The organism is Rhodothermales bacterium, from assembly GCA_013002345.1.
Lineage (GTDB): Bacteria > Bacteroidota > Rhodothermia > Rhodothermales > JABDKH01 > JABDKH01.
Genome location: JABDKH010000058.1, coordinates 1 through 46,819 on the forward strand (window position 1 = coordinate 1; position 46,819 = coordinate 46,819).

Annotated in this window: 38 protein-coding genes and 1 tRNA gene; 18 read left to right on the forward strand and 21 right to left on the reverse strand. The window is 58.6% G+C overall.

The annotated features are described in order from the left end of the window. The coding region (locus tag HKN37_02590; protein ID NNE45530.1) for an RNA polymerase subunit sigma-70 at positions 1-452 on the forward strand (452 nt) is incomplete at its 5' end. A 77-nt stretch (positions 453-529) separates the two neighbouring features. On the opposite strand, the gene HKN37_02595 is transcribed toward HKN37_02590, so the two are convergent. The 3 genes from HKN37_02595 to HKN37_02605 all read right to left on the reverse strand — a co-directional run bounded on the left by HKN37_02595 (position 530) and on the right by HKN37_02605 (position 4,954). Continuing rightward, a complete protein-coding gene (locus HKN37_02595) occupies positions 530-1,153 on the reverse strand; it encodes a hypothetical protein (GenBank protein NNE45531.1) in 624 nt (207 codons plus the stop codon). Between the two features lie 4 nt (positions 1,154-1,157). Then, positions 1,158-1,961 (reverse strand): hypothetical protein, encoded by an 804-nt coding sequence (locus HKN37_02600; GenBank protein ID NNE45532.1) that lies wholly within the window; start codon positions 1,959-1,961, stop codon positions 1,158-1,160. Between the two features lie 89 nt (positions 1,962-2,050). Then, entirely contained in the window at positions 2,051-4,954 is a 2,904-nt protein-coding gene (locus HKN37_02605) for a SusC/RagA family TonB-linked outer membrane protein (GenBank protein ID NNE45533.1), read from the reverse strand. 303 nt (positions 4,955-5,257) lie between these two features. Here HKN37_02605 and HKN37_02610 point away from each other — a divergent pair, with 303 nt between their 5' ends. Beyond that, positions 5,258-7,768, forward strand: coding sequence for a protein kinase (locus HKN37_02610; protein NNE45534.1), 2,511 nt, complete (start codon positions 5,258-5,260; stop codon positions 7,766-7,768). A gap of 248 nt (positions 7,769-8,016) precedes the next feature. On the opposite strand, the gene HKN37_02615 is transcribed toward HKN37_02610, so the two are convergent. After that, positions 8,017-8,289: a hypothetical protein gene (locus tag HKN37_02615; GenBank protein NNE45535.1), complete on the reverse strand. Its 273-nt coding sequence runs from the start codon at positions 8,287-8,289 to the stop codon at positions 8,017-8,019. On the opposite strand from HKN37_02615, the gene HKN37_02620 reads away from it, so the two are divergent. After that, on the forward strand, positions 8,261-8,494 hold the full coding sequence (locus tag HKN37_02620; GenBank protein NNE45536.1) for a tyrosine-type recombinase/integrase: 234 nt from the start codon (positions 8,261-8,263) through the stop codon (positions 8,492-8,494). The two genes, HKN37_02615 and HKN37_02620, sit on opposite strands and share 29 nt — an antisense overlap. A gap of 99 nt (positions 8,495-8,593) precedes the next feature. Here HKN37_02620 and HKN37_02625 read toward each other — a convergent pair. Further along, positions 8,594-8,666, reverse strand: a tRNA-Lys gene (locus HKN37_02625). Positions 8,667-8,865: 199 nt separating this feature from the next. Then, positions 8,866-9,303, reverse strand: coding sequence for a hypothetical protein (locus tag HKN37_02630; GenBank protein ID NNE45537.1), 438 nt, complete (start codon positions 9,301-9,303; stop codon positions 8,866-8,868). 233 nt (positions 9,304-9,536) lie between these two features. On the opposite strand from HKN37_02630, the gene HKN37_02635 reads away from it, so the two are divergent. Beyond that, positions 9,537-9,935 (forward strand): hypothetical protein, encoded by a 399-nt coding sequence (locus HKN37_02635; GenBank protein ID NNE45538.1) that lies wholly within the window; start codon positions 9,537-9,539, stop codon positions 9,933-9,935. 141 nt (positions 9,936-10,076) lie between these two features. Continuing rightward, on the forward strand, positions 10,077-10,493 hold the full coding sequence (locus tag HKN37_02640) for a hypothetical protein (protein ID NNE45539.1): 417 nt from the start codon (positions 10,077-10,079) through the stop codon (positions 10,491-10,493). 21 nt (positions 10,494-10,514) lie between these two features. Here the strand turns inward: HKN37_02640 and HKN37_02645 are convergent, their stop codons facing one another. Then, on the reverse strand, positions 10,515-10,874 hold the full coding sequence (locus tag HKN37_02645) for a hypothetical protein (protein NNE45540.1): 360 nt from the start codon (positions 10,872-10,874) through the stop codon (positions 10,515-10,517). A 351-nt stretch (positions 10,875-11,225) separates the two neighbouring features. Between HKN37_02645 and HKN37_02650 the strand changes: the two genes are divergently transcribed. Together HKN37_02650 and HKN37_02655 are read left to right on the forward strand one after the other, a co-directional pair. After that, complete coding sequence (locus tag HKN37_02650) at positions 11,226-12,395, forward strand: hypothetical protein (protein ID NNE45541.1); 1,170 nt, start codon at positions 11,226-11,228, stop codon at positions 12,393-12,395. 111 nt (positions 12,396-12,506) lie between these two features. Then, positions 12,507-14,867 carry a response regulator gene (locus HKN37_02655; protein ID NNE45542.1) on the forward strand — a complete coding sequence of 787 codons (2,361 nt, stop codon included), beginning with the start codon at positions 12,507-12,509 and terminating at the stop codon, positions 14,865-14,867. Positions 14,868-14,870: 3 nt separating this feature from the next. On the opposite strand, the gene HKN37_02660 is transcribed toward HKN37_02655, so the two are convergent. Then, entirely contained in the window at positions 14,871-16,160 is a 1,290-nt protein-coding gene (locus tag HKN37_02660) for an MgtC/SapB family protein (protein NNE45543.1), read from the reverse strand. A gap of 124 nt (positions 16,161-16,284) precedes the next feature. Next, complete coding sequence (locus HKN37_02665; GenBank protein ID NNE45544.1) at positions 16,285-17,388, reverse strand: T9SS type A sorting domain-containing protein; 1,104 nt, start codon at positions 17,386-17,388, stop codon at positions 16,285-16,287. A gap of 312 nt (positions 17,389-17,700) precedes the next feature. Between HKN37_02665 and HKN37_02670 the strand changes: the two genes are divergently transcribed. Continuing rightward, on the forward strand, positions 17,701-19,137 hold the full coding sequence (locus HKN37_02670) for a multicopper oxidase domain-containing protein (protein ID NNE45545.1): 1,437 nt from the start codon (positions 17,701-17,703) through the stop codon (positions 19,135-19,137). 14 nt (positions 19,138-19,151) lie between these two features. On the opposite strand, the gene HKN37_02675 is transcribed toward HKN37_02670, so the two are convergent. Together HKN37_02675 and aspS are read right to left on the reverse strand one after the other, a co-directional pair. Next, positions 19,152-19,550: a hypothetical protein gene (locus tag HKN37_02675; GenBank protein ID NNE45546.1), complete on the reverse strand. Its 399-nt coding sequence runs from the start codon at positions 19,548-19,550 to the stop codon at positions 19,152-19,154. Then, positions 19,550-21,400 carry an aspartate--tRNA ligase gene (gene aspS, locus HKN37_02680; GenBank protein ID NNE45547.1) on the reverse strand — a complete coding sequence of 617 codons (1,851 nt, stop codon included), beginning with the start codon at positions 21,398-21,400 and terminating at the stop codon, positions 19,550-19,552. The genes HKN37_02675 and aspS overlap by 1 nt, the downstream gene beginning before the upstream one ends. Positions 21,401-21,594: 194 nt before the next feature. On the opposite strand from aspS, the gene HKN37_02685 reads away from it, so the two are divergent. Genes HKN37_02685 through ggt form a run of 3 tightly spaced genes read left to right on the forward strand, consistent with a single transcriptional unit; the run spans position 21,595 to position 25,300 of the window. Continuing rightward, positions 21,595-23,106: a peptide MFS transporter gene (locus HKN37_02685; protein ID NNE45548.1), complete on the forward strand. Its 1,512-nt coding sequence runs from the start codon at positions 21,595-21,597 to the stop codon at positions 23,104-23,106. A gap of 21 nt (positions 23,107-23,127) precedes the next feature. Next, a complete protein-coding gene (gene dut / locus HKN37_02690; protein NNE45549.1) occupies positions 23,128-23,580 on the forward strand; it encodes a dUTP diphosphatase in 453 nt (150 codons plus the stop codon). A 13-nt stretch (positions 23,581-23,593) separates the two neighbouring features. Then, the gene (ggt, locus tag HKN37_02695; GenBank protein ID NNE45550.1) at positions 23,594-25,300 is read left to right on the forward strand and encodes a gamma-glutamyltransferase; all 1,707 of its coding nucleotides are present in this window, start codon (positions 23,594-23,596) and stop codon (positions 25,298-25,300) included. 3 nt (positions 25,301-25,303) lie between these two features. Here ggt and HKN37_02700 read toward each other — a convergent pair whose 3' ends face one another. From HKN37_02700 to HKN37_02730, 7 genes are all read right to left on the reverse strand, one after another. Then, the gene (locus HKN37_02700) at positions 25,304-26,635 is read right to left on the reverse strand and encodes a BamA/TamA family outer membrane protein (GenBank protein ID NNE45551.1); all 1,332 of its coding nucleotides are present in this window, start codon (positions 26,633-26,635) and stop codon (positions 25,304-25,306) included. Between the two features lie 98 nt (positions 26,636-26,733). Next, positions 26,734-27,771, reverse strand: coding sequence for a class I SAM-dependent methyltransferase (locus tag HKN37_02705; GenBank protein ID NNE45552.1), 1,038 nt, complete (start codon positions 27,769-27,771; stop codon positions 26,734-26,736). Continuing rightward, the gene (locus HKN37_02710) at positions 27,764-28,693 is read right to left on the reverse strand and encodes a glycosyltransferase family 2 protein (GenBank protein NNE45553.1); all 930 of its coding nucleotides are present in this window, start codon (positions 28,691-28,693) and stop codon (positions 27,764-27,766) included. The genes HKN37_02705 and HKN37_02710 overlap by 8 nt, the downstream gene beginning before the upstream one ends. A gap of 6 nt (positions 28,694-28,699) precedes the next feature. Further along, entirely contained in the window at positions 28,700-29,950 is a 1,251-nt protein-coding gene (locus HKN37_02715; GenBank protein NNE45554.1) for a flippase, read from the reverse strand. Further along, positions 29,943-31,394 (reverse strand): O-antigen ligase family protein, encoded by a 1,452-nt coding sequence (locus tag HKN37_02720; protein NNE45555.1) that lies wholly within the window; start codon positions 31,392-31,394, stop codon positions 29,943-29,945. The genes HKN37_02715 and HKN37_02720 overlap by 8 nt, the downstream gene beginning before the upstream one ends. Then, positions 31,381-32,595, reverse strand: coding sequence for a lipopolysaccharide biosynthesis protein (locus HKN37_02725; GenBank protein ID NNE45556.1), 1,215 nt, complete (start codon positions 32,593-32,595; stop codon positions 31,381-31,383). The genes HKN37_02720 and HKN37_02725 overlap by 14 nt, the downstream gene beginning before the upstream one ends. Before the next feature lie 10 nt (positions 32,596-32,605). Beyond that, a complete protein-coding gene (locus HKN37_02730) occupies positions 32,606-34,324 on the reverse strand; it encodes a hypothetical protein (GenBank protein ID NNE45557.1) in 1,719 nt (572 codons plus the stop codon). A 4-nt stretch (positions 34,325-34,328) separates the two neighbouring features. Here HKN37_02730 and HKN37_02735 point away from each other — a divergent pair, with 4 nt between their 5' ends. Then, positions 34,329-34,469 (forward strand): hypothetical protein, encoded by a 141-nt coding sequence (locus HKN37_02735; protein NNE45558.1) that lies wholly within the window; start codon positions 34,329-34,331, stop codon positions 34,467-34,469. 114 nt (positions 34,470-34,583) lie between these two features. Then, positions 34,584-35,438, forward strand: a complete 855-nt coding sequence (gene ispE / locus HKN37_02740; protein NNE45559.1) for a 4-(cytidine 5'-diphospho)-2-C-methyl-D-erythritol kinase — start codon at positions 34,584-34,586, stop codon at positions 35,436-35,438. 24 nt (positions 35,439-35,462) lie between these two features. Here ispE and HKN37_02745 read toward each other — a convergent pair whose 3' ends face one another. Both HKN37_02745 and HKN37_02750 read right to left on the reverse strand, forming a co-directional pair. Next, complete coding sequence (locus tag HKN37_02745) at positions 35,463-37,838, reverse strand: penicillin-binding protein (GenBank protein ID NNE45560.1); 2,376 nt, start codon at positions 37,836-37,838, stop codon at positions 35,463-35,465. A gap of 67 nt (positions 37,839-37,905) precedes the next feature. Next, on the reverse strand, positions 37,906-38,673 hold the full coding sequence (locus HKN37_02750) for a UDP-2,3-diacylglucosamine diphosphatase (protein NNE45561.1): 768 nt from the start codon (positions 38,671-38,673) through the stop codon (positions 37,906-37,908). Between the two features lie 132 nt (positions 38,674-38,805). On the opposite strand from HKN37_02750, the gene HKN37_02755 reads away from it, so the two are divergent. From HKN37_02755 to ispG, 4 genes are all read left to right on the forward strand, one after another. Beyond that, positions 38,806-39,504: a rhomboid family intramembrane serine protease gene (locus tag HKN37_02755; GenBank protein NNE45562.1), complete on the forward strand. Its 699-nt coding sequence runs from the start codon at positions 38,806-38,808 to the stop codon at positions 39,502-39,504. Between the two features lie 101 nt (positions 39,505-39,605). After that, positions 39,606-40,532, forward strand: coding sequence for a rhomboid family intramembrane serine protease (locus tag HKN37_02760; GenBank protein NNE45563.1), 927 nt, complete (start codon positions 39,606-39,608; stop codon positions 40,530-40,532). 11 nt (positions 40,533-40,543) lie between these two features. Then, positions 40,544-41,632 (forward strand): hypothetical protein, encoded by a 1,089-nt coding sequence (locus HKN37_02765; GenBank protein NNE45564.1) that lies wholly within the window; start codon positions 40,544-40,546, stop codon positions 41,630-41,632. 156 nt (positions 41,633-41,788) lie between these two features. Further along, positions 41,789-42,877: a flavodoxin-dependent (E)-4-hydroxy-3-methylbut-2-enyl-diphosphate synthase gene (gene ispG / locus HKN37_02770; protein ID NNE45565.1), complete on the forward strand. Its 1,089-nt coding sequence runs from the start codon at positions 41,789-41,791 to the stop codon at positions 42,875-42,877. Positions 42,878-43,034: 157 nt separating this feature from the next. Here ispG and HKN37_02775 read toward each other — a convergent pair whose 3' ends face one another. Further along, the gene (locus tag HKN37_02775; GenBank protein NNE45566.1) at positions 43,035-45,011 is read right to left on the reverse strand and encodes a tetratricopeptide repeat protein; all 1,977 of its coding nucleotides are present in this window, start codon (positions 45,009-45,011) and stop codon (positions 43,035-43,037) included. 37 nt (positions 45,012-45,048) lie between these two features. Between HKN37_02775 and HKN37_02780 the strand changes: the two genes are divergently transcribed. Continuing rightward, positions 45,049-46,819 (forward strand): glycoside hydrolase family 13 protein (locus tag HKN37_02780; protein ID NNE45567.1); only part of this gene is annotated, 1,771 nt, incomplete at its 3' end.

The following is a 46,819-nucleotide window of genomic DNA, read 5'->3' on the forward strand; positions in this document are numbered from 1 at the left end:
GCCAGCGGTTCGAGGGTGCTCACGAAACGATGAATACGACGGCCCTGATACATGAGGTGTACCTCAAATTCGACCGGGCCGGCAATCTCGTTGCCAACGATCGAAGCCATTTCCTGCTCATAGCCAGCCGTGCGATGCGCCAGCTACTGATCGGCTATGCAAGAAGACGGAAGCGGCAGAAACGAGGGGGCGGTGAACCCATCGTGACCTTCGGACCGGACGCGGAACGGGATGCTCTCGTAGAGCAGCAGGGAGCTCGGCTGGTAGATATCAACCGGGCGCTTTCGAGGCTCGAGTCGATGGACGAAAGGCTCGGCAAGGTAGCCGAATTACTCCTGTTCGGAGGACTCACGTATGAGGAAGCCGCTGAGGTACTCGATGTCGGGCGAGCAACCGTCAGCCGCGACTGGAGAGTCGCCAGGGCACTGCTGACGAAGGAGCTAGAGGCGTAGTGACAGTACCTCTACTGCGAGCCGTTTGGGAACCCGCGAGGTTCGCTTTGTGACCATCGGAATCGCTGCATCGGCCTTCACGGCAGCATTGGGTCCTGCATGACGAGGCCCCGCTCCACCGCAAGTATCCTGTTCATATCGTGCAGAATCGTGACCTGCGTCGTGAGCAAACTATCACCCTCATACAACTGCACTGGGCTGTAGAGGTCCAGTTCGTTGGCCGGCGGGATATAGTCTGGCACAAAGACGCGTGTGCCGGTATCGCCGTCGGTGATGTTCGGGTTCGTGTCCACCTCCCTCTGCATCATCGGAAGCCTGATTCCCAGGTCATGCATTCTCCTCCCTTCAAGAAACAGAATCTCCTGTCTGAGAAGAAAGAGCAGGCGGGTCAGTGATCCGACGTCAGACGCAGCCTCCACGTCTTCAGCCGTCAAAGATGATCCTGACACAACCGGAGTGTCGATCGTTCCCGGGCGGTCCAGAAGCACACCCTCCCGGAACGGACCGGTTGCATCGTCTCGGACTTTGATGCCGCTGTTCCGGGGTCGGATCTGCCCAAGTATCGCATCATCTCTCGTGTCCTTGTCATCAAAGCCCACTCTGGGTCGGTCCGAGGCGCGCTCAATCGATTCGATCATCCGGTTCTTCGCGTCGTCAAGATTCCCGATACTCAGAGCGTACTCTGCAAGGATCAGGAGCATCTCTTCAGCCTTCGATACAGGAATACCTTGCTCCTCTTCGAAATACTTCGGGTCCAGGAAGTCCAGTCGGGGGTAGAGGCTGCATCGTCTGAAGTTGAATGGCTAGATGCCAGGCAACCTCGTTCCGAATCGAAGTCCTGTCAAACTCCTGGAAGAACAAGAAGTCAGTCCCCCCGGCGACGAGTGCTTCGTTCGCAAACTGAGCAGCAGCATCGGCGTTGCCACTGGCTCGAGACGCACGCGCGAGGGCTGCAGTCGAAGGGACAACAAAGCCGAGTCTTCGCCCCTCGACCAGGTCGGCTACGGCTCGTTCAAGTAACTGGCGAGATTTGACAGGTATCTCGTCGACTCCGGTCGGTACGGCAACAAAGTTCTCGCCGAGGATGAGGTACGCCATGCCACGATAGTAGTGCGCCTCCGCCAGGTCAAGGTCTTCGGCTCCGGCATACGCCGGAGCAACCTCATCGAGAACGAAATCGCAGAGTCCACGTAATTCCTGCAGGTTCCAGTAGATGTCGGTTCCCTCGCCATCGCCGCCGATAAGAAACGAGGTGCTACGGATGTCGCGGGGGTAATCCGGATGGACCACGTCGGTGGATGCCACGTTGTCGCTGACGTACTCCGTCGTCAACACGGTAGCGGATAGCGCGCTCGCAAACAGCCGCCGAAGCCCGGGAAGCAATGCCTTCGTCGGGTCGTCTGAAGCGGCCAGCTCCTCAATCGTCGTTCGGGGATTATCGGTCTTTCCGGGATTAAGAAAATCACAGCGAATACCTAGAATGCATAGCAGGGCGAGAACCCACGGCATGCGCCGATATCGGAGGCGATGACCTCGTGTGGACCGGACTTCTGCGACATCCACACTGCCCGCCCATCGCATATTTTCGTTTGAACCGGTCAAAACACAATCTCGAAACCGAATCTGATCTGTCGAGGTGGAGAGAGCGTATGGAGCTGCTCACCGCCCAGCTCCAGCGTACTCTCACCCCCATTGTATAAAGCTGCCGCCCAACTCAGGCCGGCCAATTCCGGATCGACGAGGTCCTGTCGGACGAAGGTGACCAGATTCCGAACCGACGAGAAGACGACGGCCGAATGAAGTCCAAGCAATTTCGTGACACGACTCGGAAGTGAGTAACGAGCCGATACCTCGCGGATCTTGAGAAAATCTCCATTCTGCAGGATGAACACACCTGCTCCTTCGGTATTGTAATTCCCGACGGAATTGCCATCCGTGTCGAAGCGTTCTGGAAGGACTGCCCGCTCAAGCCCGAATATCTCCGAAACCCAGACTGTGTGATCCGCTGTTCGCGCTCCGAGACTCCAATCCGCTGTCGCGAACAGCGACAGATTCCGATACACCGACAGGTTAGCCGAGAGCGACCCGAACTGGGTCGGATAGGGCGTGGATCCGGCGAACTGATACTCGAACGCGTCCTGCAATCCGTCGCCGTTGCTGTCAATCGGAGTGCTGGCATACCATTCTCCGACCGGGTGTCCAACTGCGACTCGGGAAATTGCAGAAATTCCATCGCCGGCAACAGAGAATTCGGGGCCGTCGCCGATATCGGTGACTTCGTTCCGCAACCAGGAATAGGTAAGACCAAGCGACAACGATACTGCTTTTGACCAGTGCACGTCGGCGTCAAGCCCAAGTTCGATTCCCTTGTTTTCAATCTGGCCCAGGTTGCGGAGTTGCAGACCTCTGCCGGTAGAAGGCTGCTCCGGAACAAGGAACAATGCGTCAGAAGTCGTAGCGCTAAATGCAGTCAACCTGATGCCGATGTTGTCCGACAAGAGCGCTGCGTCAAACCCACCCTCGACCGTTCTCGTTCGCTCGGGCTTCAAATCCAGATTACCAGGATTCTCAAAGAATGGAGCACTCTCTCCACGGAAAGAATCCCCACCGAAGGTCACGTCCCTGTCAAAGGGTTTCGGAAACCTTCCTGTTTCGCCGTACGAAATCCGCAGTTTCATATGGCTCCAGGTGTTTCCAAACCAGCGTTGGAAGACAGCGTTATCCGAAAGTGTATATGCAAGACCAAAACTCGGATAGCCCTGCAACCCAACATCTCCACCGAAAGACGTACTGCCGTCCAGCCGCAACCCTGCGTCGGCATAGAGGCGATCCCGGAATCCAACCTGTTCGCGAACGAAGATCCCGCCGTTGAACACCTCGCTGCGAGTCTCCGAAACATCAACCTCACCCGCCTGGCTGATATCCTCGGTACCTGGAAGAGCGAACGTCTGTGCAACCACCTGTATGTAATCCGAATCCTCACGGAAGCCCTGAACGCCAAACGTCAAATCAGATTTGATTCGACCTTCTCTCGGATAGCTGATCGTGCCGACATACTCCACGGTCATGGCGAGAAAGTCCCGATCGAACCTTCGAATCTCACCCCGCTCTCTGTCCGAAACTGCGTCGTATTCGATTGGAAGGAAAACGCGTTGATGGCTTGTGCGCGAGTCGAGTCCCACGGTCAGACCGGACTTGAAAAGCCGGCTTGGTTCGTACCTCGCTTTGGCCGAGATCGTGAATCGGTCAACTTGTTCAGTGACTTCGGGAAGGAGTTGAAGTCGAAGCGCTTCGTCGAAGGTATCGGCGCCCGTAAGCACCAGCGCCGCGCCTACCCCGAAAGTGGAGTATGGGTCGAAGATCGCATTGCCGGCGTGAAGCCGTTCGAAACCAGATCTTACATAACTGCCGCTGAAGCCGACGTTCAGTGCTCTCCCCAATCGTGATTGTACGTTGCTCCTCAACGCATAGATAGTCGACTCGTTGGAAGGCTGGATCCCTGTTGAATTCTGAACGCGGCCACTCACGTTGTACGTCGCGGCATCGCCGCCGCCAGAAACTCCGACGTAGTAGTTCTGGAAATGGCCAGTCCTCAAGAACACATCCCTGAGGAAACTGCCCTGACCAAAAACTGCGCTGCTCGGGTCCGTCACCATCTCTGCATAGGCGAAATCCGTATCCTGAACAAACTTCGTATCAGGGACGTCGATGCCCTGTTCGCTACGAATAACAACCCTGTTTTGACCGGGAGTACCCTGCTTCGTAAAAATCTGAATGACACCGTTGGCGGCCTCAGATCCGTACAAAGTGCTCGCCGCCCCTCCCATGGCGATCTCGATCCTCTCGATGTCGCTGGTTAGCAACTCCGAAAGAGCGGATGTGCGTTGCCCCCCCAAGCTCAGACTCGTGTTTGAGTTGTTGTCGACACGGACACCGTCGATGTAAATCGCGGGTGTTTGATCGGCGGAGACGCTCTTGACACCTCGAAAACTGATCACACTTCCCAGACCCGGCTGAGCCGACTGCATTCTCACCGACGCACCAGGCACCCGCCCCTGCAAGAGCTGCCCGACAGTCATGACGGGAGCCGTCTCGATTTCCCGAAGATGCAGCACCTCGACGTTCGCCGACAGCTTCCGCCGTTCCACGCTGGTGCCGAGACCGGTGACGACAAGTTCGTCCAGCAGGAGGCGGTCTTCTTCCATCTCGAAGTTCAGCACTGCCGTCGCGCCGGCACTGACGGTCGTAGTAATCGTCTCTGTCTTGAAACCGACAAAGCGAGCGACGATCGGGTATGCGCCCTCAGCCAGATCGGAAATCGAAAACGCGCCGTCGATGTCCGTTGCGGTACCGCGGTTGAGTCCGGCAATGACGATGTTGACCCCGACGAGCGGCTCCAGTGTCCGTTTCGCCACCACTCGTCCCTCCACTCCGCCTGAACCCTGCCCAGACGCCGGCGCAACCAACACAACGATGGCAGTAATGACGAAGGTAAGTCGCATACCGTCACGCCTACTAGTTCAGTTTCGACGCTGGTTTAGTACTGATTCCTGACGTCGTTTGCAAGCGGACGCAAATCAGCATGCCCCGAATGACCCGAATTATGACCGAGACAAAGGACTATTCTCTCGGACCCTCCTGCACAAACAACTATGGGTTGCGTCGCGAGAAGTTGGAGATGGTTGCGAAGGGTACGGACTTGAACGGTGGACATCGACGAACAACTGCAATGATCCACTAATCTTGTTTATTCGGGCGATACCGTCTATTTATGAGTTCTTTGACGCTTCCTTTGTACGGATCTAGTGGTCGGCCAGACAATATCTCATTACCGGATAACCGAGAAGCTCGGTGAGGGCGGGATGGGAGTTGTCTACCTGGCTGACGACGTGAGCCTGGGTCGGAAGGTCGCGCTCAAGTTTTTGCCGCCGCATCTCACAACAGACGAAGAAGCCAGTAAGCGGTTCGTCCTGGAGGCTCAGGCTGCCTCGGCACTAAACCATCCGAACGTCTGTGTGGTGCACGAGATCGGACGCACGGAGGAGGGTCAACAGTACATCGCAATGGCCCATTACGAGGGTCAAACGCTCAAGGATCGGATACGCAGCGGCGCGATTTCCAGAGACGAGGCCCTGGATATCGGTCGGCAGGTTGCAGAAGGCCTGGCTGCGGCCCACGATAAGGAGATCATACATCGGGACATCAAGCCCGCCAACATCTTCGTCACCAATCGGGGTCGTGCCGTCATCCTGGACTTCGGACTGGCGAAACTTGTAGGCGGGCTGGACTTGACGAAAACCGGCTCAACGATGGGCACGACATTCTATATGTCGCCAGAGCAAATCCGAGGTGAGCTGACCAACCACCAGAGCGACCTGTGGTCTCTGGGTGTAGTGTTGTACGAGATGCTCGCCGGTCGAAAGCCATTCGAAGGCGAATACGAGCAGGCAATCAGCTACTCGATCCTCAACACGGACGCGCCTCCGTTCGATGCTGAGAGTGACGCGGAAAGTGCGCTCCTTGCGGCGGCTCTTACGAAGAATGCGGGGGACCGTATCCCAAACGCCGCCCAGATGGCCGAACATCTTGCGGCCCTGTTGGGGACGGGATCGGCGCCGAGCATCAAGGTGGTTCGGAAACGAGCCATGCGTCGTCCCTTGATTGCTGCGGCATGCATAGTCGGATTGGTCGCGGTGGTATCGGTCGTAAAATATTGGCCTCAACCCGATGCACCCCGACTGGTTGTGCTCCCTTTCAAGACCCTTGGTGCGGAAGGCTTCGAGCATCTGGAAACTGGCATAGCGGATGACATCTCTACTCGGTTGATGGCGGTTAAGGGACTTAAGATCATTGCTGTTTCCAGCGGAGCGCGGTTGGTGAACGAAGGCCTCTCGCTCACGGACATCGGGCAGCGGCTCAATGTCAACCACGTATTGGAGGGCAACCTGTACGTCACTGATTTGGAGGGCGAGGTGCAGATTCGGATTTCACCGAAGCTGATCCGATTGTCCGACGAATCACAGGTCTGGGCCGAGGCGTTCGAGGGTGACGGACTCGACTTCCAGCCGGATGTGGCGAGAAAGGTGGTACAGGCGCTGAACGTGGTTCTCGGCGAGTCGGAGCGTGCCGCGCTTGAACTACAGCTGACCGACAACGACGAGGCCTATCAGGCGTACCTGCGTGGAGAACTACAAGCAACACTGGATCACACACAGGCCGCTCACTATGAGCGAGCCTGCGAGTTGGATCCCGATTTCGTGAAATGCCATAGTGCCCTCGCACGGGTTTACTCTGCAATGATCTTTTTTGGCCGCGCGGATTCTGTTCGTGCTATGCGCAAGCGTGCCTCGGTGGCGGCCAAGCGGGTTGGGGTGCTGGCGCCAGGCTCGGTCGACGATTATCTTGCATCTGGATACATCAGCTACTACGCGGACCGCGATCTCGAGGCTGCTCTCGAATCGTTCAAGGCTGCGGATAGACTCGGACTCGCCGACACGGACCTGCTGCGTGCGATAGGTTACACCAGCCGTGGGCTAGGCAAGATTGACGAGTCCATGAAGGCACTTCAGCGCGCGCTTGAGCTTGATCCAACCGATCCTCTGGTGATGTACAATTTCGCCGAGTCGTATCAAGCGCTCGGCCAGTATGACGAGGCGCTCGAATGGGCGGATCGGTCGATCGCGGCTGCTCCACTCCATAACGGTCCCTATACCAGCAAGGCGTATTTCCTCACAGAGACAGGGGAGTTAGGAGAGGCTCGAAAGCTGCTAGAGTCAGCCCCGGCCTTCGACAGTCCGGTTGATGAGGCTTTGGACTGGATCAAGATTGTGCACTGGGGCGAGCGCGACTTTGAGTCAGCGTACGAGAAACTCGAAAATCTCGACATGGCCTCTCTCGAAGGTCGAGACAAGCTAGAGGTGCAGACGATGTATGCCCGCTTGCATGATATTACCCGTCGGGGCTCGATCCAGACGGCTGATGCGTGGCAGCGGGCACTGGATCTAACTGCTCCGGATGACGCGAGAGGCAAAATGGAGGCTTATGCGGGCCTTGGACAACCTGACAGCGTCATAGCTCTCGCAACGAGACTCAGGACATCGCTCGGAAACGAACAGTTCCATAGCTCTGCGACGCTGTGGAGAATCGCGGCGGCATTTGCCCGCGTGGGTGAAGTCGAGAGAGCAATTGACATGCTCGAGGAGATAATATCGCTCAGATTCTCCTGGCACCGAGCTCCCTATGTCTTCGAGTCTCCAGAACTGGACTGGATCCGCGAGCATCCACGGTTCAAGGCACTTGTCGAACGAACTCGGTAAGAACGCTCTTGAGCTCAGCACCCGCCGCAGACGCCAAGTCGAACGCCACATTCACTCATGCCAAACAGTCGCGGCCCAGGGATCACAAGAGGGTAGCCGTGTTCCTGACGCCGTCTCAGCTCCAGCTTCTATTCAGGGCCATCGATGCAGACCATGAAATGAAGCGGCAGTCGGGACGTGTGAAGGAAGGGAAAATTCTGTGGATCAAGGATCTCATCTTGGCAGCTGTCTCAACCGGACTGCGCAGGTCAGAACTGTGGGATATACGCTGGTCGCACGTCGACTTCGATTCCGGCTTCATTAACGTGTGCAACGACCGAGACTTCATCACCAAGTCGGGCAACGAGCGTTCGATTCCGATGGTCGGTGACGCGCTCTCCGTCCTGACCCGAATGCGGCACGCCGGGGCGGGAGAAACGGACGGTTACGTGTTCAGAGGCGTCAAGGGCGGCAAGCTGGACGGCACCTTCGCGTCCAAAACCTTCAAGCGGTATGTGCCTCGCGATGCTGCCGGAGAACATCCGCTTCCACAGCCTCTGTCACACCTGCGCGAGCTGGCTCGTCCAACGGGGAGTCGCGCTCCCCGTCGTGCAGGCGATATTGGGCCACTCCAGCATCCAGGTGACCCAGCGATACGCTCACCTTGCACGAGACGTGTTGCAGAGTGCGACGCAGTCGGCCTTCGGATCCGGCGTTGCCATTGCCGCAATATTGCCGACTCAATGACATCAGGCTGCATGGCTTTGCAATTTCGACGCCCCTGGCTGGAAACAGCAAACGCCCCGGAATCCATCCAAATAATTGATTCTGAGGCGTTCTTAAGGGTGATCCCGCCTGGGTTCGAACCAGGGACCCTCTGATTAAAAGTCAGATGCTCTGCCAACTGAGCTACGGGATCAGGTTCCCCTAAAATAGGGGGTCGGCCGTACGCGTTCCAACCACCCGCGGTTTCCCGGCAGACTCCTTTGCAGCTTCACACGGTCGCAGACGCAAGATGTGCTCAACATGCGCCTGCGCCCATTACAAAAAGAAAGGGCCCGCACACATGCCGATGCAGGCCCTTCCCTGGACAGTACCCTGATGAAAACGCTCGCCCATCAGGCGTCCGATAATACCGCCAGCATAGTTCGCTTCACGCAGTCCGATTTCTCAAACTCAACATGCAGACGCAGGTAGTTGGCGGCGAGTCGGCTTCCGCTCGACCCGAGTGTCACAACGGCCAATCGCCGAACGTTGACGTCCTTGTGATTACGGTAGATGCGCATCAGATCGTTCAGCGCCGGGCTGATATCTACCTGGTCCGGATACTGTAAGGCAAGGCGCATCGCTCCGTTCTGCAGTCCGTCGTGATGAGAGGCGAGAGCCTCAACGAGTCGGTCACCAAAGGCATCCCATTGCTCGAGTGTCATCGTGGCGGCCGGTGCCGGCATTTCCAGAAGTTTCTCGGTCCCATCCGCACGAGCCGACGTTGAGATCGTGGCGGCAAAGAGGGACGCAACGAGGAACCCTTTGAAAACATGAGTGGACTTGAACATCTTGTTTCCCCCTGTAGGAATTTCGAGGAGCACTTATCGACCAGTACGGTGATCGCGATTTACGTTGCGGTACCTGTTCGACATAGCGCTCGAATGGTCCCTCATCGATGCCGAACCGCGTACCCCGCTCGCCGAACGGTGGAATAGGCCGGCCGGATGCCGATTTGCCGGAACGTCGCCGCCGCCAGCTGAGTTTAATTTCTTTATGTATCATCTTGCGCCAACGGTCCCTGATGGCGAAAAAGCTCCTCCAAGTCCTCCCGCTCCTTCTGTTGGCCGGCTTCGCCAACGCCCAGACAGCCACCGTTTTCGGCACGGTAAACGAAATCGTCGGCGATCAGTACTTCCCCATACCCTTCGCCCGGGTGACGCTCACCGGCGACCAGCATAAGCCGCTGCGGCCCGTGGTACCGGACATAGAAGGCAAGTTTACCCTGCACCTCGTGGCAGCAGGTGCCTATGACCTTACCGTGTCAGCCGTCGGCTTCGACCCGCTGAGTACGGAGATCGAGGTAGCGGATGGCGACAGCCTTCACGTTAGAATTCGCATGGGCGACAAGGAGATAGCTGGAATAATGATCGAGAGCGAGCATGGCGATTCGCCCGGTCAACACCTTGGAGGTCACGACTGAGGGCCGGCGCGACCGTCTACAAAACCGGAATCCCGTCACCGAACCAGAGATTCCCCGTCAGCCGGAAGCGTGCGCGGGTCGTAGCATATCCGGCCAGCCAGCCCGGCTGATAGCGGTTGTCACACAGCTGAGGATATGACCATGTTCATCTCGCTCTTGATCGTGACTTTCCTCGTCGCGATCGTCGTGTCGTTCCTCGTCGCCAGGCTCTTCAGCAATCCGATCCATAGTATTCTCGCGCGGATCGTGATTGAAGACATCAGCTCCGCGTGGCAGCGGTACATCATGTTTGCCATCTACGTCGTGGGGATCGCCGGTGGTGTTCGTGTGCACCAGCTGGAGCGCTACATCGTGTCGAACGCTCCTGATCAGGAGCCCCTTCTTCTAACGGGGGAACGGTGGACCCTCGAGATCTACCGGACCATCATCGAGACCCTGTCGAGCATCGCGTGGATGCTGCTTGTCTTCTTCGTGTTCGCGCTTATCGCCTTCGTCGTCGTTCGCGGATTCGAATTGAAGCACGGCAAGAAAGAGGTATCGGGCACGGACAGCAGCTGACCGAACGGCGTCCCCGTGACACTACAGATCGATGATGTTCGAAACGATCGCACCGGGTACACGCTCGCCGTCGCGGATCTCCGCCTTCCACCACCAGAAGACCGCCTGCGTCTCATTTTCCTCCATCATGATATCGCCGTGGTCTATGGTTCTGGACCGGCCCGCAGCCACGCTCTGGCTGTCATCGAGGTGGGGAATCCAATCGATGAGCGTCGCCAGCTCACTCCCGACGAGGAAGTAATAGATACGGTCCCCGGTTTCGTTCTTGACGGTCACCCTCAGGCCGTCCGAGCGGGCGGTGACCGTATTGCTTTCGCTCTCGAACAGGGCACATCCCGCAAGGAATATCACGGTCAGAAGTGACAGAATGACGAGGTTCACACGGCGGGCGCTTTTCGCAGTGCCGGGTCGTGGGCAATGGTTGGGTCGGTTCTTATCGAGAGGCATCTGATCACCTTGCTTCCTGTCGACGTTCTTCCGGACAACCGCAGTCTACGGCAACCAAATCCACGTGTCCATCGGTACGGATCGGTCCGCTCTACATGCCATCTCACCGGGCGATTCAGGCGTGTGGACCGGCAAGCAGCGATCCCGATCTGACAGATCGGACATTGATGCAGGACAGATGGGACAATCCGTTATCCGATAGCTGAATGACGCGCTTTTCGACGCAGTCGGATGATATCCTGAGCCACGGACGATCAATGAACCATCATCTTCGTGGAGGTTGTCATGTTGCACAGATCTTTTTTGAAGCTAGTCCCCATCGTGCCGGTTGTTCTTGTGCTGATGGTTGGCGCGGCCTGTGAGGACGCCGGTGTGATCACGGGCGATTCCGCGTCGTCGTCCATCGGCGCTGATTTACAGGCCAAGAACTCGGCCGTTGCGCGGCAGGGGCCGGGCGCCCTGACCGTGATGACTCGAAACGTCTACATAGGTGCCGGCGTCGACAACATTATTGCCGAACCGGATCCGAACAAGGTGCCGTTTCTCGTCGCTGAAGCGTTCCAGACGTTTATCGCGACGAACTTCGATGAGCGCGCAGAGGCGTTTGTGCGAGAGATCGCCGCGTACCAGCCACATCTTGTCGGACTTCAAGAGATAACACGTATAAGATTGCAGTCACCGGGTGACCGTGTCGTCGGTGGTACGACGCCGGCCGAGGACGTATTCCTGGACCACATGGATGTGCTGATGAGCAAGCTGGCCGCTCATGGGCTCGACTACGTGGTGGCCGGCATCGTTCAGAATCTCGATGTAGAATTGCCGATGATCGTGAGCCTGGATCCGCTGGCTTTCGATGACGTGCGCGTCACCGATTTCGACGTGCTGCTGGCACGCGGCGACGTCGGACTGTCCAACGTTCAGGAGGTGAACTTCGCAGTGGGTATGCCCGTTCCGGGACTCGGAACGCTTGGACGTGGATACGTCGCGGCAGACGCGACGGTCAATGGCCGAACCTATCGCGTCGCCACGTCACATTTCGAGTCTGAAGTGCAGGAGATCCGAATGGCGCAGGCGCAGGAGCTCATGAGCGATCTTCAGTCGTCTCCGTATCCGGTGGTTGTGATGGGCGACCTGAACACGGAGGCGCCAGAAGGAGCGACGTACGGAATGTTTATGGAAGACGATTTCATAGACACCTGGGATCGAAACCAGCTTCCACACGCCGGACCCGGGTTCACGTGCTGCCATCACGGAAGCCTGATCGGTACGAGCCGCATACCCGACAAGAGGATCGACCTTGTTCTCTTCCGATCGACGAAGACGAAGCACGGAAATGGCGGCCTTGGTTCCGTCTTTGTGGAAGTGGTCGGTGAGTCGCCGGCAGATAGAACGCAATCGGGCATGTGGGCGTCCGACCACGACGGCGTAGTGGCGTCGCTGCGCGTTCCGAACTAACGTCTGACAAGCCGCTGACGGGCCCACGAAAGCCGTCACGGGGCCCGTCAATGACACAAATTGGGTCCGTCACTGTATCTTTGAGTGACGGACCCTCACGGGGTGTCTCTGATGGACGTCTCTACTGCACTTCTTTCGCTTCGCTCGCGTCTTGTCGGGCCTGCCTCCTGGGAAGCCGACGAGGGCTTCAAGGACGTTCTGCGCATCATCAACCGGCGCGGAATGCTGGCGGCCGGCACGTTGACGGTTATTGCCGTCGCTCTGTATCTCGCCGTCAACGCGCTCGTGCTCGGCAAACAACCGGTGTGGGTCTATCCCAGCGATCCGGTCATTGCCGCGACAAGCATGATGTTGTGGGACAAACTGATGGTGTTGGCTTCCGGTCTTCTTTTTCTCTTTCTGTATCGAGCGGACGCGGATCTGCGATGGGGACGTTTCGGAGCCGCAGCGGTTGTAATTGTGCTGTCAGTCGCAAGTGTTTTTGACGACGTCAGCGGCACGGGGAATACTGTGACGTCCGCGGTCTATCCCACACTATTCCTGCTCGTGGCATCCGGCACGATTCCGTTTCGCCCTTTGCAAATGCTGTTTGTAGCGGTCGGCACGTTCGGAGTTGTCACGGTCTCGGAGATCGTTTTCCCGGTGATGCTTGGTGTGTCCGTCACCGGAATGCCGGTGGAACAGGTTCCATTCATGGTCATCGCGGCCGCCATGCTGACGGGAATCACGATGCTCCTGTACGGCACGCGTTACGACCAGTATCGAGCGCGTGCAGCCGCGCAGCGTCTGACCTCGGAGCTCGAGCGCCATTCTCACGAACTCGAGGAAGCAAAAGCCCGTACCGAGGAACAGGCGGCCAGGCTGGTCGAAGTGGAGCACATGAAAGACCGTTTTTTCGCCAACATCAGTCATGAATTTCGAACGCCGCTTACGTTGATCATGGGCCCCGTCGACGATGCGCTCGAAGGGGCTTACGGCGACGTTCACCCTCCTCTGGCGAGCATGCTAACAAGCGTCCGGAATAGCTCCCGGCGTTTACTCGGACTCGTCAACGACCTGCTCGACCTGTCAAAGGTCGACGCGGGTGCGATACGGCTTCGTATCGAAGAGCACGACCTGGTGTCTTTCCTGAAACCAGTCGTGCACAACTTCACAGATGTGGCGGGACGCCGGAAGATCATCTTGACCTGTGAGAGCACTGAAGATGAACTGCCGGCGAGCTTCGACCCGGGCGCGTTGGAGAAAGTCATCTACAATCTCGTTTCGAACGCGATAAAATTCGCCCCCGATGGAGGAGCCGTCAAGGTCAGTCTGGACGCGCTACAGACGCGCAGGGGAAGGCAGGCGCGGGTGACCGTCAAGGACAACGGACCGGGGATTACTCGAGAGCAGGTCAGCCTGATCTGGGATCGCTTCCATCGGATTGAGAGGGATGGATCGTCAGAGGGAACGGGAATCGGGCTCGCGCTCGTCAAAGAGCTCGTCGAACTGCATGGTGGCGAAGTGGCCGTCAAGAGCGATGTCGGATTCGGAAGCGAGTTCACCGTCGATCTGCCACTGGCTTCGTACCCGGACGTCCGCAGAGCCGCCGACTCTACCTATGACGTGGCGCCCGCGTCGGATCCGGATGAGATTGGATCATTTTCATATTCGGACGACTCTCCCGAAGCCTCTGCTACGGCGCCGATCGTTCTCGTTGTAGACAACGACGACGAAATCCGGGCGTATGTGAGGAGACATCTGAAAGGTTTGTACCGGGTGCGAGAAGCGGAAGATGGTCTTCAGGCGCTGGAGTCTATTCACGAAGAACGTCCGGCACTGATCATCAGTGACGTGATGATGCCACGCATGGACGGTTTCGAGCTGTGTCGCAAGGTGAAGGGTGACGCGGAGTTCGCCGAGATTCCTGTCGTCTTGCTTACGGCGCGAGCGGACGAGGCCGGTCAGATGGAAGGTTTGCATGCGGGCGCTGACGACTATATCCCGAAGCCGTTTTCCTCGGCGGCACTTGTCGCGAGAGTCGAGAATCTTATCGAGATGCGGCGCATACTGCGTGTCCGTTACATGGAGGGCGTTGTCGAGCCGAGTCCGATCGACGTGCCGTCGGTTGATCAGTCGTTCATGGAGCGGGTCAAGAACACCGTCGAGGAGCACATAGGCGATACGCATTTTGGCGTTGACTGGCTCGCGGATGAGGTCGGATTGAGTGCGCGCCAGTTGCAGCGGCGAATTCGGGGTATCACGCGTCTGACGGCTGCGGGGTACATCCGGCTGATGCGTTTGAAGCGTGCGGCGCAGCTGTTCAGTCGGCAGGCCGGTAACGTGTCGGAGGTTGCATACGCCGTTGGCTACGGAGATGCCGCGTATTTCTCCCGTCTGTTCAAACAGACGTTCGGTGTACTCCCCTCGGAGTTTATCGAGCAAGAAGCGTTACGAGACCGCGAGCAGCCTGATACGACTCCCGTCGCCTGAGGTCTAGAGGAGAAAAACGACTCCGATCGCCGTGACGAGAGATGCAATGATGCCGGGAAGGATGACCTTTTTTAACCCTGGCGACCCGGCGCTCAGCACAATCGCGCCCTTCACGAGCGTATTGGAGGCGACGGCAAGGACGATGGCCCGGGCAGCCGTTTGTTCGTCGAGAACGCTCGCGTCGCGGCTGAGCTCGGCCATGGAGAGGGTGATCGCGTCAACGTCGGCAAACCCCGCGACAACGCTCGACAGGTAAATCCCGGTGTCTCCCAGGTACATGGTCGCCGCCTTGGATATCAACAGAACCACTGCAAAGAGCAATCCGAATCCGAGCGCCGGACCCAGTTCGAACGGGTTGGTGAAGCGGTCCTCTTCCTCCTGCTTTGCGACCGACTTGCTCCGGTACAAATAGATGCAGTACACCGTGGTCACGGCCAGTGCCGCGGCCATCGGTATCCAGACGATTCTCAGAAGCGAACGGTTCAACGCCGCCACCTCGACAAGCACGCGCACGAACATCACGCTCCACGAGAGCAGGATGGCGAGCGCGAACGGCTGATTGAGACCGTTGACCGACCGACTTCTCTGCGAGAAGCTGAGCGTAACCGCCGTGCTGGATGCCAGGCCACCAAGGATACCCGTCAGGCCCACGCCACGATGGGTACCGACCAGTTTGATCAGGATATATCCCAGAAAGCTGATACCGGAAATGAACACCACCATCAGCCAGATCTTGTAGGGAACCAGCACGCTCAACGGCTCCGGTCCGTATCCCGTGCGAGGCAGGAGCGGGAGTATGATGATCGTGATTACGGCGAACTGCAGCGTCGCGTAGACATCTTCCGGCTCCAGTTGCCGAATCAGTGCCCGGGTCTGAAGCTTGAGCGCGAGGAGTACGGTCACGGCGACACCGAGCGCTGCGGCCAGCCTCAGGTCCCCGAAATAGCAGAGGGCGCCGATCATGACCGTCGTCAGAGCGGCGACCTCGGTCGTGATGCCTCCGCTACCCGACCGGGCCTCGAAGTAGTAGGCGACCGTCACGACAAGGCCCGCGGCCAGGATCGCCGCAACAAGGAGGAGCGGACTGCCCATCACGTCCGCCAGCAGTGCGGCTGTGCAACCGAACAGCGCCAGAAGGGGAAAGGTGCGGGCTCCGGCGAAGAGGCTTTCGCCCTCGTTCTTCTGGTGTTCCGACCAGTGCGCGTACTCGCGCTGAAGCCCTACAAGCAGCCCGACAGAGATTGCAACCCCGAATCGGTAGAAGAGCTCGATCTGGCTTGTGTCTTCAAACATCGTGGTTTCGCGAGGCTGGGCAACTCGCGAAAGGTACCGATGCGCGACAACAGATTCACGGACCGACAGCGACTGCCGCGTCGGCCTTGATTCGTCGGCGTCCGACTACGGTGATGTTTCGTTGCTACCTGAGCAGCGTGACGGACCGAGAGGTCGAGAAAGTTTCTCCCTGTGCCCGAATCACATACAGTCCCGTCGGTAGTTCGCGCGCGTCAAACTCCACAACCAGCGGCTGATTGGACGTCGACTCACCGTCGTAGAGTGTCGCCACCTGCCGACCGGCCGCATCGACGGCGACGACCGTAACGTGCTGCGAGCGCTCTACCGTGAGTTCAAGGAGTGTGGTCGGGTTGAAGGGGTTCGGATATGCCGGCGACAGGTGATACTGCCCCGGAACGGCGATCGTAGTCTCGATTTGCGGGCTCGTGGTCGTGGTCCCGTCGAAGTCTATCTGCCGCAGTCGGAAGAAGTACTTGCCGGGCAATAGTCCGTCGACTTGATGCGAATAGTCGCTCCGCGATGACGTGGTACCGGTACCATTCACGAACGCAATCGTTTTGAAGCGTGCATCGATACCGGGTTTCATCTGCTGGACCTCGAAACCTGCATTTTGAGATTCGGACGCTGTCCACCAGGTCAGCTCGACGTTGCTTCCATCAACGACGCCGGAGAACTCGGCCAACTCCACCGGCAGGGGAGCCAGGGACATCCCTTTGGTGGCCGTGTACACGTAGTCTTGCTTGTTTCCGTTGCCTCCGCTTCCCTCGACTCCAGCGGCGTATATCGTGACGCTGGCGGGAGGACCCGAAGCACTTGGTGTCCACTGGACGTTCCACGAGGTCTGCCCCGTATTTGCATGTGTCACGTAGTTCGCGTTGCCGTCCGCGTACTCCGTGTTTGCGTCGATCACTGTCGGGTTATCCAGTGCATGGAATCCGGACCCGTCATGCACTGAAACCTCGAAGCCAAAGCTTGACGAGGCCTGTCCCGGGAAAGACACAGTAATTGATACGGGGACGCCTGCGGAGTAGGTGCCGGGGGAGGTGATTGAGAACGTCAGGCCACCTTCGTTGAGAGTGAACGTATTGTGGCAACCATCGAGGCATGTCTGATTGCCGGGAGCATTGGTTCGCTCAGCCGGCGCTCCGCCCCCGTTAAGAATGGCCGCTGTCAGAGTGACGAACACCACGGTCGCGAGTACAAATCGAGCAAGGGTAGCCATCATCATTCTTTCTCCGGGTCATCGAGTGGAAAGGGGCAACGGGTAATTCCGAACATCTGTAAGGAGCGCTTCACGTGTAATATCATCTGTGGGGAATATCCTATTAGTTGTGTAAGGTATTGCCCGGCAACACGCGATAAATGACCTTTTTTGCTCTGATTCAAGGGTTGCCGGATGATCTGCTCGGCGGTCCGACTGTCAGGTGAGATGCGGAAGGAGTGTCGGCGTTGTGAGCCCGCGCGTTTTTTCCGTTCATAAAATGGGGATGAGTTGTCATCCACGGCTCACCGGCACATTTTCATCAAGAATCCAGCACCTATGTCCAAGAATCGTGACCTCCGCCGCCTGAATCGCCGAGACTTTGTTCGTGTAACCACCGTAGCGGCAGGGGCTGTCGCATCTGGAAGCCTGCTGTCAGCATGTGCAGACGACAGCCTACTGGTCGATCCAGAAGCCGGCGTCGGGGACGTACTGGCCAAGCGGCGGGCAGTCACGAGAAACCCGCTGAAGATCCCCGAACTCATGCAGGGGACGGACCTGACGGTGGCGCCGGCAGTGGTCGATATTGGAGGTGAGGAGATGGTGGAAGCCTGGGCATACAACGGGCAATTTCCGGGTCCGACGTTTGAGCGCAGGCGGGGCGAGAGCGTGGGTGTGGAAATGGTGAACGGCCTCCAGGACGAGACGATCGTTCACTGGCACGGCATGATAGTGGATCGCGAGAACGACGGCCACCCCCAGGACGTGGTGGAATCGGGTGAGCACTATGGATATAACTTCGTCGTCAATCAGCGCGCCGCACTGAACTGGTATCACCCGCATCCGGATATGCTGACCGGTGAGCAGGTCAATAAGGGTCTCGCCGGAGCATTCATCATCCGAGACGACGAGGAGGATTTACTCGGACTTCCGTCGGGTAAATACGAGGTCCCACTGATCATTCGTGATGCGACGATCCGCAGGGGCCGCATGACGTACCGCGCCCGGAAGAGCGGCTTCTTTGGAAAGACGCCTCTTGTGAACGGGACGCGTAACCCGAAGCTCGACGTCGACCCGGCAGTCTATCGTTTCAGAGTCCTCAACGGTGCCAACGCACGCCACTTCAATCTATCCCTGAGCAATGGGCAGAACTTCATTCTGATCGGGAACGACGGGGGTCTGTTACCGATGCGCCACGATCTCGGTCAGATTCTCATGTCACCTGGTGAGCGCATAGACATCCTGGTAGACTTCCGGAACCTCCAGGGGACCTCATTGATGTTGCACGATCTCGAGGATGGCTGGGACCTTCTGGAGTTCAACGTCAACAGTGAGTCGAACATCGACTACGCGTTCCCCGAGATCACGACCTCAACGATTACTGAGCTGTCCGAGGCGGATGTCGTCCAAACCCGTGTCTTCAGCTTTGACGGCATGAGCAAGATCAACGGGCGAGTCTATGGCATGGAAAGAATCGACGAGTACGTCCCGAAGGGTCAGACCGAAAAATGGATCTTTACCACCGGTGGAAGTGCGCCGCACCCGGTTCATGTGCACGCCGCACCGTTCAAGGTATTGTCGAGAACGGGCGGACGAGGAGAGGTCTTCCCGTGGGAAACGGGCCTGAAGGATACGGTTCTCCTTGAAGATGGCGAGACCGTCGAGGTTCTGATCCGCTTTGATGAGTTCGCCGGACTATTCCTTCTTCACTGCCACAAGCTGGAGCATGAAGACGCGGGCATGATGATGAACTTCGAGGTTGTCGACCCGACGTAAAGCCGGAATTTCGATCACATCCACAACTCGCGCATCGGCCGGCGCAGCACAAGCTCGCCCTCCATGAGTCGGCGATCGAAATTGATGAACCCGTTCACGAGGTAAATCTCGACGGGATCGCAATTGTACAGCAGCTTGAACTCGCGATCGAACTTTCGATAGTCCGCGGTGATGATCAGCCCGACCAGCCCGTTGTCGGCTGTCCCAACGAACACGTCTACGGCATGCCCGTCCGATGCTGTGGTGCCGGGGATGAAGCCGTAATTTATCGGGTAGATGATCGATGGATGATCGGGATGCGCGGTACCCTTCGCGCGGTCGATCGTGAATCCGCGCTCACGAATCAGGTCTTCCCACTGGGTCCAGCGAAAACTCGCAGCTGTCGATTCCCTGATCATCGCGAGGCGTGCCATCACTCTTCCGGCACAACGGTCCGGATGTGCAGATCCTCTAGCTGACGGTCGTCGACGAGATCAGGCGAGTCCACCATAAGCTCCTGCGCCCGCTGCGTCTTCGGAAACGCGATCACGTCACGCAGGGACGGCGCACCGGCGAGCAGCATGATGATGCGGTCGAATCCCATCGCGATACCGCCGTGAGGCGGGGCACCGAACCGGAACGCATCCAGCAGAAAGCCAAATCTCTGCTCGGCCTCCTCCTCATCGATTCCGAGAAGCCGAAACATCTTGTGCTGAACCTCGCGCTGGTGAATCCTGATCGACCCGCCACCGATTTCACTTCCGTTGAGCACCAGATCGTAGGCCCGCGCTCGTGTCGATCCTGGTGATTCCAGCATAGTGTCGAAATCATCGGGGTGCGGCGATGTGAACGGATGGTGCATCGCGACGTGACGGCCCGCCTCGGCCGACCATTCAACAAGCGGAAATTCGGTGACCCAGAGAAAATTCCACGGCCCGAGGTCGTCACGCGTGATCAGGCCAAGCTCGTCCGCCATATGCAGGCGCAGGGCACCCATCTGCTCATAGACCTTGGGTGCTTCACCGGCAAGGACGAGCACGAGGTCACCTGCAGCTGCTCCCGCCGCCTGGACCGCCGCCTCAACGTTCTCCGTCTTGAGCACCTCGGCCTTCACCGATGAGTAGGTCTCGGAGCCGTCGGACGGGAGCTTGAAATACACCAGCCCTCCAGCACCGATCCGTTTGCGCACGACGTCCTTGTCGAGCCGATCCATGGCGCCCCGGCCGCGATCTCCCTCACCCGGGACAACGATCGCTACGATCTTCCCGCCGGATTCGATGACATTGTCAAACACGCGGAAACCGGAACCACGGAACGCGTCGCCAACATCGCAAAGCTCCAGCCCGAAGCGCGTGTCCGGCTTGTCGGATCCGAACCGGCTGAGTGCCTCGGCATACGAGATACGCGGGAAGGGAGTCGGCAGATCAAGATCGAAAACGCTTTTCCAGATAGACGCCATGAGACCCTCGATCAGCGCGTAGATCTGATCTTCCGTGGCGAACGTCATTTCGACGTCGATCTGCGTGAACTCAGGTTGACGATCTGCGCGGAGGTCTTCGTCTCGGAAGCACTTCACGATCTGGAAATAGCGGTCGAGTCCCGCGACCATCAGAATTTGCTTGTACGTCTGCGGCGACTGCGGAAGCGCGTAGAATTTCGCCGGATGAAGTCGGCTCGGCACCAGATAATCGCGAGCGCCTTCAGGCGTCGACTTCATCAGCACGGGCGTCTCGACTTCGAGGAACTGTTGTTCATCGAAGTAGCGTCGCGTGATCTGATACACCTGGTGGCGAAGCAGCAGATTGCGCTGGAGCTCGGGGCGACGAAGGTCAAGGTACCGGTAGCGCAGCCGCAGGTCTTCGCCTGCCAGCTGCCGCTTTTCCTCATGCGCGGAGACAGGGAAGGGAAGTGGATCGGTTTTGCTAAGCAGCACGATCTCGTCGACGCGCACTTCCACCTCACCGGTGGGGAGTTTCTTGTTGATCGTCTCGTCCGATCTCGGGGCGACCGTGCCCGCGACCGATACGACGTATTCACTGCGTAGTCCGTTCGCCACTTCCAGGGCCTCGGGGTCGTCCTGCGGCGACATGACGATTTGCGTCAGGCCGTAGCGATCCCGCAGATCGATGAAGATCAGGCCTCCAAGGTCGCGCCTAGTGTCGACCCAGCCTTTGAGCACGACGCGCTCGCCGATCTGATCTGGTCGCACTTCACCGCACGTGTGGGTGCGGGCGTTGGCAGCAGTTCGTTTGGCCGCGCCGTGAGATGTGTTGTCGGGACGCATTGTCGCGATCTGGATCTGCTCAATATCTACAAAAAAAGGCCTTAACGGCCCTCAGAATTCTGCTTCAAGAATATACGATTCGGTGTCTTCGCCCGCGTGCACGTCGCCGAAAATTCGATTTGCTCCGGAACCAACGGCAAAATTCATTATCTTGGCGGCTTCAATTCTCTATCGCGCATCACGGAGCGACCCGAATGACGAACGACCCACCGATGACCCCTGCTTCGGCGGCTGCCGCTCCGCAGGGCAAGACTTTCTTTGGCCACCCGCGCGGCCTCGCCACACTCTTCTTCACGGAGATGTGGGAACGCTTCAGCTACTACGGCGGGCGCGCCATTTTGATACTGTTCATGACAGCGGCTGTCGCGACCGGTGGACTCGGGATGACCGCGGCGACTGCTGCAGCCATCTACGGAATCTACGTGGCGTGCGTTTATCTCTTCGCGCTGCCCGGTGGATGGATCGCGGACCGCATCACGGGTCAACGCAACGCGATCTTCTACGGTGGCATTCTGATCGCGGCCGGAAACTTCAGTCTGGCTGTGCCCGGGCTGACTACTTTCTACGCCGGTCTGCTGCTCATCGTCCTGGGTACGGGGTTGCTCAAACCGAACGTGAGCGCGATTGTCGGGGATCTGTATCCTGAGGGCGGGGCGCGACGCGATGCAGGGTTTTCGATTTTCTACATGGGCATCAATATCGGTGCCTTCGTAGCGCCGCTCGTCTGTGGTTTTCTCGGTGAGACCATTGACTGGCACCTCGGCTTCGCCGCCGCCGGCGTCGGCATGGTTCTGGGATTGATCCAGTACCGACTTGGATATCCGCACCTGCTCGACGCGGGCCATCTGAAAGAAGAGGCTCACGCCGGTCGGGGACAGGCGGTCAAGACCGTGTCGATGGGAGTAGGAGTGGTTGCTGTCATCGCGGCCATACTCTACGGCATTGACAATTCAGGGCTCGTCAACATTACGCTCGAAGGAGCTGCGTACGCGACAGGGTTCGTAATTCTCGGTCTCGCCGTGGCGTTCTTCGCCTTCGTTCTGACTTTCGGACATCTGGAGTCGGTCGAGAAGAAGCGCGTCATTGTGATCTTCCTGCTCTTCCTCGGTGCTGCGGTGTTCTGGTCCGGCTTTGAACAGGCCGCCAGTTCGATGAACCTCTTTGCAGACAGACTGACGGACCGCGTGTTCTTCGATTGGGAGATGCCTGCGAGCTGGCTTCAGTCGGTGAACCCGCTGTTCATCATTGCGCTGGCACCGGTGTTCGGTTGGCTGTGGGTCTGGCTCAATAACAAGGAGAAGGAGCCGTCCCTTCCAGCGAAGTTCGGTCTCGGCCTGCTGATGCTCGGAGTCGGATTCCTCGTTATTGCGTGGGGTGCCACGTACACGATGGACGGACACACCGTCAGCCCCATGTGGCTCGTGTCGACGTACTTCCTCCACACCTGTGGTGAACTCGCGTTGAGCCCGGTCGGACTGAGCAGCATCACGAAGCTGTCACCGAAAAAGTATGTGGGTCAGATGATGGGCACCTGGTTCATGGGTGCTGCGCTGGGTAACCTGATCGCGGGACTCGTAGCGGGGCAGTTCGAAACGCTGCCGTTGCCGACGCTCTTCGTGACGGTCGCGGCCCTCGTCGGCGTCTTTGGTCTGATCTTCCTGGTCCTCGCGAAGCCGATCCAGAAGATGATGGGCGGAGTACACTAGACCCTGCAGCGGGGCTGTCGGATGGTCGACGAGATCGAGGTTCGAATTCGACGGCTCCCGCATGCGGCGGAACTGGACCTTCCGGCGTACGCTACGAGTCACAGCGCCGGAATGGACCTGCGGGCCGCAATTACTGCAGCCGTAGCGCTGCCGCCCGGTGCGCGCGCTCTCGTCCCGTCCGGGATTCAGATCGCGTTGCCCGATGGCTGTGAGGCGCAGGTGAGGCCCCGCAGTGGTCTCGCGGTGCGCCACGGAGTCACAGTCCTGAACTCTCCGGGCACTATCGATGCGGACTACCGCGGCGAAATCAAGGTCATCCTGATCAACCACGGCTCCGAAACATTCACTGTCAATCGCGGAGAGCGGATAGCCCAGCTCGTGGTTGCGCGCCACGCCCGTGTTCAGTGGAATGAAGAGACGGACCTCGACGAAACGGTCCGCGGGGAAGGTGGCTTCGGCCACACCGGCACGTGAATCTGGACGAAGCATGCAGACTCGCTTGAAGGTCATTTTCGCGGCAATCTGCTGCGTAGTCATCGTGCCATCTGCGGGCGCGCAGTCGGGGCGCACACCTGCGCCGGCGCGGCACGGGATGGTCGTCACCAATCACTACCTCGCGTCGGAGATCGGTCGCGACATGCTTGCTCGTGGAGGTAACGCGATAGATGCCGCAGTCGCCACGGCGTTCGCGCTTGCCGTCGTTCTCCCGTCGGCCGGAAACATCGGCGGCGGTGGGTTCATCGTCTATCACGGCGCCGACGGGTTCGTCACCAGCTTCAACTTCCGTGAGAAGGCCCCGATGGCCGCCACGGCTCGCATGTACCTCGACGAGAACGGGGAAGTCAAGAACAACTCAAATCACGATGGCATTCTCGCCGTCGGTGTGCCAGGCACGGTCGCCGGACTTGCTCTTGCTCACGAACGACTGGGCACGATGAAATGGGCCGACCTCGTCAAGCCCGCCGTGCGTCTCGCCGACAAAGGGTTTACTGTTTCGTGGAACATGGAGAGATTCCTGAAACAGGTCGTACAGCGAGCGGATGATTATCAATACGCCTCGACGGCCCGCGTCTTCTCCAAAGACGGTCGGCCGTATGTGCCCGGCGACGTGCTGCGACAGAAGGACCTCGCACGAACGCTCAAGCGCATTCAGAAGAAGGGCAAGGACGGTTTCTATGCGGGCAAGACCGCGGAGTTGATCGCGTCCTACATGCGCGAGCACGGCGGACTGATTACCGAGGAAGACCTTGCTCGATACGAGGCCGTCGAGCAGCCCCCGACACACGGGACCTACCGCGGATATGACGTCTACTCGATGGCGCCTCCGAGTTCAGGCGGCGTGGTCCTGACGGAGATGCTGAACATACTGGAGGGTTATGATCTCGCGAGTCTCGGGCACAACTCGGCGGCCTATCTGCACGTGCTGACTGAGGCCATGCGGCGAGCATACGCAGACCGCGCCCGATATCTCGGCGATCCGGCTTTCAATCCTGAGTTGCCGATGGACAAGCTTGTCTCGAAGGAGTACGCCGAACAGCTGCGGAACAGCATCGATATGTCGCAGGCCTCCGTCAGTGACTCAGCGGATTTCAACATGGCCTTCGAAAGCCCTGAGACCACACACATCTCTATCGTCGACGGTCAGGGGAATGCGGTTGCACTCACGTACACGCTCGAATACAGCTACGGCTCGAAGATCGTTGTGGATGGAGCGGGCTTCTTGCTCAACAACGAGATGGGCGACTTCAACCCGATCCCTGGTCGGACCACATCTACGGGGCTCATCGGTACGGATCCGAATCTGGTCGCGCCGGAAAAACGCATGCTGTCGAGCATGACGCCCACGATCGTCGCTCTAGACGGACAGCCACGTCTTCTCATCGGGAGTCCGGGCGGACGGACAATCATCAACACCGTCCTGCAGGTCATCCTGAATGTGATCGACCACGGCATGAACGTGGCACAGGCCGTTGAGGCGGGCCGCATTCATCACCAGTGGCTTCCGGACACTACGCGTTTCGAGACCTGGCAGATTTCCCCGGATACGCGACGGATGTACGAAGACATGGGCCACAGGGTCAGGCTCCGCAGCAGTCAGGGATCGGCGAACGGGATTCTCGTGGATCGCAAGAACGGCTTGCTCTACGGAGCAGCGGATTCGCGCGGCTTCGATTCCCGTTCTGCCGGATACTAGCGATCAGAACGCCGGGATCAGGCGGAGCCAGAGCGACGGATCTTTCGAGCCTCCCCTGTCGGTGAGCGGAAACGCAAGGTCGAGTCGGACGCGCCGGTCGAACAGGCCAAGCCCTATCCCGGCCGACGTGAACACATCGCCTACGGTGAACGACTCGTTCGCCGGGCCATCTACCCAGCCCGCATCGAAGAACCCGGACACCTGAAAGTTGTCAAGCAGATTTCCGACCAGTCCGAAATCCGAGACAGAGAATTCTGCATTGCCGACCCACATCGCGTGCCCGAAGAATGCATTCTGGGGGTAGCCTCTCACGGATCCGATGCCGCCTAGTGTAAAAGCTTTTTGTACGGGTGCGCTTTGCGCAGCTCGTCCTCCAATCATCCGGAGTCCGAGGCTGCTCTTTCGTGTGGTTCGAATGTAGACCCGACCGTCGGCCATCACGCGATTGAAGTCGAAATCACCACCTAACCCGTCTCCCAACTCCGCCTGAATGCGAAACACCGCTCCGGACGGCAACGAGTGAAAGCGAGAGATGCTGCCGCCCTCGACGACAACCACGACAGACTGCATGTGGCCGTCACGAACCGGCGGGTTGAATCGGAAATGATCGCCTCCGAACAGAGACCAGCCCGTTTCTCGACCGACCGACCGGTAGTCTTCCGAACGGAATCCTGCCGAAAACTGGAGATACGGACTGATGCGAGCCGCCGAATAGACACTCCAGCCTTCTGTCTCGTAATAGTCGAAGATGTCGTGGTTGAAGAAGAACGCCCCGAGCGTATTCTCAGCCCAGCTTGATTTCCACAGGTCGTCCGTCGCGGTCATTCGGCGATACGATCCGCCGAACTTCACGTCGGCCCCCTCTTCGCCGTAGGGCTCGCCGAGGCGGGCTTCCGCACCGATCTCGTATTGAAGTCGTTTCGAAGCGAACGCATAGCCGAATTGGCCGTGCACGCCGGTTCGCTCGTAGGAATCCCATTCGAGAGGCCGCATGCGAATGCCAAGTACAACTCCGTCGACGCGGTTGTATCTCCATGCGGGCGTGGGCCGGTACACGGAGGTGGATCGGTAGGGCCATCGGTAGGCGAAGTCCCCGACGAACGCGGTGAGGTAGTGGTCGTCGGCGGGCTCATGGCCCCCGTGGGTCAAACCCAGTCGGGAGACAGTTTGGTTGAGCCGGGCGAGGCCAAAATCACGCGCACGTGTCAACAGGGAATCCGGCCGGAGGATGGTTTCCTCCTCATGCCTGTCTGTATGCAAAGCGTCGGCGCGGGCGACGGCCGGCGCAAAAGCAAAGGCGATCAACAGAAGCGCAACAGGTTTCACTTTTTGCATAACTCGACCGGCATCGTTTGACCCAAATACGATTTCGAAACGCGTCTGTTACAGCCAGCCATCGATCCCTCCAGCTTCATTCCTAATTCCGTAGGCGACTACGCGGTCGCGTCTTTCGACTGTGACAGCACGAAGCACGCTTGATCGCCATCGTACGCCAGGTTCAGCGTGGCTGCTTGCCTGGACCAGGCCTTCATCTGTGCGCGAGTGAACAAGCCATGCCTGCCGCTGTTCTGGTGCGATCGCGAGTCGCTCAGTGAGATATCCATCCGATACTGTTCGCTGCCCCAGAATTGAAACGCATCCGAGTCATAGCGGACCGATTCAACCCGCATCCCGTTTCGATTCGCCAACAGCCCGATTGCCTTCGCACTGAACACGTGAGTGTGTCTCGGGGCGTCGAGCTGCACCCAGTCCGACGCGTAGTTTCGATACACAAAGCAGTCAGCCACCGGAGTCCGAATGAGAATCTTCCCGTCTGCACTCAAGCGATTCCTTGCTGCGGACAGATCGCGATCCGGGTCGGCGACATGCTCGAGAACGTGGTGCAACATGATCAGATCATACTCGCCATCGACATCATGAATGGTTGCCTTGCGGATTCGGATGTCGGAGTCAAGATTGACATCTTCGTCGATGTAGGGATCCACTCCGTGCAGATGGCGGAATCCGATATTTGCCAATTCCAATAGATTCTGTCCGGTACCCGAACCGACGTCGAGAATCCTATCGGCCAAATGTGCACCGGCCTGCTTCATCCATGTTGCGATCGGGGCAGGACCTGCAACACGTACAAGGGCTTTGCCGATGAGCGACGGCTGGTCGAGTGTCTCGCGTGCCCGAATTCGTTTGAGAAGTCGGACTACTGCGTGCTGGTTCTCCGTGCTCTTCGAGTAGTATCCGTCGGGATAGTATTTGCCGACATCTTCGGGAGCATTCTCGACTTGAATCGTTCCACATTCCGCGCAGGCGTAGTAGGGAAACGCCTCGCGCAGGCCGAGCATCATTTCCCTGACAAGCAGTCGCTCATTCCCGGTGTCATTCCCGCAGATCCTGCAGGCGAAACCGTGCCTGGCGTCCGGATCACCGCGACCCTCGAGCCGGGGATCAGCTGCACGTTGATCTGAATCACTCATACTCCCTGATGAACCACTGTGTAAGTCGCCGCGCCGCATCACCACGTAGCTGGTATTCGTCCGATTTGCCGGGTGAAATCCGTTTCAGGATCGCAAAGAAGGGAATGCGGATAGCGAATCCTGCAAGTCCCGACCATCGGTGGAGTTTCACCATCCATGAAGAGTGATGCCTGCGCAGAAACTGAGTTGCACTTCGCTGGTGAACAATCTGTTGCTCTGCGTAGTGCTCCATCGAGGCGGCGCCGCCGAGATGCGTGATGCTGGCCTCTCGCGCAAAGTAGTTTACAAACCCCTCGTGCAGAAGCCGATAGCACATCTCCGTTTCCTCTCCGTACATGAAGTACGACTCGTCCCAACCGCCGATCTTGTCGTATGTGTCTCGGCGAAGCGCGAGGGCACATCCCTTGACGATATCGACGGGCGATGTCCGATCGGGGACGCGATCGATACGCCGGTCTCGGCCGAGAATGAAAGAGCCAAGCGGCAGATGCTGTCTCAGTATTCCTCGTGCAGTGAGCAGATCGAACGTACTCGGCTGGATGGTCCCGTCCGCATTAAGAACCAGCGGTCCAACGGCTCCGGCATCGGGGTGCTGATCGAGAAACGAGCACAGGACGGGAATTGCCGCTCCGTGGACAATCGTATCGGGGTTCAGGAAAAAAAGCACCCTGCCTGACGCTTCGGCGGCTCCCTGATTATTTGCCGCAGAGAACCCGGGATTATCATCGTTGATGATGACCTTCACGGGTGTGGGGGTGGTCTCAAACAGCCCGCGTAGTCGCTCTCCACTCCGATCCGGCGATGCGTTGTCCACGACGATGATTTCGTGGTCCAGCTCCTCGGCCGATTTCGCCGCAGACCGAATCGCCTCGACGGTAAGATCGAACGTGTTGTAGCTGACGATGATAGTTGAGCAGTCCATGTGCGGTCACCGTTGCTCCATCCGGCCGAGCACTCCCCGCAGGCGCAGCAGCAGGGCGATGCACAACAACAACTCGGTCGTGACGGTAGCCCAGGCCGCTCCGTAGAAGGAGTAGCGTGGAATCATCACAAAATTGGTGACCACGTTGAAGAGTGCGGCGAATCCCATGATGATGGCCAGGCGCTTCTGGTCGTCGGCCGCGCTGAGTGCTGTTGCCACGGTGTAGTTCACAAACATCAGCGGCAGTCCAATGGCAAGTATCTGCAGCGCCAGCGTGGCACCGGAAAACACCGGGTCGCCGGAGAGGAAATCAATGATGTAGCGTCCACCCGCGGCGAAGATGACAGACATCACAAGAGCCGAGGCGAACAGCCCACCCGCGCCCGTCCTCGTCAGTCCAATCAATCGCGTCCGATCTCCGGTGGCGAAAACGGTGGACAAGCGCGGGTAGAGGACTGACGTTACGATCCCGGGAATCAGGTACGTGGCTTCAATGATCCGAAATGCGAGTCCGTACAGGCCGGCGGCCGACTCGCCGATCATGGCATCGACCATCACACCGTCGGTTCGCAGGTAGATCATAACGAACTGTGCCGCAAGCCCGAGCGGAATCGCGTGCGCGAGTGCCTTCCGAGTGAACGTCGTGTCGATTCGGTCGGGACGGTAGTCCGCAATGCGGTGGTTTATCCACAGCAGATTGCCCACGAAAGTGACGGCCATCGCTCCAGCCATTCCACCGAGGACCACAGTGGTACTGCGCGTGGCAAACAGAAGAACAGTACCGACGGCAACGACAAGTACCTTCTCCAGAATGACCGACGCGGCCTCCAGCTTCATGATCTCGATGGCTCGATAGAAGCCTCGGAGATGCGTCGTCAGCGACAGAAAGATCGTGTAGAGTGAGGCGAACACCAGCGCGCTCATCTTGGCGCCCTCGTAGCCGAGGACTCTTCCTACGAGCAGCGTGAGCCCGAATGAGACAACGCTGAGTCCGATCTGTAGCGTCAGCAGGTTGGACAGGAACGTTGATGCCTGATCCGGGCGCCGGCTGACCTCGCGAATCGTGTACTGCGTGAAGCCCCAGTCCGCAAACACATTGATAATGGCCGCCAGAAAAAGTGTGGCGGTCAGTACTCCGTAGCCCAGGTCCCCGAGTACGCGCACGCATAGGAAGATGATGAAGATCAGCCACAGCGGCTTGGACACCGCGTTGCCTACAGTGAGCCAACTGAGATTTCTCTTGATTGACTCAGCCATCCGTCTCTGGAGTGGTAGCGGGAATAGGATCGGTCCGCCGGATGTACTCAGTACAACCGGCTGCAGCCGCCGCGAGCACCGCAATAATGAGCGTTCCGTCGGCGATGAGGAAAGGATTCGATGTATTCGCGACGAGCATCTCAGCGATCAGACAAATCGCGACAATGAGTCCCACACTCCGGACGAGCGGCGACGCGCCTGCAGACCTGAAGAGTCTTGTGCCCAGAACTATGCCACGTACGAGCAGAACAAGAACGGCGGTGATACCGATGATACCGTACTTGTACCACACGCCAGCGTAGGCGTTGTGCACGAACGCGTATCGAGCCGTCTTGTCCTCGATCAGACTAAAGTAATCGAACTCGGTCCCGATCCCGTAGCCGAGAATCGGATTGACTTTGATGTTATTCCAGACCGCCGCCGTCTCATACATGCGGTTGACCATGGAGATATCGTCCGTAAACGATGTGGACAGCGACAAAAGGCGGCCGACGAGTCCGGCAACTATGAGGTCGATGATCCCGGGAAAGAACAAGAATCCGAGCACAAGCACGCTCAAGACGCCCGTGGCGCCGAGCACAATCAGGCGAAGCCGGTGCCTGTTTTCGATCAGAAGAAAGAGGACGATGGCGCCGACGCCAAAAGCTGCCCAGTAGCCGCGGCTCTGGGTAATAATGGTGCCAATGAAGAAGACCAGAAAGAGCGCCAGAGCGACAAGTTTGTCTCTGCGTTGGTCGCTAAACAGAAAGAAAACAAGCGCGCCGAGTGCAGGCACTAACTGCAGGACCTCATTCAGTGCGACGCGTCCTTTGGTGATCTCGTAGAGCTGTTCGGCGGAGGCCAGTGCGGATCGATAAGTGAGTGCGTTTCGGAGAAACACGAACACTCCGAGCCACGCGACTACCAGAACCAGGGCTTTGAGAGCGCGCTCGGGATTGCGAGCGCAGGCCTCCTTGACGGGGAAGTAGAAGGCCATCATCAGCAGGACGAGCATCTCGCCGGCAATCACTTTCGGTTTCGCCCCGAAGAACACGGCCCAGGTGACGGAGGCGAGTGCGATCATCAAATATGCAGCGACAGCGAGATCTACGGGGTCCGTGATGAATCGGTTGCCGCCGATATAGAAACGCTTCCCGTACCACAAACCGAGAAAGGCGGCGAAGTACAGTCCATACACCACCTCCGTGAGCTGCAATCCCGCCTCGTAGTCGAGAATCAAGACGAAAAGCGCGATGGTGATCCAGAGGTTCGACCCTTCGCGCGCGAAGAGGGCCAAACCGACAAGAGATGCTGCCAGTAGCACCGGCACCGGCCAGATTCCCTCAGCCATTGTGACGCTGCCGACGAGCAGCAGAATCAGCGCGATTCCAAAGCCGGCCCAGAGCACAAATCGACCGAGTCGATCGAGTTGGTCCGGATCCCTTTCAATTCTAGCGAGCAGCATGTCCGCCTGGGCGCGTTTCGTCCGGCGCGACAATTCGTGACCAGACGGTATGGTAGTTTCGGGACCACCAGTCGAGCAGGAGAACGAGCAGGACGGACAGTATCAACGCCGAAGCAGTCGACGCCACGACGATGACACTCCGCAGCGGGCGGGCCTTCCGCTCCGCGGGATATGCCGGGTCGACGATCTGTACGGCTTCGGTCTCGCTGCGCTCACTGAAACGGGCTTGCTCCAGCACGGGTGCGACGACCTCGAGTATCCGCTCCTGAATGATGCGTTGAAGTTCAATGTCGGCGTACGTGCGTACCACCTGTGGCATGCTGTCCTGGGCAACCGGGAACAGACGTTCGCTTCCAGCCAGCAGCTGCCGGTATTTGAGATCAGCGCTTCGAACGCCGTTCCTCAGTGACTTCACCTTCGGATTATCCTCGCCGAGGTCACGTTTCAGCGCTTCGTACTGGATTTCGAGTTCGAGAGCCCGGCCACGCATTCCTGCGATCTGGCCAAAGAACGCCTCGGTCTGAATCTCGATATCATAGACTCCATACTGTTCCTGGAATCGCTGGATCATGGACAGCAGGGAGTCGTGCTCCGCACGGGCGGCTCCGTACCTTTGCTCGACATATTTCCGAAACCCCGCAGCGTTGAGCGAAGACAGGTTGCCATTCACTCGATTCAACTCTGCGGCCATAAAATTCGCGATGTCGGCTGCGCGCTGCGGGTCTTTGTCCAGAATCGAAACCGACAGGAACTCGTATTCGTCATCGACGGTGATCTTCGTGTTCTCTCGCAGCATCTCGACGACGTCTTCGCGGGGCGATTTTGAATCTTCGAGATCGTACACTGCCAGAAGGTTGAATTCGTTCGCTACGCGCTCCATCACCGAGCGGCTTGTCAGGATGGCGATGTAGCGGGTGTAGTCACCGACGGACGAACCGAGGAAGGACTTTGCTGCCGACGAAATATCGCCGAGCAGTGCGGCAGAGATACCGCCGCCAGCCCCCGACTCGGGTATGAGCAGTCGCGTCGAACTCTGGTACCACTTGGGTAGCAGCAGGCTGATTACGATCGACAGCACTCCGACGATCGCCGTCATGGTCACAATGAACCGTCGCCGCCTGTAGATCGTGCGCAGCGCGTGCCACACGTCGACCTGACGTGCAGTTGATCCCGTATCGAACTTCTGTCGATTGTCGTCCATCAGAGGCTCGCTATTTTCCAAGGCTTACGATGAGTGCGACCACCGTCCCAACCGCACTGATCGACTGAAGGACGATGCCGATCGTTCGGGAACGCGTCTCTGCACGAAAACGCCGATCCTCCAGCAGGATTCGCTGAAGTTCGGCGGAGTCGGCCGTGTCCGCAGTGCGCGATACGAACACCATGTCGCCGGATTGTACGCTAACGCCGTCACCCTCCCGAAATCGACGGGTACCGGCTTCCATCAAAAAGACCTTCTCGGCAGCATCGCCGAGGCCTCCCGCCGTCTGGATATAGTCGCTCGTGACGTGCCCCGCGACGTACGGAACAAATCCCGGCATATTCACCTGCCCGAAGACGAACACAGTCCGGTCATCTCGCGGGATGTGCAGTCGGTCGCCATTCATCAGGATGGTCCCGTCAGTTTCGGATTCGAGGTCGATCGAGACTCGATTCTGCAGGTGCATCTCCTGGGCGAGGTACGTTCGATTCAGAAAATCCAGATCGGAAAGGCGGACGCTGCGCAACGCCTCCTCCGATGGAGCTGTCAGCAGGTACGGCATCCAGAGCGGTTCCGCGGGAACGGCGGCAAGCGCAGATCCAGGTGAGCTGAGTGACGGAACATGCCGCGTGCTTTCGGTCTTCTGGGCTTCGGTGGGCAGATCCCGTACCAGATACGCACCACGCAGAAGCGCATCTTCCCTGAAACCGCCGGCCATCCGAACGAGCGCTGCGACTGATGTCTTTCCCTCGACGATTGGATACGACCCGGGAAATCGGACGCGGCCTTCCACATGGGCAAATCCCTCGGTCAACTCTTCCGGCAAGACAAACACATGGTCGCGAGCCCGAAGATAGTAGTCGCTGCCACCGCCGGCGTCGAGCGAGACGATCTCGTCAACAGTCTCTCCGGATACCCACCGTGAGACACGTACCTCTCCTGCCAACAGTGTCTTTTCAACACCGGTCGCGACCGTAACCAGATCTCGTACCGACTCGCCTTCGCGGTAGTCGTACGTACCGGAAAACGGTACATGGCCACTGATCGAAACGCTTTCCTCCTCAGGATTGTATGCCGGCACACTCACGATGTCGCCGTCCCTCAGGTATGGGTTGAGATCCGTGGTTCCCGCGGCGAGATACGCCATCAAGTCGGCCTGTACCTTCGACCCGTCTCGTCGATAGACAGTGACGTTCCGAAGTGCGGGTTGAAAATCGGGGTTGCCAACAGGGACCCTTGTCGTATCCATGTACGCAAAAGTCAGTGCATCCGAGACCCGGGAAACGGGCATCACGACATAGCGCCCTGGCGCTGTCACGGCACCCACAACATGTACGTAAAACTGACGTGGTGAGGCGAGTGATATCGAGACCTCGACGTTTCGGTAGCGCTGCTGCAACTTGGTCATGGCCGTCTCAATCGCACCTGCAAGTGTCGAACCAGCGACGTTTACGGCACCGGCGTCCGGGAGCATCAGATGTCCGTCTGCAGTGACTGGAATAGCGGCTGCTACGGACTCTATCGACGAGATGATGATGCTGAATACGTCGCCCGGACCGACGATGTATTCATTCGGATCGACCGGACCCTCCAGGGGCACGACGGTAGACGAGGCCGCGTTACGCTGTATGCGCTGTTGGAAGAGTTCGCTCGGACTGGACGAATCCCGTGACGAAGTGAGACCCGAAGTACCCACCTGGGCGATAGCGTCGCTGTGCCATGATGCCACAGAAATGACGGCAAAAAGGCAGAGCGCAACTCTCAAGGAGCGAGAGAAAGCGAGCATCAATCCTCTGGTTGTTGATCGATTTACGTCAGTAACGGTTGGCGTCCACAGGACAGGCTACGGTGTGTGGAACAGCCAGCAGATGTAGCAGAGGAGATATACGCGCCCTGTCGAAATGAGATTGAGAGAGCATTGAACTGATCACGTAAATTAACGTTTTGGCGGTCCGTTCGCAATCAGTAGAGTCACACGGGGGAATCGATTGAGGCACCTGCAGCGTCAAGCTCCGGCGAAGATCAACCTCGGCCTGCACGTCAAGCGAAAGCGAGCCGACGGTTTTCACGAGATTGAGACGGTTTTTCTGAGGATTGGCTGGTCTGATCGTCTGACGGTGGTGCCCGCTCCCGAACTCACGATTACGTGTTCTGACCCTGCGATTCCGGTCGACGACCGGAACACCTGTATGAAGGCAGCCCGACTGCTGGCGACACAAGCCGGCACCACGTTGGGGGCACACATTGAACTCGAGAAGCGTGTTCCATACGGTGCCGGCCTGGGCAGTGGTTCGAGCGACGCAGCCACGACGCTTCAGTTGCTTGTCAACTTGTGGGGCCTGGAAATCAGGGAAGATGTGCTGATGGACGTTGCGGCCTCGGTGGGATCGGACGTGCCGTGTTTCCTGAAGGAGCCCGCCGCGTATGCGGAAGGCCGCGGTGAATTGCTTTCAGACCTGAAGTGTGGAGACGGACAGGCCTACGAATTTCCGTTCACACTGGTCGTGGTGGTGCCGCCGATTCACGTGTCGAGCGCCGATGCGTACCGGTCCGTGATTCCTCGCGACACAAGACGGCCGTCGCTGGTGTCACTCGTCTGCACGAACGACCTCGCTCTCTGGAGAGAAAGGCTGAAGAACGACTTCGAGGCTTCCGTGCTGCGTCGGCACGCTGAGATCGCCGCCGTCAAGCAGCAGCTGATGGATCTCGGAGCCGGCTATGCGAGTCTGTCGGGCTCGGGCTCGGCTGTCTATGGCGTGTTCGAATCTGAGTCGACTGCTGAGCTGGCCGCCGCCGCCGGTGTCTTCGCCGGGATGAAGGTGTGGCACGGAACCGCAGGCTAGGCAGTACCAATTCCGAACCTCGGGTCACCAGCCGACCCTTCCACGCTCTCGACGCTGGTCCTTTCGATTGAGGTCGTTCTCGTCGCCATCCTCACCGATGGCACCCGTTGCTCCGATGGAGAGGCCAAGGTCGGCCGGCGTCGGGAAGCGCGCATTGGACAACTGTGGGTCGTCTCCCATCAACGCGTTCTGCAGGAAATCACCCACAATAAACAGCGCATTGTGTGCACCCTGTCCCCACCAATCCGATCGAAACGCAATCCGGCGATCGTTGAAGCCGACCCATGCCCCCGTTACCAGTTCGGGATGCATCGCGACGAACCAGCCATCCGCGTTGTTCTGGGTCGTCCCGGTCTTTCCGGCCAGGTCAAACGCACCGAGTCCGAATTGGCCACGGAGGCGGACGCCGGTTCCGTAACGAATGACATCGCGCATCATATCGAGAACGGTATACGCGGTCTCCTGCGAGATTGCCATCTGCGGCTTCGGTTCGGCCTCGTACAGGACGTTGCCATAGCGGTCCTCAATGCGGGTTACCACGGTAGGCTCGTGATATTCTCCGCCGCTGGCGAGTGTCGAATACGAGCTGGTCAATTCCAGCAGCGTCACGTCGCTCGTTCCCAGTGCGATGGACGGCACTTCTTCAAGGCGGCTCTGGATGCCCATCCTTCTGGCGTAGAAGGCCACCTCTCGAGGAGAGACCAGCAGCACCAGGCGCCCCGTGACCGTGTTCTTGGAACGAGCTAAACCTTCTCGCAGGGTATAGTATTGACCCGATCCGGTGCTGTCCAGCCGCGAGTTGCCCGGATTCCATTCGTTGCCAAGCCCATCCACATGTGTGAAGGTCGTGTCCTTCAACTCGTGGAGCGGTGAGTAGCCGTTGTCGATAGCAGCAGTGTACACGAACGGCTTGAAGGTTGACCCTGGCTGTCGCTTCGCGATCGCCACGTGATCAAACCAGTCCGTAGCTAGATCTCGTCCTCCGACCCATGCCTTGACGTACCCTGTGCGGGGTTCGATCGAGACGACGCCCGTTTCGAGTCTGGTCTTTGCTACTCTGAGCGAGTCCATAAACTCGCCGTTCTGACGAAGCGTTGCAACGGCCTCGTTACGTTCCTGGCCATCTCTTCTGAGCTTCCGGTACCGTTCGGTCTCACGAACGAACGAGTCGATAGTGCTGGGATTGGATTTCCAGTAGTATCCGAAGGGTTCGTAGTCGGCCGCTTCTTCGTACGCCGAGAGGTCGGTACTGAGCTCATAGCCCGATGCACGACTCCATTCGTAGTCGACCACTTTCTGGAGCGGCTGCATGTACCGGGCGACGGACTTCTGCGCAAGCTGCTGAAGTCTGGAATCCAGAGTCGTATACACGACGAGCCCGTCCGCGTAAATGTCGAAACCATTCTCGCGACCCCAGTCCGTCGTCCAGTTGCGCACGTATTCCGCGAAATATGGTGCGAGTCCCTGAGTGATTTCGGAGGACTGATAATTGGTCTTGACCGAGTCGTCTCGGTGCGCCTCATAGTACTCGCGAGTGATGGCCTCTCTTTTCACCATCTGGCTCAGTACCACGTTTCGGCGACGTTTCGCGTTCTCCGGGTTGCGGACAGGGTTATAGCGGGAGATCGCCTGCAGCATTCCGACGAGAGTCGCGCCTTCAAGTACGTCCAGGTCTGCCGGCGCCTTTCCGAAGAATGTCCGTGAAGCGGCGTCAATGCCAAACGCGTTGTTGCCAAACGCAACCGTGTTGAGATACATCTCGATGATTTCGCGCTTGGTGTACCGTCGCTCGAGCTGCACGGCTGTGACCATTTCCTTCAGTTTTCTCGGCACCGTCACTTCACGTCCGATCTCTTCGTTGTAGAGATTTCGCGCGAGCTGCTGGGACAACGTGGATCCACCCTGCGGATCGCCACGAAGGACGTGGTACGGGATTGCCATCGTTCGGATGATGTCGATTCCCCAGTGGCTACGGAAGCGGTGATCCTCCGTGGAGACCAGGGCATCGACCACACTGGGTGAGATATCCTCATAGTGGGCCCACGATCTGTTCTGCCGGGCATATCGCTGCAGCTCAATTCCGTCCGCCGTATAGGCGACGGTGGCAAGCTGGAAGTCCGGGTTCTCCAGCTGTTCGAGTGAGGGAAGGTCATCGCTCAGAGAAAGCAGATAGGCGCCCACGATCAGTGTTCCTGCGACGGCCAGAAAGACGATTATACCAAGCGCGTAGACGGCCTGGGACTGTTTCTGACTCGACGTACGCCTGCCGACAAACGCGCGGATCCGGCTGAGCCAGCCGTCGGGTGGCGTCTCGGATCCGTTGCTACCGGGCCCGTGCCGCCGGGACGGATCAGCAAAGTACCGGCGCAGTTCGTCTTCGGTATACTGATACTCGCTCATTCGAAGGGGGGATCGATCGCTCCAGAGAGTCTAACGTTCGACGGGGCGAACTAGTATGCGGTCGCCTCTAGTGACCGGATCGGCTGTTTTCGGCGACGTGAAAGAGATACACGGAAACGACTTCGCCGTTCCATTGACGCAGCACAATTGACGACTTATCGACGGTCGCATACGTCCGGTCTACGTGCCAGCTTCCGGTATTCACGTACACCCCCCGGCCGTGTTCAATGCACTGGGGCCGATGGGAGTGGCCCTGGACGACGACGTCGGCCTCGCCTTCGAGGAGTTCCCTCGCGTGATGTTCCAGTCGCTCGATCGTCTGCGGTTCGACGGAGTCCGATCCAAACCGATTCTTCGTCCATCTCGCAAGGCGGTGGGCGGCGTCGGCCGGAAGGAGAGTTCGGAACAGCGCGAAGGGAATCGGATGTCGGACAACCCGGCGCAACATTGCCGACATCTGATCGATACCGGCCTCGTCCCCGTGTCCCAGGACAAAATTCCGGTCGAGGAACGGCACCGTAATGGGCTGCCGGTGTACGCGGACACCCAGTTCCTGCTCGAAATGGTCGATATGCCAGGGGTCGTGGTTTCCTACCACGTAATGAACCGGTATTCCGCTGTCCGTCAGCTGCGCCAGCCTTCCTTGAAAGCGAACGAATCCCTTCGGGATGAGGTGACGGTACTCGACATACTGATCGGACACGTCCCCAAGCAGATACACGGCCTCAAGTTCGTCCTGCAGGCTATCCAGGAGTGCCAGTAAATCGGCTTCCTTGGCGCGCTCGGCGTTTCGGTCGGCCTTGCCGAAATGCATGTCGGAGACGATCAGGAGCACGTTCGCTGGTTCTATTGGTCGCGTTGGATGTAATGACCCGGCAGGTTCGGCACCAGGACCCGGGGCTCACGACAACATATCGCATGGCTTGTGCGTATGCAGGCGTCGTCCACGCAATTACAGACGAATTTGATGAATCAGGATTATTACCGGGCGCCCACCCAACTATCAGTTTTTCCGCCGGTTATCAAGAATCTTCTGATTCTGAACGGCCTGTTTTATCTGGCGCAAATGGCTGTCGATCTGACACTCAGCAATGACCTCGCTCGGGTGCTGAATGGCATGGCGCTGTATCCGCTGGGAGCGCCCGACAGCGGCTATTCCATCTTTGGTCCCGGCATCGTTGACATCCCGGGATTCTGGCCCTGGCAGCTAGTTACGTACGGATTTCTCCATGGCGGTTTTGGCCACCTGTTCTTCAATATGTTTGCGCTGTGGATGTTCGGGATGAGGATCGAGAACGATTGGGGATCGCGACGATTCGCCATTTTCTACTTTGTATGTCTGGTAGGTGCCGGGGTAATTCAGATGTTTGCGATGTACGGCCAGCCGGTACCGACGGTCGGCGCCTCCGGAGGCGTCTTCGGGATCCTTCTCGCATTCGGCATGATGTATCCCAACGAGCCCATCTATCTGTACTTCCTCTTCCCGGTCAAAGCGAAGTGGCTTGTGATCGGTTACGGTCTGTTTACACTGTACGCAGGCGTGACGGGAACTCAGGCCGGGATTGCCCATTTCGCCCACCTGGGGGGCATGTTGTTCGGGTTTGTACTGATCCAGTTCTGGCGCGGAAAACTCCCGATACAGCCAGACAGTCGGATGTACTGGTGACATTTTGCTAGAACAAGTCGACGGTCGATATCGTAATCGGCCTTAGCCATTTTATTCCAGGCAAACGCACTTTTGTGCCGGCAGGAGTTCAATTGGACATCTTGACTCGTTTTCGGATCTGGTACGCAGCCCAGCCGCGCGCGCTGCGGGCCCTGCTGACGATCAACGTCGTCGCGTACCTCCTGTGGCAGGTCATTTTTCTTCACATCGGCGCGGTCAACGAGTTTGTCTTCGGATATCTCGCGCTCCATTCGGCCTGGCCCGGTGTAGCGCTCACTGCGTGGCAGCTCGTCACGTACAACTTCCTGCATCTTGATCCCGGCCTCGGTGGACTCTTCCACATTCTGTTCAACATGCTCTGGCTGGTGTGGATCGGGCGGGACTACGAAAACATGCACGGAGCGGAACGGCTCCTTGCGATATACCTGCTGGCGGGAATAGGCGGTGGCTTGCTGACCGTCGCTTTTGATTTCATCACGCCGACGACGTTTGTGGTGTACGGGGCCTCGGCTTCGGTTCTCGGCGTTGTCGCGACCGTCGCATTCCTCTATCCGCACAAGGCGATCTCGCTTCTGTTCATCGGGAATGTTCGGCTGATCTATCTGCTCGCTGCCGTGCTCGTCATTGATCTTCTTTTGATGGCTGGATCGAACACGGCCGTAGCTGCTCACTTCGGTGGCGCAGCGACGGGATTCGCGTTCGCCCAGGCCCAGAAGAACGGGATCGACATCTGGTCCTGGGCCGGCGTTTTCTTCGGGGGCAGAAGCCGGCAGAGAGGCGGAGGTACCCGATCGCATGCACCCACCGACTCCGGATCTCCACTCGGTCGCATGGAGAACTGGCTGGCGAATCGCAACAAGAAGGAAACGGCCCGTATCACTCGTCTGGATACAGTAATTCGGAAGGAAGAGTCCGAGACGAGCCCTCAGTCCGAGCTGGATCGGATTCTCGACAAGATCAGCGAGGAGGGTTTTGACGCCTTGACGGCAGGAGAACGGCGCTTCCTCGACAAGGCCAGCCAAGATTGATCGGGAGTCCCTTGCTATTTCGTCGATTCGTAAAGTCGATTGCCTACGTCATCTATGCAGCGCTGATGGCGGCGTTTCTGGCAGGATATACAGCCAGATTCGTTCATCCCGGTACCTTCTGGTGGCTGCAGCTTGTCGCCATTCCGCTCCCGTACCTGAGCGCAGTGGTTGTTCTGGCAGCCCTGCCACTGTTGTTGGCTCGGCGCTGGAAGGCGCTCGTATTCAACGTGGCCCTGATGGTGCTCGTAGTCATCCGGTTCGCTCCGACGGGCGGCGGTGCGGATCCAACCGAGTTCGCCATAGGCGAGCGGCTCTCGATCATGACGCTCAATTACCCGTCCCTGTATTCTCGCGACGGCGGAGCGCGTAGCCTGGCTTTGCTGAATCTTGTGCGTAAGGAGCGACCTGATGTGATCGGTCTACAGGAGGGATGGGCCCACTACAGCGAGGATGGGTCGCCGCTGAATCCACGCAGGGACATGACGGTCCTTACTGACTCTGCCGCCTACCTCACCCTGGGGCCGCAAGGGCGAGACCGGTCCGTATCTCACGTACCAATCTACAGCCTCTTCCCGCTCGACCAGGTGAACCAGTTCATTCTCGGCCCCGATCAGAGTGGAGTCGGCGCGGGAGTGACCCGTTCGGAAGTAACATGGCGGCGGCGCAAGATCGTCATCTACAATATCCACCTTCAATCTTTCGGATCGAAGAAGCCGTGGAGGGAAGAGAATACGAGCTGGCTCAACCCGCGCACCATTATCAGATACCTGCGTCAGTATAGGAATGCGATCATACGTCGGTCGGGGCAGGCCGAGCAGTTAACAGCGATGCTGAAGGATGAAACCGATCCGGTGATCGTGATGGGCGATTTCAACTCGACTCGTCACAACTGGGACTTCAATCATATTCGAGAGGGATTTCAGGACGCCTTCGCGATCGCGGGTTCAGGCCGGGGCGCCACCTATCACGCACGATATCGCTTTGCCCGAATAGACTTCATACTTGCGTCGCCGGAATTTTTCGTCCTGTCGGCGCGTGTACCCGGAGTCGTGTTGTCGGACCACCGGCCGCTGATCGCATCAGTTGCGTGGCGAGAATAGGTCCTGTCCGCCTGGCGCCGACCGTGCGGGTCGCCTGGTCAAGGTTCGTCGAATACGAACGTCCCTTCCACACCGGTGGACCCTGCCTGAGACTCCGGTGTTTCAGGCGTCGTAGCTCACGCATCAGGTCACTCTATCCTATTTGAAGCAGCAGGCATGCAACGCCCAAGACGTATATCGAGAGCAGTCAACGTAGGACCTGTGCAGATCGGAGGCGGTGCCCCGATCTCCGTGCAATCCATGACCGTCGGCAAGACCCACGACGTCGACAAGTGTCTCGACGAGATTCGTGGATTGGCCGATGTCGGAGCTGACATCGTTCGAGTGGCTGTGCCTCGCCCGGAGGATGCAGATGCGCTGGCCGACATCGTCGCCGGCTCACCTGTACCCATCGTTGCAGATATCCATTTCAATTATCAGTATGCACTGAAGGCGATCGAATCGGGTGTCGCGAAGGTTCGGATCAACCCCGGTAATATCGGGAAACCCGAATGGGAGCACGAGGTGCTGCTGGCAGCAAAGGAAGCCGGAATTCCCATTCGTATCGGTGTCAATTCCGGTTCACTCGAGAAGGACATCCTTGACAAATACGGCTATCCGCAGCCGGAAGCTCTGTTCGAGAGCGCGATGCGTCACATCGAGATATGCCGGAAGCACGACTTCGAGGATATCGTAATATCGGTCAAGCACTCGGATGTCTACTATATGATCCAGGCGTACCGACTACTGGCTGAGAAGACGGACTATCCGCTCCATCTTGGCGTGACGGAGTCGGGCAGCCTGACATCAGGCACCATCAAGAGCTCCATCGGGATCGGTGCTTTGCTTGCCGATGGGATCGGCGACACGATACGCGTTTCGCTGGCCACCGAGTCAACGCACGAGGTGCGCGTCGGGCACGACATACTGAAGGCACTTCGTGTCGGACGTCCGGGCGTAAATATCATTGCATGTCCCACATGTGGCCGACTTGCCGGCGATCTTTTTACGGTGGTCGAGGAGGTGGAGGCTGCCGTCAAGGCGCGCAACTTCACGAAGGATCTCAGCGTGGCGCTGATGGGCTGCGCCGTGAACGGTCCGGGAGAGGCAGCCGGTGCGGATCTCGGCGTGTCGCTGGGCAGGGGCCGTGCTCACCTTTTCAAGCGGGGAGAAATCGTCCGGACGGTGGAGCAGGATGAGATCGTGGCGGCCGTGCTTGAAGCGATTGAAGAGTGGGAGGACGAGGAGCCCGCCGCAGCAGAGTGACGCAGGCATCATCGCGGCATCGACTTCTGACTGTTGCGCTCTTGACGCGTGCGTTGCCGGTCGATGCATCAGCCAGCAGCTTGATCCGAGTCGGTATCGCGGTCGGCGGCGTTCTCAGGTCTCCGTCGTAAATCTGCGTCGATGCTGGCGATCGCACTCAGGATCCCGGAAGTGATGCAAGCAGCCGGCGTGTATCCTGATGCCCCGGATACAACTCGAGAACACGCGCACCCGTTTCTCGAGCTCGCACGAACTGTCCCGTGAGCGCATAGGCGCCTGCTAGGTTGTAAAGTGCTTGCAAACTCGACGGCTCGATCTGCACCGATCTCTCCAGGTGCGGAATGGCCTCTGCGTTGCGGCCGGCCTGGACTAGCAGACTACCCAGCATCCGCCTGCCGTCCGCCGAATCGAGGCGATCCAGCGACGCCTCGCAATACTCTATCGCCTCCTGGTACCTGCCTTGTGCGATCATGATGTTCGCGGCGGCGAGATACGGATTGGGAAGAAACGGATACCGCTGAATGATTGACAGCAGTGCCTTGAGTGCACCAACGTAGTTTCCGTTTCGGGTGTAGTGCTTCTGCAACTCGTCGAGCGCGTCCAGTTGACGCATCTCGCGCTCGAAGACGCGAAGGGCAAGACGACCCTCCTCCGTACTGGCTGCTATCGTGTCCAGTGGGAGCGGAGCGGCCCCTGCAGGTCGGAACGGCCACGAAGACATCAGTGACTGGATCCGATAGAGTCCCGCGATCGAGTCGATCGGGGTGACGAGTAACTCCCGGCGCGCAGTCTCCCGGGATATCGCACCAGCCCACTCGCCGACGAAACGTCCGGATCTGAGTGCGTCGTAGAAGGAATCCGCGATATTGAAGTAGCCGTCGATATTCGGGTGAAGATGCTCCGTCATGACGTCGCTGCCCGGAATCCCACCCGCGGAGACGGCTGCCAGAGCCTGCTCCGTTTCGACCACCGTCGCTCCGAACCGAGATGCCGTCTCTCGAATAATCCGATTGATTGCCTCCGGAGCCCGAAAACGGAGTTCGTCACGATCTTTTGCCATGACATAGGCACGCCGGGCAGCGGCAAATTGCTTTCGACCGTCGTACAGGCGCCCGATCAGATAGAACGGGTCAGCCGCCAGGGAATCAGTGCGGATCATTTCCTCCAGCGACCGAAGCGCCGCGCTGGAATCTCCGCGAGCGATCTGGTCTCGTGTCGAAGCCAATCTCGCTTGCCAGCGCTTAATGTCGGTCGCGGCCGCGGGGCGACTGATAAACGGAGGCTGGTCGCGAACATTGCTGGCTACTGTACCGATCAGCACTGGAATGCCGGCGTCCCGGTAACGCTCCAGTATGTCGCCGAGGTTGTACCGGAACTGCCGTAATCCATCACGGAAGATGCGGGAGTCGTACGGTATCCGCTGCCTGCCGACCATCCTCTCCATCAGAGTCGCGCCCGGCCTCTGTCCTCGCTCCCGACCCTGAAAAGCAGCGGCGGCACTGCTCAACAGCGACCGGAGGCCCTGTACGAGTCGCAGGTTCTGCAGCTTCAGATATGCGCGGACCACCACGGGTGAGCGACCGAGCGACTCCGACGATCCGACACCGAGCGCTCCGTAGTACTCGTTGTGCCCGGCGTAGATCAAAACCAGATCTGGCTCTTCTGCGATGATCTCGTCGGCCAGATCCGCCAGCGTGTAAGAACCAACAGCAGCCATCGCCGTGTTGACCACCTCGATGTTCCGCCCGGGGAAGCTCTGCAATAGTCGCTGCTCCAGCATGTCCGGGAAACTGCCGCTGAAGTAGAATGGGAATCCCGCGGCCGTCGATCCGCCCTGGACGAAGATTCGGAACGTGTTCGAGTCCTTCACGGCCCGGAACGAATCGAAAGGGATGCCCGGTACTTTCTCGATCGACGCGAAGTACCTTCGGGCGACATCTTCGTTGGGCCGTTTGTAAGATGCGTACCCGGGGACCGGCTCGAACAGAGGGTAGTGCTCACCGTATCCTGCCAGGCGAAGGCCGACCTCGAGCAAGGCAAAGAACAGGATCGGTAGCAGAAGCATCATGACCACGAACACTTTACGCTTGAGTGGCGTGGCGCCCGTAACGATCTTTGTCTGTGCCTTATTCAATGCGGGGGCGTGCTGATTGACAGAACCGGTAAAGATAATGCCGACTTCGACGGCTCGTGAAACGTGTCTGCGTTCAGGATGGAATCGCCCGCTCAGCCAGTGTGGTACTGCAGCGATCGTCGTTCTTCTTCTAAGCCTTACAGCATGCACGGTGGTTCCACCGGCGCAGGATACAGATGCGGCGAGCGTTCCGGCCTGGGCGGAGGAGGCCGTATGGTACCAGATCTTCGTTGAACGGTTCGCCAACGGTGATTCGTCGAACGATCCTACGCTGAACGACATTGCTGGCTCATGGCAGGACGACCATCCCAGCGACTGGAAGGTTACGCCATGGACGCACAACTGGTACGAGCAGGAGGACTGGGCGAAGGCGACCGGACGCGACTTCTACTATACCGTCCAGATGCGCAGATACGGCGGTGACCTGGCCGGCGTATTGAATCATCTCGACTACCTGCAAGATCTCGGCATCACCGCGATCTACTTCAATCCGATCTACGACGCTCCGTCGCTGCACAAGTACGATGCGCGCAGCTATCATCACATCGATCGAAACTTCGGTCCGGATCCGATTGGTGACAGGGCGCTGTCGGCGACGGAAGATCCGGCCGATCCGTCGACCTGGGTGTGGACTGCGGCCGACAGTCTGTTCCTGCAACTGCTTGGCGAAATCCATGCTCGAGGAATGCGGGCAATCATGGATGTTTCGTGGAACCACACAGGCGTTACGTTCTGGGCATGGCGGGACGTGCTCGAGAAGCAGGCTCGGTCGCGATTCGCCAGTTGGTATGACGTGGAACAGTTCGACGACCCGGAGACCTCGACGAACGAGTTCACCTATGACGGTTGGGCCGGCGTTGGCACGCTGCCCGCCTTTCGAAAAGTGGGTGTCCCGGAGGATTTTCACGGCGGTCCGGTCGATGGAGATCTGGTCGCTGGCGTTAAAGCTCATGTCTTCGCCGTGACCAGGCGCTGGATGGATCCCGACGGTGACGGCGACCCGTCGGATGGCGTCGACGGTTTTCGGCTCGACGTGGCGGACCAGGTCCCACTCGGATTCTGGCGCGACTATCGGATGCTTGTCAAGTCGATCAACCCGGATGCCTATCTGGTAGGTGAGGTGTGGTGGGAAGACTGGCCGGATCGCATGATGGACCCCCGTCCTTATCTGGGTGATGTCTTCGATGCCGTGATGAATTACCAGTGGTACATGCCGACGCGCAGTTTCTTTGCGAGTGCGCTGCCTCCACGGAATGCGACCGGCTACCTCGCTCATCTCGACTCCGTTGAATCTGGCATACCGCTCCGAAATTTGCGGGCGATGATGAATGTCGCGGCGTCTCACGATTCACCGCGATTGTCCACCTCGCTTCATAATCCCGGGAAGTACAAGTTTGGTGTGAACCCGCGCGACAATCCGGGCTACAGAGTGAGCCGCCCGGGAGAGCGAACACGTCTGATGCAAAAGATGCTTCTGATGCAGCAGTTCACGTACCATGGCGCCCCGCACATCTGGTACGGCGATGAGGTCGGAATGTGGGGAGCGGACGATCCTGATTGTCGCAAGCCGATGATGTGGTCGGGCCTGAACTATGAGCCTGAAGATCAGGGGCCTGATGGTTCACCGCAACCACCCGATGAGGTGCAACCCGACACGGCGCTGCACAGGTATTACCGGGACCTCATCCAGCTACGCCGCTCGAAGAGCCGATTATTTGTCGGGGGCGATATCGACTATACGATCATGGATGACGATGCCGGACTTCTGTCGTACCGGCGTACGCTGCCGGGCGACAGTCTCACCATTG

Coding starts and splice junctions, on each gene's coding strand:
- HKN37_02595 (NNE45531.1), bottom strand. CDS start 1,153: ATGCTCCTGATCCTTGCAGAGTACGCTCTGAGTATCGGGAATCTTGAC.
- HKN37_02600 (NNE45532.1), bottom strand. CDS start 1,961: ATGCCGTGGGTTCTCGCCCTGCTATGCATTCTAGGTATTCGCTGTGAT.
- HKN37_02605 (NNE45533.1), bottom strand. CDS start 4,954: ATGCGACTTACCTTCGTCATTACTGCCATCGTTGTGTTGGTTGCGCCG.
- HKN37_02620 (NNE45536.1), top strand. CDS start 8,261: ATGTGCCTCGCGATGCTGCCGGAGAACATCCGCTTCCACAGCCTCTGT.
- HKN37_02615 (NNE45535.1), bottom strand. CDS start 8,289: ATGTTCTCCGGCAGCATCGCGAGGCACATACCGCTTGAAGGTTTTGGA.
- HKN37_02630 (NNE45537.1), bottom strand. CDS start 9,303: ATGTTCAAGTCCACTCATGTTTTCAAAGGGTTCCTCGTTGCGTCCCTC.
- HKN37_02635 (NNE45538.1), top strand. CDS start 9,537: ATGGCGAAAAAGCTCCTCCAAGTCCTCCCGCTCCTTCTGTTGGCCGGC.
- HKN37_02640 (NNE45539.1), top strand. CDS start 10,077: ATGTTCATCTCGCTCTTGATCGTGACTTTCCTCGTCGCGATCGTCGTG.
- HKN37_02650 (NNE45541.1), top strand. CDS start 11,226: ATGTTGCACAGATCTTTTTTGAAGCTAGTCCCCATCGTGCCGGTTGTT.
- HKN37_02655 (NNE45542.1), top strand. CDS start 12,507: ATGGACGTCTCTACTGCACTTCTTTCGCTTCGCTCGCGTCTTGTCGGG.
- HKN37_02660 (NNE45543.1), bottom strand. CDS start 16,160: ATGTTTGAAGACACAAGCCAGATCGAGCTCTTCTACCGATTCGGGGTT.
- HKN37_02665 (NNE45544.1), bottom strand. CDS start 17,388: ATGATGATGGCTACCCTTGCTCGATTTGTACTCGCGACCGTGGTGTTC.
- HKN37_02670 (NNE45545.1), top strand. CDS start 17,701: ATGTCCAAGAATCGTGACCTCCGCCGCCTGAATCGCCGAGACTTTGTT.
- HKN37_02675 (NNE45546.1), bottom strand. CDS start 19,550: ATGGCACGCCTCGCGATGATCAGGGAATCGACAGCTGCGAGTTTTCGC.
- aspS (NNE45547.1), bottom strand. CDS start 21,400: ATGCGTCCCGACAACACATCTCACGGCGCGGCCAAACGAACTGCTGCC.
- HKN37_02685 (NNE45548.1), top strand. CDS start 21,595: ATGACGAACGACCCACCGATGACCCCTGCTTCGGCGGCTGCCGCTCCG.
- dut (NNE45549.1), top strand. CDS start 23,128: ATGGTCGACGAGATCGAGGTTCGAATTCGACGGCTCCCGCATGCGGCG.
- ggt (NNE45550.1), top strand. CDS start 23,594: ATGCAGACTCGCTTGAAGGTCATTTTCGCGGCAATCTGCTGCGTAGTC.
- HKN37_02700 (NNE45551.1), bottom strand. CDS start 26,635: ATGCAAAAAGTGAAACCTGTTGCGCTTCTGTTGATCGCCTTTGCTTTT.
- HKN37_02705 (NNE45552.1), bottom strand. CDS start 27,771: ATGAGTGATTCAGATCAACGTGCAGCTGATCCCCGGCTCGAGGGTCGC.
- HKN37_02710 (NNE45553.1), bottom strand. CDS start 28,693: ATGGACTGCTCAACTATCATCGTCAGCTACAACACGTTCGATCTTACC.
- HKN37_02715 (NNE45554.1), bottom strand. CDS start 29,950: ATGGCTGAGTCAATCAAGAGAAATCTCAGTTGGCTCACTGTAGGCAAC.
- HKN37_02720 (NNE45555.1), bottom strand. CDS start 31,394: ATGCTGCTCGCTAGAATTGAAAGGGATCCGGACCAACTCGATCGACTC.
- HKN37_02725 (NNE45556.1), bottom strand. CDS start 32,595: ATGGACGACAATCGACAGAAGTTCGATACGGGATCAACTGCACGTCAG.
- HKN37_02735 (NNE45558.1), top strand. CDS start 34,329: ATGACGGCAAAAAGGCAGAGCGCAACTCTCAAGGAGCGAGAGAAAGCG.
- HKN37_02745 (NNE45560.1), bottom strand. CDS start 37,838: ATGAGCGAGTATCAGTATACCGAAGACGAACTGCGCCGGTACTTTGCT.
- HKN37_02755 (NNE45562.1), top strand. CDS start 38,806: ATGAATCAGGATTATTACCGGGCGCCCACCCAACTATCAGTTTTTCCG.
- ispG (NNE45565.1), top strand. CDS start 41,789: ATGCAACGCCCAAGACGTATATCGAGAGCAGTCAACGTAGGACCTGTG.